47 protein-coding genes and 1 tRNA gene are annotated in these 48,966 nt (G+C 69.6%); 26 read left to right on the top strand and 22 right to left on the bottom strand.

The window, feature by feature from the left end; genetic code table 11:
* Positions 1–35: 35 nt before the first annotated feature.
* The 4 genes from NFT33_RS16335 to NFT33_RS16320 all read right to left on the bottom strand — a co-directional run bounded on the left by NFT33_RS16335 (position 36) and on the right by NFT33_RS16320 (position 3,397).
* Positions 36–296: a hypothetical protein gene (locus NFT33_RS16335; RefSeq protein ID WP_251676933.1), complete on the bottom strand. Its 261-nt coding sequence runs from the start codon at positions 294–296 to the stop codon at positions 36–38.
* Positions 293–1,690, bottom strand: coding sequence for a cytochrome P450 (locus NFT33_RS16330; protein ID WP_251676931.1), 1,398 nt, complete (start codon positions 1,688–1,690; stop codon positions 293–295). The genes NFT33_RS16335 and NFT33_RS16330 overlap by 4 nt, the downstream gene beginning before the upstream one ends.
* A gap of 6 nt (positions 1,691–1,696) precedes the next feature.
* Positions 1,697–2,926, bottom strand: coding sequence for a hypothetical protein (locus tag NFT33_RS16325; protein WP_251676929.1), 1,230 nt, complete (start codon positions 2,924–2,926; stop codon positions 1,697–1,699).
* Between the two features lie 132 nt (positions 2,927–3,058).
* Entirely contained in the window at positions 3,059–3,397 is a 339-nt protein-coding gene (locus NFT33_RS16320; RefSeq protein ID WP_149504286.1) for a DUF3579 domain-containing protein, read from the bottom strand.
* Positions 3,398–3,729: 332 nt separating this feature from the next.
* Between NFT33_RS16320 and NFT33_RS16315 the strand changes: the two genes are divergently transcribed.
* Entirely contained in the window at positions 3,730–4,941 is a 1,212-nt protein-coding gene (locus tag NFT33_RS16315; RefSeq protein ID WP_251676927.1) for an aspartate aminotransferase family protein, read from the top strand.
* Positions 4,938–5,900, top strand: coding sequence for an ornithine carbamoyltransferase (gene argF, locus NFT33_RS16310; protein WP_149504284.1), 963 nt, complete (start codon positions 4,938–4,940; stop codon positions 5,898–5,900). The genes NFT33_RS16315 and argF overlap by 4 nt, the downstream gene beginning before the upstream one ends.
* A 49-nt stretch (positions 5,901–5,949) precedes the next feature.
* Here argF and NFT33_RS16305 read toward each other — a convergent pair whose 3' ends face one another.
* The 3 genes from NFT33_RS16305 to NFT33_RS16295 all read right to left on the bottom strand — a co-directional run bounded on the left by NFT33_RS16305 (position 5,950) and on the right by NFT33_RS16295 (position 8,548).
* Positions 5,950–6,342, bottom strand: a complete 393-nt coding sequence (locus NFT33_RS16305; protein ID WP_251676925.1) for a hypothetical protein — start codon at positions 6,340–6,342, stop codon at positions 5,950–5,952.
* A gap of 93 nt (positions 6,343–6,435) precedes the next feature.
* The gene (locus tag NFT33_RS16300) at positions 6,436–7,401 is read right to left on the bottom strand and encodes a hypothetical protein (protein WP_251676923.1); all 966 of its coding nucleotides are present in this window, start codon (positions 7,399–7,401) and stop codon (positions 6,436–6,438) included.
* A gap of 118 nt (positions 7,402–7,519) precedes the next feature.
* Positions 7,520–8,548 carry a chorismate transformation FkbO/Hyg5 family protein gene (locus tag NFT33_RS16295; protein ID WP_251676921.1) on the bottom strand — a complete coding sequence of 343 codons (1,029 nt, stop codon included), beginning with the start codon at positions 8,546–8,548 and terminating at the stop codon, positions 7,520–7,522.
* Positions 8,549–8,703: 155 nt separating this feature from the next.
* Between NFT33_RS16295 and NFT33_RS16290 the strand changes: the two genes are divergently transcribed.
* On the top strand, positions 8,704–9,447 hold the full coding sequence (locus NFT33_RS16290; RefSeq protein ID WP_149504280.1) for a metallophosphoesterase family protein: 744 nt from the start codon (positions 8,704–8,706) through the stop codon (positions 9,445–9,447).
* A gap of 16 nt (positions 9,448–9,463) precedes the next feature.
* Complete coding sequence (locus NFT33_RS16285) at positions 9,464–10,903, top strand: serine/threonine protein kinase (RefSeq protein WP_251676919.1); 1,440 nt, start codon at positions 9,464–9,466, stop codon at positions 10,901–10,903.
* Between the two features lie 6 nt (positions 10,904–10,909).
* On the opposite strand, the gene NFT33_RS16280 is transcribed toward NFT33_RS16285, so the two are convergent.
* Positions 10,910–12,634, bottom strand: coding sequence for a long-chain-fatty-acid--CoA ligase (locus NFT33_RS16280; protein WP_251676917.1), 1,725 nt, complete (start codon positions 12,632–12,634; stop codon positions 10,910–10,912).
* Positions 12,635–12,825: 191 nt separating this feature from the next.
* Here NFT33_RS16280 and ppnP point away from each other — a divergent pair, with 191 nt between their 5' ends.
* From ppnP to NFT33_RS16265, 3 genes are all read left to right on the top strand, one after another.
* Positions 12,826–13,149 carry a pyrimidine/purine nucleoside phosphorylase gene (gene ppnP / locus NFT33_RS16275; protein ID WP_251676915.1) on the top strand — a complete coding sequence of 108 codons (324 nt, stop codon included), beginning with the start codon at positions 12,826–12,828 and terminating at the stop codon, positions 13,147–13,149.
* Between the two features lie 111 nt (positions 13,150–13,260).
* Entirely contained in the window at positions 13,261–13,776 is a 516-nt protein-coding gene (locus tag NFT33_RS16270) for a putative pterin-binding protein (RefSeq protein ID WP_220785492.1), read from the top strand.
* Positions 13,777–13,793: 17 nt separating this feature from the next.
* The gene (locus NFT33_RS16265; protein ID WP_251676913.1) at positions 13,794–16,148 is read left to right on the top strand and encodes an ATP-binding protein; all 2,355 of its coding nucleotides are present in this window, start codon (positions 13,794–13,796) and stop codon (positions 16,146–16,148) included.
* Positions 16,149–16,166: 18 nt separating this feature from the next.
* Here NFT33_RS16265 and NFT33_RS16260 read toward each other — a convergent pair whose 3' ends face one another.
* Both NFT33_RS16260 and radA read right to left on the bottom strand, forming a co-directional pair.
* The gene (locus NFT33_RS16260) at positions 16,167–16,610 is read right to left on the bottom strand and encodes a hypothetical protein (RefSeq protein ID WP_149504274.1); all 444 of its coding nucleotides are present in this window, start codon (positions 16,608–16,610) and stop codon (positions 16,167–16,169) included.
* A 232-nt stretch (positions 16,611–16,842) separates the two neighbouring features.
* Complete coding sequence (radA, locus tag NFT33_RS16255) at positions 16,843–18,222, bottom strand: DNA repair protein RadA (RefSeq protein ID WP_251676910.1); 1,380 nt, start codon at positions 18,220–18,222, stop codon at positions 16,843–16,845.
* A 52-nt stretch (positions 18,223–18,274) separates the two neighbouring features.
* Here radA and NFT33_RS16250 point away from each other — a divergent pair, with 52 nt between their 5' ends.
* Positions 18,275–18,904, top strand: coding sequence for a LysE family transporter (locus tag NFT33_RS16250; RefSeq protein ID WP_251676908.1), 630 nt, complete (start codon positions 18,275–18,277; stop codon positions 18,902–18,904).
* Between the two features lie 98 nt (positions 18,905–19,002).
* A complete protein-coding gene (locus tag NFT33_RS16245; RefSeq protein ID WP_251676906.1) occupies positions 19,003–19,932 on the top strand; it encodes a DUF4394 domain-containing protein in 930 nt (309 codons plus the stop codon).
* A 9-nt stretch (positions 19,933–19,941) separates the two neighbouring features.
* Here NFT33_RS16245 and NFT33_RS16240 read toward each other — a convergent pair whose 3' ends face one another.
* The 3 genes from NFT33_RS16240 to alr form a co-directional block, all read right to left on the bottom strand.
* Positions 19,942–20,445: an acyl-CoA thioesterase gene (locus NFT33_RS16240; RefSeq protein WP_149504271.1), complete on the bottom strand. Its 504-nt coding sequence runs from the start codon at positions 20,443–20,445 to the stop codon at positions 19,942–19,944.
* A 78-nt stretch (positions 20,446–20,523) separates the two neighbouring features.
* On the bottom strand, positions 20,524–21,114 hold the full coding sequence (locus tag NFT33_RS16235) for a cytochrome b (protein ID WP_251676904.1): 591 nt from the start codon (positions 21,112–21,114) through the stop codon (positions 20,524–20,526).
* Positions 21,115–21,148: 34 nt separating this feature from the next.
* A complete protein-coding gene (gene alr, locus NFT33_RS16230) occupies positions 21,149–22,261 on the bottom strand; it encodes an alanine racemase (protein ID WP_251676902.1) in 1,113 nt (370 codons plus the stop codon).
* Positions 22,262–22,446: 185 nt separating this feature from the next.
* On the opposite strand from alr, the gene lplT reads away from it, so the two are divergent.
* A complete protein-coding gene (lplT, locus tag NFT33_RS16225) occupies positions 22,447–23,727 on the top strand; it encodes a lysophospholipid transporter LplT (RefSeq protein ID WP_251676900.1) in 1,281 nt (426 codons plus the stop codon).
* 38 nt (positions 23,728–23,765) lie between these two features.
* Here lplT and NFT33_RS16220 read toward each other — a convergent pair whose 3' ends face one another.
* Positions 23,766–24,650, bottom strand: coding sequence for a response regulator transcription factor (locus NFT33_RS16220; RefSeq protein ID WP_251676898.1), 885 nt, complete (start codon positions 24,648–24,650; stop codon positions 23,766–23,768).
* Positions 24,651–24,876: 226 nt separating this feature from the next.
* Between NFT33_RS16220 and NFT33_RS16215 the strand changes: the two genes are divergently transcribed.
* A complete protein-coding gene (locus NFT33_RS16215; protein WP_251676896.1) occupies positions 24,877–26,073 on the top strand; it encodes an amino acid aminotransferase in 1,197 nt (398 codons plus the stop codon).
* Between the two features lie 28 nt (positions 26,074–26,101).
* On the opposite strand, the gene NFT33_RS16210 is transcribed toward NFT33_RS16215, so the two are convergent.
* Both NFT33_RS16210 and mscL read right to left on the bottom strand, forming a co-directional pair.
* Positions 26,102–28,201: a putative bifunctional diguanylate cyclase/phosphodiesterase gene (locus NFT33_RS16210; RefSeq protein WP_251676894.1), complete on the bottom strand. Its 2,100-nt coding sequence runs from the start codon at positions 28,199–28,201 to the stop codon at positions 26,102–26,104.
* A 194-nt stretch (positions 28,202–28,395) separates the two neighbouring features.
* A complete protein-coding gene (mscL, locus tag NFT33_RS16205; protein WP_309296161.1) occupies positions 28,396–28,818 on the bottom strand; it encodes a large conductance mechanosensitive channel protein MscL in 423 nt (140 codons plus the stop codon).
* 354 nt (positions 28,819–29,172) lie between these two features.
* Between mscL and petA the strand changes: the two genes are divergently transcribed.
* The 7 genes from petA to NFT33_RS16170 all read left to right on the top strand — a co-directional run bounded on the left by petA (position 29,173) and on the right by NFT33_RS16170 (position 34,031).
* A complete protein-coding gene (gene petA, locus NFT33_RS16200; protein ID WP_220785502.1) occupies positions 29,173–29,769 on the top strand; it encodes a ubiquinol-cytochrome c reductase iron-sulfur subunit in 597 nt (198 codons plus the stop codon).
* Positions 29,770–29,786: 17 nt separating this feature from the next.
* On the top strand, positions 29,787–31,190 hold the full coding sequence (locus NFT33_RS16195) for a cytochrome b (RefSeq protein ID WP_251676892.1): 1,404 nt from the start codon (positions 29,787–29,789) through the stop codon (positions 31,188–31,190).
* Positions 31,191–31,221: 31 nt separating this feature from the next.
* Positions 31,222–32,004: a cytochrome c1 gene (locus NFT33_RS16190; protein WP_149504261.1), complete on the top strand. Its 783-nt coding sequence runs from the start codon at positions 31,222–31,224 to the stop codon at positions 32,002–32,004.
* Positions 32,005–32,166: 162 nt separating this feature from the next.
* Positions 32,167–32,781, top strand: a complete 615-nt coding sequence (locus NFT33_RS16185) for a glutathione S-transferase N-terminal domain-containing protein (protein WP_037478668.1) — start codon at positions 32,167–32,169, stop codon at positions 32,779–32,781.
* Between the two features lie 58 nt (positions 32,782–32,839).
* Positions 32,840–33,361: a ClpXP protease specificity-enhancing factor gene (locus tag NFT33_RS16180; protein ID WP_149504260.1), complete on the top strand. Its 522-nt coding sequence runs from the start codon at positions 32,840–32,842 to the stop codon at positions 33,359–33,361.
* Positions 33,362–33,442: 81 nt separating this feature from the next.
* Positions 33,443–33,518: transfer RNA gene (locus NFT33_RS16175), tRNA-Thr, on the top strand.
* A gap of 66 nt (positions 33,519–33,584) precedes the next feature.
* Positions 33,585–34,031: a YbaN family protein gene (locus NFT33_RS16170; protein WP_220785504.1), complete on the top strand. Its 447-nt coding sequence runs from the start codon at positions 33,585–33,587 to the stop codon at positions 34,029–34,031.
* Here NFT33_RS16170 and NFT33_RS16165 read toward each other — a convergent pair.
* Complete coding sequence (locus tag NFT33_RS16165; RefSeq protein ID WP_244954535.1) at positions 33,998–35,197, bottom strand: DNA polymerase Y family protein; 1,200 nt, start codon at positions 35,195–35,197, stop codon at positions 33,998–34,000. The two genes, NFT33_RS16170 and NFT33_RS16165, sit on opposite strands and share 34 nt — an antisense overlap.
* Positions 35,198–35,346: 149 nt before the next feature.
* Here NFT33_RS16165 and tldD point away from each other — a divergent pair, with 149 nt between their 5' ends.
* The 3 genes from tldD to NFT33_RS16150 all read left to right on the top strand — a co-directional run bounded on the left by tldD (position 35,347) and on the right by NFT33_RS16150 (position 38,622).
* The gene (tldD, locus tag NFT33_RS16160; RefSeq protein WP_251676890.1) at positions 35,347–36,810 is read left to right on the top strand and encodes a metalloprotease TldD; all 1,464 of its coding nucleotides are present in this window, start codon (positions 35,347–35,349) and stop codon (positions 36,808–36,810) included.
* Between the two features lie 320 nt (positions 36,811–37,130).
* Entirely contained in the window at positions 37,131–38,249 is a 1,119-nt protein-coding gene (locus NFT33_RS16155) for a 3-deoxy-7-phosphoheptulonate synthase (protein WP_251676888.1), read from the top strand.
* Positions 38,250–38,304: 55 nt separating this feature from the next.
* Positions 38,305–38,622, top strand: coding sequence for a hypothetical protein (locus tag NFT33_RS16150; protein ID WP_251676886.1), 318 nt, complete (start codon positions 38,305–38,307; stop codon positions 38,620–38,622).
* Positions 38,623–38,637: 15 nt separating this feature from the next.
* Here the strand turns inward: NFT33_RS16150 and NFT33_RS16145 are convergent, their stop codons facing one another.
* A complete protein-coding gene (locus NFT33_RS16145; protein WP_251676884.1) occupies positions 38,638–39,228 on the bottom strand; it encodes a cob(I)yrinic acid a,c-diamide adenosyltransferase in 591 nt (196 codons plus the stop codon).
* A 92-nt stretch (positions 39,229–39,320) separates the two neighbouring features.
* Between NFT33_RS16145 and NFT33_RS16140 the strand changes: the two genes are divergently transcribed.
* On the top strand, positions 39,321–40,082 hold the full coding sequence (locus NFT33_RS16140; protein WP_251676882.1) for a UPF0149 family protein: 762 nt from the start codon (positions 39,321–39,323) through the stop codon (positions 40,080–40,082).
* Between the two features lie 89 nt (positions 40,083–40,171).
* A complete protein-coding gene (locus tag NFT33_RS16135) occupies positions 40,172–40,594 on the top strand; it encodes a universal stress protein (protein WP_251676880.1) in 423 nt (140 codons plus the stop codon).
* Position 40,595: 1 nt separating this feature from the next.
* Here NFT33_RS16135 and NFT33_RS16130 read toward each other — a convergent pair whose 3' ends face one another.
* From NFT33_RS16130 to NFT33_RS16120, 3 genes are all read right to left on the bottom strand, one after another.
* The gene (locus NFT33_RS16130) at positions 40,596–40,844 is read right to left on the bottom strand and encodes a hypothetical protein (RefSeq protein WP_251676878.1); all 249 of its coding nucleotides are present in this window, start codon (positions 40,842–40,844) and stop codon (positions 40,596–40,598) included.
* Between the two features lie 88 nt (positions 40,845–40,932).
* A complete protein-coding gene (locus tag NFT33_RS16125; RefSeq protein WP_251676876.1) occupies positions 40,933–42,540 on the bottom strand; it encodes an alkaline phosphatase D family protein in 1,608 nt (535 codons plus the stop codon).
* Positions 42,541–42,583: 43 nt separating this feature from the next.
* The gene (locus tag NFT33_RS16120; protein WP_149504250.1) at positions 42,584–43,513 is read right to left on the bottom strand and encodes a LysR family transcriptional regulator ArgP; all 930 of its coding nucleotides are present in this window, start codon (positions 43,511–43,513) and stop codon (positions 42,584–42,586) included.
* 135 nt (positions 43,514–43,648) lie between these two features.
* Here NFT33_RS16120 and NFT33_RS16115 point away from each other — a divergent pair, with 135 nt between their 5' ends.
* Complete coding sequence (locus NFT33_RS16115) at positions 43,649–44,956, top strand: D-amino acid dehydrogenase (protein WP_149504249.1); 1,308 nt, start codon at positions 43,649–43,651, stop codon at positions 44,954–44,956.
* 236 nt (positions 44,957–45,192) lie between these two features.
* On the opposite strand, the gene NFT33_RS16110 is transcribed toward NFT33_RS16115, so the two are convergent.
* Entirely contained in the window at positions 45,193–46,188 is a 996-nt protein-coding gene (locus NFT33_RS16110) for a LysR family transcriptional regulator (protein ID WP_251676874.1), read from the bottom strand.
* Positions 46,189–46,317: 129 nt separating this feature from the next.
* On the opposite strand from NFT33_RS16110, the gene NFT33_RS16105 reads away from it, so the two are divergent.
* Positions 46,318–47,841 (top strand): CoA-acylating methylmalonate-semialdehyde dehydrogenase, encoded by a 1,524-nt coding sequence (locus tag NFT33_RS16105; protein ID WP_251676872.1) that lies wholly within the window; start codon positions 46,318–46,320, stop codon positions 47,839–47,841.
* A gap of 280 nt (positions 47,842–48,121) precedes the next feature.
* Positions 48,122–48,966, top strand: an 845-nt coding sequence (locus NFT33_RS16100) for a hypothetical protein (RefSeq protein WP_251676870.1), incomplete at its 3' end; no start/stop codon positions are given.

Here is a 48,966-nt window from a genome sequence, read left to right as displayed (position 1 = left end):
GCTACGAGCAGCAGCACGCACCCGCCCACTGAAATTCACAACCCACCCCTTATCGGACTGTCCGAAAAAACTTGACCACGACAGTGCTCGCGCACCCGCCAGGCGTGCGACGAGATCGATTCCCAGGCGTGGCCGCCGAAGACGGTCGCGTTGACAAAATGGTCGAGCGCGCGCACGCCGGCGCGGCCGCGCCGGTTGGGACCGAACAGGCCGATCCACACCAGCATCAGATAGCCGATCACCGCCAGCGGCACGATCGCGCACATCAGCAGGATGCCTGCCGCTCGCTCCTTCATCCGGCTGGAGCCTCCGCGCGCCGGTGCAGGCGCAGGCGCACGCCGTTGGCCGAGCGGATCGTCAGCCGGCCGACCGGGCGGGGCTCATGGCCTTCGACGGCCTCCAGCCGCCAGCGGCGCACCAGCTGCGCCAGGATCAGCGTCGCTTCCTGCAGCGCGAAGGCCGCGCCCAGGCAGACGCGCGGCCCCATGCCGAAGGGCAGGTAGCCGGCGCGTCCGTGGCCTGTGCTGCCTTCTTCGTCGCGGGCATGGCGATCGGGATCGAAGGCGTCCGGATCGTGCCAGCCTTCACGCTGGCGCTGGATCAGCCAGGGCGAGATCACCACCGTGGCACCCGCCTTGACCTGCTTGCCGCGCATCGGGCAGCCGGTGCGCGCCTGCCGGGCCATGAAGCCCACCGGCGGGAACAGCCGCAGCGTCTCGCGGAAGACGTTGCGGGTCAGCGTCAGGCCCTTCATGTCGGCCGTGCCGGGTGCGCGTGCGCCAAGCTGTGTGGCGACCTCGTCATGGACGCGCTGCTGGATGTCGGGCGCGCGTGCCAGCAGGTGGCAGGCCCAGGTCAGCGCGCTGGCCGAGGTCTCGTGTCCGGCCAGGAAGAGCATCGCGACCTGGTCGACCAGCTCCTCGAAGCCGAAGGCGCGCCCTTGCTCGTCGCGCGCGTCGAGAAAGGCGGCGAGGATGTCGGCCTGCGGATGCTCGGCGCCGGTGCGGCGGGCCTCGAAGCGCGGGCGGATCAGCGTCTCGAGCAGGCCGCGGATCTCGCGTGCGGCGCGGCGTGCGCGCCAGGCGTCCCAGGGCCAGACCAGCCAGCGCAGCCCGAAGATCGACGGCAGGATCAGCCGCGGCACCAGCGCCTGGTAGCGGGCGAAGGCGTCGAACACCCGCCGCGCGTCCGCGCCCTCCATCGGCACCGAGAAGATGGTGCGGAAGATGATATCGGCGGTGACATGGGTCATCTCGACCTCGATGTCATGCTCGGTGCCCTCGGCAAGCTGCGCCAGCCGCGCCAGCATCGCCTCGGTCGCGGCGGCCATGACCGGAAAGGCCACCTGCAGCCGCGCCTGCGCGAAGGCCGGGTCCATCATCGCGCGCTGGCGCCGCCATTGCTCGCCGCTGGTGGTGAAGATGCTCTCGCCCAGCAGCGGCTCGAGCGCCTGGCCGAGCAGCTCGCTCTTCGGGAAGTCCTCGGCCTGCTCGACCATCACCCGCCGCACCAGGCCGGGTTCGTTGACCATGTAGAGGTCGAGGCCCGGCAGGCGGACCTCGCCCATCTGCATGCGGTAGCTGCGCTCGTACAGCGCGTCCAGCCAGGAGTGGCGCGCGCTCAGGAACATCAGCAGGCCGGAGGCCTTGTGCCGGCGCGGGGTCGGATAGGCGGGGCAGAAGCGGGCCATCGCGGTTCAGCGCCTCCGTGTCTCGACCAGCTGCTGCTCGAAGCGGCGCGGGCCGTAGAGCATCGCGAACAGATCGAAGTTGCCGGGCCGGTCCGGCGTCATCAGGTAGAGGAAATGCGCCTGCAGCTTGTCGCGGCGGATCGCGGCCCAGTGCAGCGGGTCGTACATCTGGAAGAAGCTCGCGGCGCGGCGGCGTGGCAGCGGGCCGGCCTGCTCGGCCAGCTCGGTGCCGGCCAGCGGCGCGGTGCTGAAGAAGCACATCGGGTCGATGCGCGCGGTCACGTCCAGCCAGACCAGCTCCGGATGGCGCGACAGTCGCAGCAGCGCATGGCGGAAGGACTCGGCGCCGGGCAGCAGCGCCAGGCACGGATAGCACTGGCCGAGCGTCAGCATCGCGGTGCGGCGTCCCGCCTGCAGCGCCTGCCAGCGCGGATCGCGCAGCAGCTGGTCGACCGCCTCGACCATCACCAGCGTGCCCACGCTGTGGCCGGCCAGCACCACCTCGTCGACCGGATCGGCGCTCTGGCGCTCGATCACATGCTCGACCCATTCCTGGCCCCGCTCGTCCATGCCGGCGACCTGGCCGCGGCCCATGCACAGGATGAAGTGGTAGATGCGCATCAGCCAGAACAGCCCGGCCTGCGCGCCCAGCGAGATCAGCATGCCGCTCAGTGCCAGGCCCACGCCGGTGGCCACCGCCACCAGGCCGGTGTCGCCCAGCGCGGTCAGCGGCAGCGCCGACATCGCGGCGATGACGAAGCCGCCCACCAGCAGCGTTGCCACCAGCCAGAGCAGCGGCAGCAGCGCGGTCAGCAGCGCGGTCGGGTGCAGCGCGTGCACCCGGCGCAGGCCGACGTCGCGCATCATCGCCACCTGCACCGCGGCGAACTCGCGCAGCAGCGCCAGCGGCTGGCGGCTCCAGTGGCGCCGGATGATGTCGTCCCAGCTCATGAAGACATGCTCGGTGCGTACCGCTGCATCGTCCGCCGAGGCGGCGGGTGCGGCGGGCTGCCAGTCCACCGTCCAGCGGTGAAACATCTCGCCGATGCGCTGGCGCGCGCCAGTGGTGATGCTGCCGCCGCCCGGCTGCGGGCGCTCGCCCTGCTGGCTGAACAGGCGGTGATAGTGGCCGGCCCCGCGTGGGTCGAAGCCGCTGAAATAGTGGACGCGGCGCCGACGCACCGGCGTGGCGGGCGCGAGGCTGGAGGACAGGGGACGGGCGGGCGGGGGAGTCATGGCATGCACCGGACGGTGGTCGCGGTTGGATCATCTCGGGACCGGTGCATGATGCGCCGCCGGCTCCGGCCGTGATCAGCGGAACTCGAGCGGCAAAGGCGGGCAAAAGGGCGGTGCGGCGCGCCCCGGGCCTCAGCCCTTCTTCGGGGGATCCGGGATCAGGCAGGCTTCCATCACCTGCAGGTCGTTGTCGCGGGCGAAGTTCATCACGAAGTCCCAGGCCATCGGTTCGATGTCCTTCAGCGCCTCGCTGACGACCACGCACTTGGTGCTGCCGATGACGGTCGGGATGCAGTAGGGCGAGTAGCCGATCGCCGAGCCGATGCCCGAGCGACTGCCGCCCCCGGGGCGGAAGCACGACATCGCGCCGGCCAGGCGCTCGGCCCAGTCGCTCGGACGGAAGGTGCGGCCGTCGCGGGTGATGCCCTGGATGAAGACTTCGCGGGGTTTGGGTTTCGAGTTGTTCGTCACGGGCTGCTGCCTTGTTCTGCTTGCGGTGACAAGCGCATGCGGCTGCCCGTCAGCCCGCTATTGTGCTGCAGCGCAGCAGCAATCGGCGCAGGACGGAACGGCCGCGGAGTCAGGGCAGATATCGGCCGGCACCGCGGGCGGCGCCGGGTCTCTGCGTCTCGGTCTGTGCGGTTCTTGCGCGTCGGCACTGGCGCGCGGGGAGCGAGTATCGCTCAGGCGTCTGTCGGCGTGCTGTCGTCGGCTTTCCTTACAATGGGTCGGGCGCCGTCCTCGTGCGGCGCCTTCTGCATTTTTCCCGACTGGATTTCACCCCCTCCACGGAGCGCCCCAAGATGACCGCCGAGTCCGCGACGATCGCCGAACCCCACGTGATGACGACCTACGGCCGCCTGCCGATCGCGCTGGTGCGAGGCCGAGGCTGCCGCGTCTGGGACTCGGCCGGCCGCGAGTACCTCGACGGCCTGGGCGGCATCGCGGTCAACACGCTGGGCCACGCGCACCCGAAGTTCGTCGCGGCCCTGCAGGAGCAGGTCGCGACCCTGATCCACTGCTCGAACTACTACCACATCCCCGGCCAAGAGCAGCTCGCGGCCAGGCTCGTGGAACTGTCGGGCCTGACCAACGCCTTCTTCTGCAGCACCGGCCTGGAGGCCAACGAGGCGGCGCTGAAGCTCGCGCGCAAGTTCGGCCATGACAAGGGGCTGGAGCGCCCGGAGGTGATCGTGTTCGAGAAGGCCTTCCACGGCCGCTCGATCGCGACGCTGTCGGCCACCGGCAACCCGAAGGTGCAGGCCGGCTTCGGCCCGCTGGTCGAGGGCTTCGTGCGCGTGCCGCTCAACGACATCGACGCGATCCGCGCCGCGGTCGAGTCCAACCCGAACATCACCGCGGTCTTCCTCGAGACCATCCAGGGCGAGGGCGGCATCCATGCGGCGCGCTGGGACTACCTGCGCGCGGTGCGCGAGCTGTGCGACCGGCACGATCTGCTGCTGATGCTCGACGAGGTGCAGTGCGGCATCGGCCGCACCGGCAAGTGGTTCGCGCACCAGTGGGCCGGCATCCAGCCGGACGTGATGCCGCTGGCCAAGGGCCTGGGCTCGGGCGTGCCGATCGGCGCGGTGGTGTGCGGTCCGCGGGCGGCGAACATCTTCAAGCCCGGCAACCACGGCACCACCTTCGGCGGCAATCCGCTGTCGATGCGCGCCGGCATCGAGACGCTGCGCATCATGGAGGAAGAGGGCCTGCTGGAGAACGCCGCGGCTGTCGGCGCGCACCTGAAGGCGACGCTGGAGCGCGAGCTCGCCGGCGTGGCTGGCGTGACCGAAGTGCGCGGCGCCGGCCTGATGCTGGGCATCGAGCTCGACCGGCCCTGCGGCGTGGTGCTGACGCGCGCGCTCGAGGCCGGCCTGCTGCTGAGCGTGACCGCCGACAGCGTGGTGCGCCTGGTGCCGCCGCTGACGCTGAGCGTGGCCGAGGCCGACGAGATCGTCGCGATCCTGGTGCCCGTGATCAAGACCTTCCTCGCCGAGTCCGCCGCAGCATGAAACCCGGAAACAGCCTGATGAAGCACTACCTGCAGTTCAAGGACTTCCGCGCCGAGGAGTACGCCTACCTGTTCGAGCGCGCGCGCCTGATCAAGCGCCGCTTCAAGAACTACGAGCGCTACCAGCCGCTGGCTGACCGCACGCTGGCGATGATCTTCGAGAAGGCCAGCACCCGCACCCGCGTCAGCTTCGAGGCCGGCATGTACCAGATGGGCGGCTCGGTGGTGCACCTGACCACCGGCGACAGCCAGCTCGGCCGCTCCGAGCCGATCGAGGACTCGGCGCGCGTCATCAGCCGCATGACCGACCTGGTCATGATCCGTACCTTCGAGCACACCAAGATCGAGGCCTTCGCCGCGCACAGCCGCGTGCCGGTCATCAACGGGCTGACCAACGAGTTCCACCCGTGCCAGATCATGGCCGACCTGTTCACCTACCTCGAGCACCGCGCGCCGGTCGGGGCGAACGGCTATGACCTGGGCTGCCTGAAGGGCAAGGTGGTGGCCTGGGTCGGCGACGGCAACAACATGGCCAACACCTGGCTGCAGGCGGCCGAGACGCTCGGCTTCACGGTGCATGTCAGCACGCCCAGCGGCTACGAGGTCGATCCGAAGGTGGCCGGCGTGCGATCGAGCGACTGCTACAAGGTCTTCACCGATCCGCGCGAGGCCTGCCGTGGCGCCGACCTGGTCACGACCGATGTCTGGACCAGCATGGGCTACGAGGCCGAGAACGAGGCCCGCAAGGCCGCCTTCGCCGACTGGTGCGTCGATGCCGAGATGATGGCGGTGGCCCGCCCGGACGCGCTCTTCATGCACTGCCTGCCCGCGCACCGCGGCGAGGAGGTCACCGCCGAGGTGATCGACGGCCCGCAGTCGGTGGTCTGGGACGAGGCCGAGAACCGCATGCACGTCCAGAAGGCGCTGATGGAGTATCTGCTGCTGGGCCGCATCGGCTGACCTTGGCGCTGGCGCTGGCGCTGACGCAGGCCGCGCCTGTTCGGCCGGCTCAGGCCGACGCCGAGCCGAACAGGCGCCGCAGGTCCAGGCCGTCGGCGCCCGGCGCGAAGCCGTGGCGCACCATGGCGGCCTCGACATCGATCAGCATCTCGCCGGCGGTCACCGGGCCGAACTCGTCGACGCAGCGCTTCTCGAGTTCGCCGCGCAGCAGCAGCAGGCCGCGCAGTTCAATGCGCGCATCGGCCTCATGGCGTTCGCTGGGGCGGTCATGGCCGTCCGGGCGCGCCACCGGCGCCAGCAGCCGGGCCAGCTGCGCCTCGTCGTCGAGCGACACACCCAGCATCAGGGCCAGCCGGGCGATGCGCAGGTTCAGCTCCTCGCAGAGCTTCTCGATCTGGGCGACCCAGAGCGCGTCGGGTCGATGGTGCAGATGGGGCGACATGGGCGACGGACTGTCCGGGAAGTGCGTGACCCGTCCATCATAGGCCGATCACCTCAGTCATGCTGCGATGCAGCATGGTCGCGTGGCGGCATTTCAGGTCGTGGGCGTCGCCGCGCCGGGCAGGGCCCGCGCCGCGCCCCGCGCCACGCCCGAGAAGCGGCCGCCGCCGAGATCCTCGGCCTTCATGCCGCGATTGATGTCCAGGCCGGTGAGCTGCCAGTCGCGCACCGGCAGGTGCGGGACCGGCCGGCGCATGCGCTCGTGGAAGCGGGTCGGCCACTCGATGCCGTGAGTGTTCTGGAAATCGCGGGTGTCCAGCTCGAGCAGCGTGCCGCGGGCCGAGGCCAGGCCGTCGATCGTGAAGCGCACGCGGCGCATCAGCCGGGTGCGCCGGTCGATGCACAGCACCAGCTGGTCCACCGGCGACAGGCCCAGGCCCGGGCTCAGTCGCACCATCAGCCGCTCGCAGGCATGTTCGCCGACCTGCTCCAGGCCGGCCAGGCGCAGGGTGTGCGCGCCGTCCACCAGCGCCAGCGGGCCGAGCAGGCCCAGCCGGCTGCTGTCGGCCGCCAGCGCGCTGGCCTGCAGCAGCGCGGCATCGCGGGTGTTCAGGCTGTTGTAGGCCACCTCGACGCTGCCGGTGTCGCGTTCGCCGCGGCCCTGGCGGCGCAGCACATGCTTGTGACCGCCGGGCCCGGTGTGGCTCTGGGCGATCAGGCCCTCCGCCGGCATCAGCCGCTCTTCGGACGAGACCCGAAAGCGTGCATCCACCAGCTCCGGCTGCAGTCGGTCCACCAGCGTGCGCCACTCGCCTCGGCAGGAAAAGCTGAGATCGCGCACCCGGCGCCAGGCGCTCAGACCGTGGGCTGCGGCCGATTCGGCCAGCAGCGCCGCGGCGGCCGGCTGGGTGCTCTCGGTCGGGGGAATCGGCGACAGCGGCGGCGTGGTGGTGCAGCCGCCCAGCAGCGGCGCCGCGGCCAGCGGGGACAGCGCCAGCGCGCCCAGCAGCAGACGCCGCCGGGCTTCGGGATGCGAAAGATTCGATCGGTCGTGACTCATTCGTTTTTCCTTCGCCCGGTCCGGCGGTCTTTCATAATTTCAATCCGGCCAGTGTGCCCAGGGTTCCGTGGAACCGCCAGTCACCTGGGTGAAAGCACCCGATCCGGGGTCCGCGCACTCAGCACCGCGCATGGCCCTGGGCCTCCAGCTCGACCAGCAGGTCGGCGCGGCAGACATCGGCATGCAGCCACAGCGCGTTGCGCAGGCCGGGCGCCGCGGCGCCGAGCGCCTGCGCCAGCACCGCCTCGACCGTCGCGCGGTCGCCCGGATCGCGCAGGTAGACCGTCAGGTCCATCTGGCGCAGGTCGAAGCGGGCCGAGGTCTGCCGGTGCGCCGAGGCCAGCACCGCCTCCAGATTGCGCAGCGTCTCGGCGGTCTGCGCGGCCACGTCGCCGACATGGCAGGTCTCGTGGCCGACGATGCTGGCGGTGCCGGAGACCAGCAGCGTCTCCTCGCCGGGGGCCAGCGAGACCAGCGCCGCACGCGAGAAGGTCGGGCTGCGCGGGCCGTAGGCCGACGGATAGTGGTAGGCGCTGACCTGACGCGGATTCTCGACCGGGCGCGGCACCTCGGGGCCGGCCAGCACATGCACCGTCAGCGGCCCGTCATGGTGGCCGAGCGCGCAGGCGGCCGGTGCGCCCTCGAAGGCGCTCAGGCCTGCCTCGAGAAAGGCCTGCTGGCGCCCGATGTTGAAGTGCCGGTAGACCTCCAGCCCGTCGAGATCGGCCGTGATGTGCGGCAGATAGTTCCAGATCTTCAGCGCATGCAGGCGAATGCCGCCTTCGGGGCCGCCCTGCAGCCGCAGCACCTCGAACAGGTCGGCGTAGAGCGCGCGGGTGTGCTCGCGCAGCTGGGCGCCGCTCTGCACCTCGATGCGCGCGCTGGCGTGCAGCCAGCGGCCGTCGCTGCGCCAGCTTACCCGGCCGGTGCAGCCCTGTCGCAGCCGGGCCGGCGACACCGGGCTCAGCCAGCGCTCGGCGCAGGGCGGCTCGCCCGCGAGCAGCCGGGGCAGACCGGCTGCGCGGGCCAGGGCCGCGTCGCTGTCATGGCAGCGCTCGCCGAGCACGATGGCCGCAGGCGGTGCGCCGGTGGCGCAGGGGGCAGGGCAGGCCGCAGCGGGCGGCTGTCGCTCGAATCTCAGGGTCACGGGTCGCGGCGATCTCGGGAACGCGCCGATTCTAGGCGAGCGACATGACGGCCAGCCTGCTGCGGATCCGCCGCGGCCACCGGCCGGGGCGGGCGCGCTCTACACTCGATTCCATGCCGGGGCACGCCAGCGTGTCCGACCGGGGAGACATCGACATGAAGATTGCACTGATCACCGACATTCATGCCAACCGCGAGGCCTTCGAGGCCTGTCTCGAGCAGGCCCATCTGCATGGCGCCGACCGCATCGCGCTGCTGGGCGACTTCGTCGGCTATGGCGCCGATCCGGCCTGGGTGGTGACGATGGTGCAGGACCTGGTCGCGCAGGGCGCGATCGCGGTGCGCGGCAACCATGACGACGCGGTGGCCGGCGAGCCCAATCCGAACCTGGTCGAGGACGCGCGCCGCGCCATCGAGTGGACCCGCGCCCAGCTCTCGGCCGAGCAGCTCGACTTCCTGGGCCGGCTGCCGATGCGCCGCGAGGAGTTCGGCTGCCTGTTCGTGCATGCCAATGCCTGGGCGCCGGCCGGCTGGGAGTACATCCTGGGCCGCAACGAGGCGGTGCGCAGCATGATGGCCACCGACTGCCGCCACACCTTCTGCGGCCATGTGCACCAGCCGGCGCTCTATCACCTGTCGAGCGTCGGCAAGATCGCCAACTTCTCGCCGGTGCCGGGCGTGGCGGTGCCGGTGCCGGGCCATCGCCAGTGGCTGGCGATCGCCGGCTCGGCCGGCCAGCCGCGCGACGGCAATCCGGCCGCGGCCTGGGCGATGTTCGATCTGGGCCGCCAGACGCTGACCTTCCACCGCGTGCCCTACGACCACGAGGCCACCGCCGCGAAGATCATCGCCGCCGGCCTGCCCCGCGCGCTGGGCGAGCGGCTGCTGGTCGGCGCCTGAGCGGGGGAGGGCGGCGATGGACAGCGACGCGTTCGGCATGCGCTTCGGCGTGGGCGACCTGGTCGACGGCTTCCTGCTCGAGGAGCGGCTGCACCAGGGCGGCATGGCCAGCCTGTGGCGGGTGACGCATCCGGATCATCGGCTGCCGATGCTGATGAAGGTGCCGCGCATCAAGGGCGGCGAGGATCCGGCCACCATCGTCGGCTTCGAGGTCGAGATGATGATCCTGCCGATGCTGCGCGGCGTGCATGTGCCGCGCTTCATCGCCAAGGGCGACTTCGCGACCCGGCCCTACATCGTCATGGAGCACATCGCCGGCGACTCGCTGCGCCCGAAGCTGGATGCGGCGCCGCTGCCGGTCGACGAGATCGCCTCGATCGGCGCGCGGGTGGCCGCGGCGCTGCACGACCTGCACCGCCAGAACGTCATCCATCTCGACATCAAGCCGAGCAACATCCTGTTCCGTCCGGGCGGCGAGGCGGTGCTGGTCGACTACGGCCTGAGCCGCCATGACCACCTGCCCGACCTGCTCGACGAGGAGTTCAACCTGCCGATGGGCACCGGGCCCTACATGTCGCCCGAGCAGGTGCAGTTCCTGCGCAGCGAGCCGCGCTCGGACCTGTTCGCGCTGGGCGTGATGCTCTACCACCTGACCACCGGCGAGCGGCCCTTCGGCGCGCCCACCAGCGTGCGCGGCCTGCGCGAGCGGCTCTACCAGGCGCCGGTGCCGCCGCGCCGGCTGCGGCCGGACTGCCCGCCGTGGCTGCAGGAGATCATCCTGCGCTGCCTGGAGGTGAAGGCCGAGGACCGCCATCCCAGCGCCGCGCACCTGATGCACGATCTCAGCCATCCCGACCAGATGGCGCTGACCGAGCGCGCCAGCCGCGACAACACGCCGGGGCGGCTGCAGACCTGGCGGCGCTGGCTGGGCGCGCTGGGCGCCGAGCCGACCGCGCGGGCCTCGGTGGGCGAACAGCTCAAGCGCGCGCCGATCATCCTGGCCGCGGTCGATGTCAGCAACGCCACCGAGCCGCTGCTCGACCTGCAGCGCGAGACGGTGCGGCGCATCGTCGCGGCCGAGCCGGGCGCGCGCCTGGCCTGCGTGGGCGTCATGAAGACCAACCGCATCGGCATGGACGAGCTGACCGACCGCTCCGGCAACAGCCTGCATGTCAAGCAGCTGGTCGGCCTGAAGCACTGGGCCCGGCCGATCGCGCAGTCGCTGGCGCTGGGCACCGGGCGGCTGACCTTCCATGTCCTGGAGGCGCCGGACGTGGCCGAGGCGCTGCTCGAGTTCTCGCGTCGCACCCAGGTCGACCACATCGTCATGGGCGCGCGCGCGCGCTCGACGCTCAGGCGCTATCTGGGCACCGTCTCATCGAAGGTGGTGGCCGATGCCGACTGCACCGTCACCGTGGTGCGCCGGCCGGCCGCCCAGGGCGACGAGGAATCCTGAACCGTTTCAGGCGCGTTCGCCTTCGCGGGCGCGCTGGTGGTCCTGCAGCAGCCGCCACATCACCTTGCCGGTGCCGGACTTGGGCAGCGTCTCGACGAACTCGACCTGGCGCGGCGCCTTGTAGGCGGCCATGTGCTCGTGCGCCCAGGCGATGATGTCCGCCTCGCCCACCTGGCCGCGGGCCTCGGTGCGCAGCACGATCACCGCCTTGACCGTCTCGCCGCGGTAGGCGTCGCGCGCGCCGATCACGCAGGCCTCGGCCACTGCCGGATGGCGGTAGAGCAGCAGCTCCACCTCCGACGGCCAGACCTTGAAGCCGCTGGCGTTGATCATGCGCTTGAGCCGGTCGGTGAGGAAGAAGTAGCCCTCCTCGTCCATGCGGCCGAGGTCGCCGGTGCGGAAGAAGCGCCGGCCCGGCACGCCGGGCAGCTCGACGAAGGCCGCCTCGGTCGCGGCCCGGTGCTTCCAGTAGCCGGTGAACAGCATCGGCCCGCAGGTGACGATCTCGCCGACCTCGCCGGCGGGCAGCTCGGCCAGCGTGACCGGATCGACCACCCGCGCGTCGGTGCCGAACAGCGGCAGGCCGAGGCACTGCAGCTTGGCCCGCTCGGGCGGATTGGCGTGGCTGGGCGCGGCGGTCTCGGTCAGGCCGTAGCCCTCGGCGAAGGTCAGGCCGAAGTCGCGCTGCAGCCGCTCGGCCACCGCCTGCGGCATCGCCGCGCCGCCGCCGCTGAGAAAGCGCAGGCTCGAGAGGTCCAGGCTCGCCGCCTCCGGGCTGGCGAGCAGGTCGATGATCATCGTCGGGATGCAGGTCCAGTGGCTGACGCGGTGGCGCGCGATCAGCCGCCCGGCCAGCACGCGGTCCCAGCGCGGCATCACCACCACCGTCGCGCCGCTCCAGGCCGGCGCCAGCACGCCGTAGACCATGCCGGTGATGTGGAAGAAGGGCACCACGCCCAGCGTGACCGACTCGGCGCCGACATGGCTCCACAGCGAGCCGCCGACGATGTTGGGCATCAGCGTGCGGTGGGTGTGCATGCAGCCCTTGGGCAGGCCGGTGGTGCCGGAGGTGTAGGGCAGCAGCACCAGGTCGTCGGGCCGGGCGAGGTGCGGGCCCGGCGCCAGACCGGCGGCCAGCGCGTCGGCCCAGCGGGTGGCGCCCTCGGGCAGGGGCGGCTCGGCCTGCAGCAGCGCCTGCATCGCCGGCGGCACCGCCAGGTCCGGATCGATCCGGCGCTCCGGGCCGAGCACGTCGTCCCAGCCGGTCACCAGCAGCGCGCGCAGGCGCTGCGCCTCGGGCAGGCGCGCGTCGGCCTGGCGCACCACCTCGGCCAGCTCGGCCGCGCAGATGACCACCTTCGTGTCCGGATCGGTGATGTAGTGGCCGAACTCGTCGGCGCGGTTCATCGGGTTGACCGGCACCACCACCGCGTCGGCGCGCACCACCGCGTACAGCGCGACGACGAACTGCGGGCAGTTCTGCATGAACAGCGCCACCCGGTCGCCGCGGCCCACGCCCTGTGCCTGCAGCCAGCCGGCCAGCGCCTCGGCCTGGCGCCGCACCTCGCGCCAGTGCCAGTCGTGGCCCAGGCAGCTCCAGGCGGGCTTGTCCGGCCAGCGCTGCGCGGCGACCTCCAGGTTGAACCACAGCGTGGTCTCGGGCACCGCCAGCTCGCGCGGCAGGCGGGCGGGCCAGTGCTTCAGGTGCGGACGGTCGGCGGGAATCGGCATCGTGAACCTCGCGCTCGGTCGGGTCGTTCCAGGGGGAGCAGGGCTGCAGCGTAGGCGCGGGCGCGGGCGGCCGGCATCGGGGCGTCCCGGAGGCGCTGTCGCGGTCGGGACAGGCCTGTGCCCGCCTAGAATCGGCGGCTGCAATCCCGCAACGCTTTCCCCTTGCTGTCCGCCCTCCGGCGGCTTTCACGATGAGCATCACCGCACAGCTCGACGGCGTCGCCGTCTCGACCCAGGCCAATGTCTACTTCGACGGCCGCTGCGTCTCCCACACCGTCACCTTCGCCGACGGCACCCGCAAGAGCGTGGGCGTCATCCTGCCGGCGCAGCTGAGCTTCGGCACCGGCGCGCCGGAGATCATGGAGACGGTGGCGGGCGCGTGCAGCGTGCTGCTGCCCGGCGCGAGCGAGTGGCAGACCTTCGGCCCCGGCGATAAGTTCAGCGTGCCCGGCAACGCCCGCTTCGAGATCCGCGTCGAGGGCGAGCCCTACCACTACATCTGCCACTTCGGTTGATCGTCTTGCGGCCGATCGACCCCGTGTCATCGGCACGTGATACCTGAGGGTTCCTCGGGCATCATGCGCGCCGCACGTGCGTGTCGTGCGACTGCCCTGGAGATCACCCTCATGATGCATCGTCGTCGTCTTCTGGCTGCGGCGGCTGCCGCCACCACACTGCCCCTGCTGCCGGGCGTCGTCCGCGCCGCGCTGCCGGCCCCCAAGGGCCGGGTCGTGCTGACGATCTCCGGCCGCATCGGCATCCGCAATGCCGGCGAGACCGCCCAGTTCGACATGGACATGCTGGCGGCGATGCCCCAGCACAGCTTCTCGACCAGGACGCCCTGGTACCCGACGGCCCGCAAGTTCACCGGCCCGCTGCTGCGCGATGTGCTGGCCGCCGCCGGCGCGCAGGGCCGCACGCTGCGGGCGATCGCGCTCAACGACTACAAGGTCGAGCTGCCGGTCGAGGACGCCTCGCGTTACCCGGTGGTGCTGGCCCGGCTGCTCGACGACAAGCCGATGCCGGTGCGCGACAAGGGCCCGCTGTTCATCATCTATCCCTTCGATGCCGACGAGACGCTGCGCAGCGAGCGCTACTACAGCCGTTCGGCCTGGCAGCTGAAGGTGATCGAGGTCGAGTGAGCGGGACGGCCGCCTCGGTGACTTCCCCGGCCGGATCGCGGCGGGTCGGCCGTCTGCTGACGGTCATGGCGCTGCTGCTGGCGCTGGTCTTCGGCGGCATCGCCTGGCTGCAGGCGCAGTCGCTGCGCCTGCTCAGCGCCAATGTCGTCTATCAGGGCGACAACATCGTCTGGAGCTTCTTCCAGCTCGAGACCGAATACCTGCGCCTGGGCCAGCAGCTGCGCGACTTCGCGCGCGACGGCGCCGCCCTGCCGCCGCCGCAGCGCGATCTGGCCGAGACGGATCTTCGCGAGCGCTACGACATCTTCGTCAGCCGCATCAGCCTGGTCGATCCGCAGCGCACCCGCGAGGTCATGCCCGACCTGCCCGAGCATCACCGGGTGATGGGCCTGCTGCACGGCATGGTCGAGCGGGTCGATACCGTGCTGGGCCCGGAGGCGCCCCAGCCGCTGGACCCGGCCGCGCTGAAGGCGGTGATCGCCGACTACGAGGCGCTGGCGCCGGCGGTGCGCGATCTGTCGCTGCTGTCGAACCAGGCGGTGGGCGCGGGCATCGTCAGCCGCAACGAGGGCGTGCGCCAGCAGAACCGCATCGGCATCGCGCTGACCCTGTTCCAGTGCCTGCTGATCCTGCTGTTCGCCGGCATCGTCGTGCGGCAGATGCGTGCGCTCGAGCGCCGCCGCGAGGCGCTGCAGCAGCTCGCCACCCGGCTGGAGGAGGCCAAGACCGAGGCCGAGCAGGCCAACCGGGCCAAGAGCGCCTTCCTGGCCAACATGAGCCATGAGCTGCGCACGCCCTTCAACGGCCTGCTGGGCATGATGTCGCTGCTCGACCGCTCCGCGCTCGATGCGCAGCAGCGCGAGCATCTGCAGATCGCGCGCCAGTCCGGCGAGCACCTGCTGGCCATCCTCAACGATGTGCTGGACCTGTCCAAGCTGGAGTCGGGCCGGCTCGAGCTGTCGCCTCATCCGGTCGACCTGTCGCGCCTGCTGGCCGAGATCGAGGCCCTGATGCGACCGCAGGCGCGGGCCAAGGGGCTGCAGTTCGAGACGGTGCTCGATCCGGCGCTGCACCAGCGCGTCGAGGTCGACGGCAAGCGGCTCAAGCAGGTGATCTTCAATCTGGTCGGCAACGCGATCAAGTTCACCGACCGGGGCCAGGTGCGGCTGCTGATCGACGCGCTGCCACCTGCCGCACCGGCCGGCATGGCACTGACGCGGCTGCGCATCATCGACACCGGCATCGGCATGGATGCCGCCACGCTGGGCCGGCTGTTCCAGCGCTTCAGCCAGGGCGACGACAGCATCAGCCGGCGCTTCGGCGGCACCGGTCTTGGCCTGGAGATCTCGCGCGAGCTGGTGCGCATGATGGGCGGTGACATCCGGGTCGACAGCCAGCCCGGGCAGGGCAGCACCTTCAGCGTGCTGCTGCCGCTGCTGCGGCTGGAGTCGCCGGTGGCCGAGGCGGCTGCGCCGGTCGTCGTCGGCGCCCGGATCGATGCGGCTGCGCCCGCTCCGGGGGCAGCCACCGGCACGGGCGCGCTGGAGGTGCTGGTGGCCGACGATCATCCGGTCAACCGCAAGTACATGCAGGTGCTGATGGAGCGGCTCGGGCACCGGGTCAGCCTGGCGCTCGATGGTCGGGAGGCGCTCGAGCAGGTGCGCCAGCGTGAAGCTTCGCCCTTCGACCTGGTGCTGATGGATGTGCACATGCCCAACATGGACGGCCTGGCCTCGACCCGGGCGATTCGCCAGCTGCCCCAGCCCGCCGGCGCCACCCGCATCATCGCGCTGACGGCGGACGCCTTCGCGGAGTCGCGGGATCGCGCGCGTTCGGCCGGCATGGACGATTTCCTGGCCAAGCCGGTCCAGGTCCATGATGTCGAGGAGATGCTGCGCCGTCACTTCGGCGCCCGCTCGGTGGGCAGTGCGGCGGTGGCGGCGGTGCGTCCGCCGCCGGTGCCCGCCGCTGTGGTGGAAGCGCGGCCCGCACCGAAGTCGAGGCCCCGGCGTGGCGATGCCGGCCGGGTGCTGGATCTGGAGCTGATCACCGACGCCTGCGCGATGCTGGGCGTCGAGCGGCTGCGCTCGCTGCTGCAGTCCTTCTTCGCCGACGAGAGCCGCACGCTGGCCGACCTGCTCGAGCGGGTCGACGGTGGGCAGATCGAGGGCCTGAGCGCCTCGGCGCACCGGGTCAAGGGCACGGCCGCGACGCTGGGGCTGCGCCAGCTGGCCGAATCAGCCCGCCAGATCGAGGAGCGCGGCCTGCCAGGCGAGGACGCGCAGCGTCAGGAGCTGGTGCGACTGCTGCGCCAGCAGATCGATCAGGCGCGAGAGATGTGCATCAAGCTCGGCTGGGTCGTGCCGAGCTGAATCGCGATCGCCAGGCGGTCAGGCGGCTGCGGCGCTGGGCTGGCGGGGGCTGCCGGTGGCCGTGGCCGCATCCGGCGTGGCCTGCTGCGCATTGCCGCCATCGGTGCGGGTAGCGGCCCAGCGTTCGACGCCGCCGCGGCGGAAGGTCACGACGATCTGGTTGCCGTAGCTGTCACGCCACATCCAGTCGCCATGGGTGCCCTGGACCCGCTGACCCAGGCTGTTGGTGATGGACAGCACGTCGGCCATGCTCATGCCGTGGCCGAGCTTCGACTGCAGCGTGACCACGCTGTCGACCATGCCCTTGGGCCGGTCGGCGACATTGCGCATCTGCCGGGTGGCGCGGTTGAACTGCAGCACCATCCAGAAGCCGATCACCGTGATGGCCAGCACCACGCCCTGCCAGCCGAGCATGGTCCAGCCTGCGATCAGGGCAGCCGCCACCAGGGTCGCGTTCAGCAAGCGTTGATTGGAAACTTTCATGTACCAGATCTTATCGCCGGAGGAATGGGCCGCCCCCTTGTCGGGATCCGGTCGATCGACCTGCCCCGTGAATCGGGGGGCGAGGCACCGGCAGGAGGCGGAACAACCGGAAAGTGTAGTAGCAGCGGTCCTGTTGCGAGCCTTGTGAAACAACTGGTAATGTCAATAAGGATCCCGCAACAGCCCAGCCCGACCCCGCCACCGGTCCGCTTCAGTCGAGGCCGCGCAGCACCTCGATCGCCTGCTCGATGCGGTCGACCGGATGCACCGTCAGCCCCTCGATCGCCTTCTTCGGCGCATTGGCGCGCGGCACCAGCGCGACCGAGAAGCCCAGTTTGGCCGCCTCGCGCAGCCGGTCCTGGCCGCGCGGGGCCGGTCGCACCTCGCCGGCCAGGCCGACCTCGCCGAAGGCGATGAAGCCCTTGGGCAGCGCCCGCCCGCGCAAGGAACTCTGGATCGCCAGCAGCACCGCCAGGTCGGCCGCCGGCTCGCCGATGCGCACGCCACCGACCGCATTGACGAACACGTCCTGGTCGGCGCACGACACCCCGGCGTGGCGGTGCAGCACCGCCAGCAGCATCGCCAGCCGGTCGCGGTCCAGGCCGACGCTGAGCCGGCGCGGGCTCGGGCCGCCGCTGTCGACCAGCGCCTGGATCTCCACCAGCATCGGCCGCGTGCCCTCCAGCGTCACCAGCACGCAGGCGCCGGGCACCGGTTCGCCCTGGGTCGACAGGAAGATCGCGCTCGGGTTGGTGACGCCCTTCAGGCCCTTGTCGGTCATTGCGAATACGCCGATCTCGTTGACCGCGCCGAAGCGGTTCTTGATCGCGCGCACCAGCCGGAAGCTCGAATGGGTGTCGCCCTCGAAATAGAGCACCGTGTCGACGATGTGCTCGAGCACGCGCGGGCCGGCCAGCGCACCTTCCTTGGTGACATGGCCGACCAGCACGATGGTGCAGCCGCTCGACTTGGCCACCCGGGTGAGCTGCGCGGCGCACTCGCGCACCTGCGCGACCGAGCCCGGCGCCGAGCTGAGCTGCTCGGAGAACAGCGTCTGGATCGAGTCGATGACGCAGAAGGCCGGCCGCTCGGCCGCCAGCGTCGCCAGGATGCGCTCCAGGCCGATCTCGGCCAGCAGGCGCAGCTGCAGCCCCTCCAGGCCGAGGCGACGCGCCCGCAGCGCCACCTGCGCGCCGGACTCCTCGCCGGTCACGTAGAGCACGCCCATCTGCCGCGACAGCGCCTCGGCCGCCTGCAGCAGCAGCGTGCTCTTGCCGATGCCGGGGTCGCCGCCGATCAGCACCACGCCGCCCTCGACGATGCCGCCGCCGAGCACCCGGTCGAGTTCCTCCAGCCCGGTGGGCGTGCGCGCGACCTCGGCGGCCTCGATGTCGGCCAGCGTGGCCACCGGCTGGCTCCTGGCCAGCGCCTGGAAGCGGGTGTTGCGCCCGGCCGCACCGGCGGCGGCCGCCGGCTCAGGCACGGTCTCGTCGAGGGTGTTCCACGCATTGCAGTGCGGGCACTTGCCCAGCCACTTCGGGCTGGTGCCGCCGCACTCGCGGCAGGTGTAGAGCGTCTTGTCACGGGCCATGGGGGGATTGTCGCTGCGCGGGTTGCCGCGGGGGCTGTGCTACAACGCCGCGATGGAATTCTCGACCTGGATCACCTTCTTCGCGGCCTGCTGGGCCATCAGCCTGTCTCCCGGACCCGGCGCGGTGGCGTCGATGAGCGCCGGCGTGCGTCATGGCTTCTGGCGTGGCTATGCCATCGTCATCGGACTGGTGCTGGGCATCTGGACCCAGGTGCTGGTCGTCTCGGTCGGCCTGGGCGCGCTGATGGCGACCTCGGCCTGGGCCTTCTCGATGCTGAAATGGCTGGGCGTGGCCTATCTGGTCTGGCTGGGCATCCAGCAGTGGCGCGCCGCCGAGGCACCGCTGGTGTCGGCCGAGGACACCGGCGCCGGCACCTCGCGCCTGGCCCTGGTGCTGCGCGGCTGGATGATCAACACGGTCAATCCGAAGGGCACCGTCTTCCTGCTGGCGGTGATGCCGCAGTTCATCGACCAGGCGCAGCCGCTGGTGCCGCAGTACCTGACGATCGCGCTGACGCTGGCCTTCACCGATCTGGTGGTGATGGCCGGCTATGTGGGTCTGGCCTCGCGGGTGCTGGGCACGCTGCGCACGCCGGGCCAGCTGCGCTGGATGAACCGCAGCTTCGGCGGCCTGTTCGTGGCTGCGGGCCTCTTCCTGGCGATGTTCCGGCGCGCAGCCTGAACGCGGCCGGGCGGCGGGTCTGCCCGGACTCAAGGCGCGCGCCGCGCTGCCGATGGGCCGGTGCCGGGGCTGTTCTTCTCCGGCATGAAAGGTCGTCCATGAAGCGCTCCCGTCCTGCCCCGTCCTTCTCTCCGGTCGTTTCGGCCCTGGCTGCGGCTCTGCTGCTGTCGGCCTGCGCCGGCATGCCGCCCCGGCCGCGTGCGCCGGAGGCGATCACCGCCGAGAGCCTCTCGCCCCAGGCCCGCGAACACCGCGTCTGGCTCGTCAGCGCCGATCACCAGCTGCAGCTGGTGCGCGCAGGCCGCCCCGACCGCATCGAGCAGCAGGTCGCGCTGCGCGGTCTGGCCGCCGGGGACGAGGTGGTCGGCATCGACTTCCGGGTCGCGCGGGGCGTGCTGTACCTGCTGACCCGCCAGGGCCGGCTCTACACCGTCGACACCGGCAGCGGTCAGCTCACCCCGGTGGGGTCCGGTGCGCCACTGGCGCTGGCGCTGCCGTCCGGGCCGATCGGCTTCGATTTCAATCCGGCCGCCGACCGCATCCGCATCGTCGGCGCCGCGGTGAATCTGCGGGCCCATCCCGATACCGGGGCGCTGGTCGACGGCGACCCGAAGGCCGAGGGCCTGCAGCCCGACGGCGCGCTGCGCTATGCCGAGGGCGATCCGGCCCGCGGCCGCACGCCGCGCATCGATGCCGCCGGCTACACCTACAACAAGACCAGCGACAAGCTGACCACCAACTACGCGATCGACCAGGCGGCCGGCGCGCTGGTGATGCAGGGCTCGCTGGAAGGCGCCACGCCGGCGGTCTCGCCCAACACCGGGCTGCTGAGCACCGTCGGGCCGCTCGGGGTCAAGGGCTTCTCGGATGCGGCCTTCGACATCGCCGACATCGACAACACCGCGCTGGCGGCGCTGCGCACCGACCGCACCCGGCTCTACCGGGTCGACCTGAAGAGCGGCCAGGCCCGGCGCATCGGCCCGGTCGGAACCGGTGCGCCGATCCGCGGCCTGGCGATCGAGCCCTGAGGCTGCCGCTCAGCCTGCGCTGGCCGGAGCGGGCGGCTGGGTGCGCACCGCACGCAGCCGCTGCTCCATCTCGGTGCGCAGCTCGCGCCGGGCCTGGGCATTGGCCCAGCGGCGCTTTTCCTCGGCGTTGAACGGGCGCAGCGGCGGCACCGGCACCGGCTTGCCGTCGTCGCCGACCGCCACCATCGTGAAGAAGCACGAGTTGGCATGGCGCACGACCTGGGTGCGGATGTTCTCGGCCACCACCTTCACGCCGATCTCCATCGACGAGGTGCCGGTGTAGTTGACGCTGGCCAGGAAGGTGACCAGCTCGCCGACGTGGATCGGCTGGCGGAACATCACCTGGTCGACGCTGAGCGTGACGGTGTAGCGGCCGGCATAGCGGCTGGCGCAGGCGTAGGCGACCTGGTCGAGCAGCTTCAGGATGGTGCCGCCGTGCACGTTGCCGGAGAAGTTGGCCATGTCCGGCGTCATCAGCACCGTCATCGTCAGCTGGTGGGAGGGGAGATCCATGGAGGGTGCAGACCGTGAGGTCGGTGGTGGAGTCCCCGCCATCTTGCACCAGTCGTGCCCGGTGCCGTCAGCCTGGTGTCAGCGCGCTGACTGTTGCGGCCGCGGCCCGGCCATGCGACGCAGCGAACTGCGGCCGTGGCGCAACGCACCCGCCACATGCAGCGCCAGCAGCGCCAGCATCAGCTTCGAGCCCAGATCGTGCAGCCGGCCGCTGTAGTAGTGCAGCGCCGCGTTCGCCTCGATCGGCGAGGGTACCGAGAACCAGCCCAGCACATGGACCGGCTCGCCTTCGCTCCAGTACATCAGCGGGCCGCTGAAGGCCATCACCAGCATGACCGCCAGCAGGCCCGCATGCACGCCGTGCTCGAGCCAGCGCAGCGGGCCCGGGGCCGACAGCGGTGCCGGACGGCGCCCGGCCAGCAGCGCCAGCACGCTCCACTGCGCCCGCAGCAGCAGCGGCAGCAGCGCCAGCATGCCCAGTCCGACATGCCAGGCCCAGAGCTTCCTGCGCAGCGCACCGTCAGGCAGCAGTTCCTCGGCGATCAGGCCGAGCGCCAGCAGCGCGATCGTCAGCAGGGCGCCGCCCCAGTGGGCCAGGCGGGAGACCGGTCCGTAGAGCGTCGGACGGGCGGCGGCGGGCGCCGGGGAGGCAGTGTGGAGGGCGGGCATCGGCGGAGTTCCGTCTTCATCTTCGAGGGGGGAATCAGTCCTGCGGCGTCAGATCGACCACGCGCACCGGCACACGCTGCGCCAGCGCGCACATCAGCTCGTAGCCGATGGTGCCGGCGCCGTGCGCGACCTCGTCGATCGACAGCTGCGTGCCGCGCGGGCCATGGCCCCACAGCGTGACCTCGCTGCCGAAGCCGGCCGCCGGCACCGGCGTCAGGTCGACCGCCAGCATGTCCATCGACACCCGGCCGACGGTGCCGGTGCGCACGCCATCGACCAGCACCGGCGTGCCGCTGGCGGCCAGGCGCGGATAGCCGTCGGCATAGCCGCAGGCAACGATGCCGATGCGCATCGCGCGCTCGGCAACGAAGCGGCTGCCGTAGCCGACGCTGTCGCCGGGCTGCAGCTGCTGCACCGCGATCAGGCGCGAGCGCAGCGTCATCGCCGGCACCAGGCCCCAGTGGTGGATGTCGTGCTCGGGAAAGTCGGGCGCGCTGCCGTAGCTCAGGATGCCGCTGCGCACCCAGTCGGCGCGCACGTCGGCGGCGGCCGCATGGCGCAGGATGGCCGCGCTGTTGCTCAGCGAGCGCTCGCCCGGCAGGTCGCGGGTGGCCTGGACAAAGGCCTCGACCTGATGGCTGACGCCGCGCGGGCCGTCGGCGTCGGAGAAGTGCGTCACCAGCGAGATCTCGTCGACCTGGGGCAGCGCATCCAGCCGCGCCCAGGCGCTGCGCAGGTGCGCTGCGGTGAAGCCCAGGCGGTTCATGCCGCTGTTCATCTTCAGGAAGACGCGGTGCGGCTGGTGCGTCTTGTGCGCTGCCAGCCAGTCGACCTGCTCGTCGCAGTGCACGACATGCCAGAGGTTCAGCCGCGAGCACAGCTCGAGGTCGCGCGGCTCGAAGCAGCCCTCGAGCAGCAGCACCGGGCCGCGCCAGCCCAGGTCGCGCACCCGCTGCGCCTCGTCGAGGTCGAGCATCGCCAGGCCGTCGGCGCCGAGCAGGCCGGGCCAGATGCGCTCGATGCCGTGCCCGTAGGCATTGGCCTTGATGACCGCCCACAGCCGGGCGTCGGGCGTGCGCCGGCGTGCGCTGGCCAGGTTGCGGGCGAGGGCGTCGGGATGGACGAGGGCTTCGATCGGACGGGGCATGATCGCGAGATTGTGCCAGCCCGCTCCGCCCGATTCCGCAGATCCGGCCGTCTCGGGGAATCGCCTCGCCAGACGGCTTGGGTCTGCATGCTATAACCGCGCCGCGCCAAAGCGGCGCCGTGGCCGCACCGTGGTCGCGCCCTTGCAGAACCCCCAGAACCTCGAGCGCAGCGCCATCTTTCCGGATGAAAAAAGGTTTCCACACCATCATGTCGGCGCAGTTCTTCAGCTCGCTGGCCGACAACGCCCTGTTCGTCGCTGCGGTCGAGCTGCTGAGAACCTCCGGTGCGCCCGAGTGGCAGCGCGCCGCGCTGGTGCCGATGTTCGCGCTGTTCTACGTCATCCTCGCGCCCTTCGTCGGCGCCTTCGCCGACGCGGTGCCCAAGGGCAGGGTGATGTTCGTCTCCAACACCATCAAGGTGTTGGGCTGCCTGATGATGCTGTTCGGCACCCACCCGCTGGCCGCCTATGCGATCGTCGGCCTGGGCGCGGCGGCCTACTCGCCGGCCAAGTACGGCATCCTCACCGAGCTGCTGCCGCCCTCGCAGCTGGTCAAGGCCAATGGCTGGATCGAGGGGCTGACCATCGGCTCGATCATCCTGGGCGTGCTGCTGGGCGGCCAGCTGGTCGGGCCGCACATCGCGCCGCATCTGCTGGCGCTGGAGCTGCCGGGCCTGTCTCTGGGCATCGACACGCCGGCCCAGGCCGCGATCGCCTCGCTGGTGCTGCTCTACATCATCGCGGCGGTGTTCAATCTCTACATCCCGCGCACCGACGCGCCGCTGCAGCCGCTGCCGGCGCAGCCGCTGGCGCTGGTGCGCGACTTCTCCGAGTGCAACTCCCGGCTGTGGGCCGACAAGCTCGGCCAGATCTCGCTGGCGACGACGACGCTGTTCTGGGGCGTGTCGGGCAATCTGCGCTACATCGTGCTGGCCTGGGCGGCCGCGGCGCTGGGCTACGGCACCACGCAGGCCTCCTCGCTGGTCGGCGTGGTGGCCATCGGCACCGCGGTCGGCGCGGTGGTGGCCTCGGTGATGATGAAGCTCGACCAGGCCACCCGGGTCATTCCGCTGGGCGTGGCCATGGGCCTGCTGGTGGTGCTGATGAACGTGATCGACAACGTCTGGCTGGCCGCGCCCTTCCTGATGGTCCTCGGCGGCCTGGGCGGCTTCCTGGTGGTGCCGATGAACGCGCTGCTGCAGCACCGCGGCCACAACCTGATGGGCGCCGGCCGCTCGATCGCGGTGCAGAACTTCAACGAGCAGGCCTGCATCCTGGCGCTGGGCGCCTTCTACACCGGCATGACCCGCGGCGGCCTGTCGGCCTTCGGCGCGATCACCATCTTCGGCCTGCTGGTGGCCGGAACGATGGGGCTGATCGGGCGCTGGCACCAGCGCAACACGGTGCAGCACCGCGACGAGGTGAATCGCCTGCTGGCGATCGCCCGCAGCGACGGCCACCACTGACGCGCAGGGCGCGCCGGGTGCACCGTGTGCGCCGCCCGTCAGGCGCGCATCTCGAGCGGCACCATCAGCTCGGTCGGCTGGAAGACCCGCTCGAAGGTGCGGTCATGGCGTGCCAGCAGGTGCAGCAGCTCGCGCTCGTCGAGCGGCGTGGTCAGGAAGGCGTCGCAGCCGGCGAAGGTGGCGCGAATGCGCTCGATCGCCGCGCCGCGCGGTGCCAGCGCCACCACCACCGGAGCCGGTCCGCCGTCGGCCATCTCGCGGCGGATGCGCCGGCTGACCTGGAAGCCGGCGCTGCCGCCCTGGCCCACGCCCAGGAACACGAAGCCGTAGCCCAGGCGCTCGGTCATCTGCTGGGCCTCGCCGGCGCTGCGGGTCAGGTGCACCCGGTAGCCCAGCGGCGCCAGGGTGTCGCGCAGCAGCCTGCACTCGGCCGGGCTGCTGCTGACGACAAGAATGCGGTCGAGCCGCTGCTCGCCCTCGGCCAGCACGGTGTTGCTGAAGCCGCTGCTGGCCCGGAAGTCATGGATCTGCTGGTCCGCCAGCGCCGCGATCCGCTCCCGGTGCGGTCCGGGCGGCAGCTGCAGCAGGGCGCCCGGCCGTGCCGCCCGGGCCGCGCGACGCTCGCCGAGCAGGTCGAGCTGGCGGCGCAGCTGGTGTGCGTCGATCGGGCGTGGCAGCTGCGCGCCGCTGCACAGCGGCACGGTGCCCGCGCCGACGAACACCGTCTCGCGCATCCGGTCGAGCCGCTCGATGCGCAGCACCGCCTCGGGTCGGTCGGCATCGGCGATCAGCCAGTCGGCCTCGTCGATCGCGTCGGTGCAGGCGTAGCGGCGCCGGCCGGCATCGAGCCGGAAGAAGCTCTCCAGCGTCCGGCGCTCGAAGGCGCCGAGGCCGACAAAGGCGACGCTCTGGCAATCGGACATCCGGTACTCCTCGGGCTATGCGGTTCGGGACGGTCCGATTCTTCGAGCCCGCGGCCTGCAGCGTCAAGGCGCCGAGCCCCCCTCAATACGGCGTGGTACCTCTGCGCTGTCGCGGGGGGTGCGCAGGATTGCACGCTTCGCGCGCCCGGATTTTCCTGATCGGGGCAGCGCCATAATCCGGTTTTCCGACCTCTCTTCCGCGCCGTTCCGGCAGGAGCCAACGTCCATGTTCGAACACGTCGACGCCTACGCGGGCGATCCGATCCTCACGCTCAACGAGAACTTCCAGAAGGACCCGCGCCCGGGTCGCATCAACCTGTCGATCGGCATCTATTTCGACGATGCCGGCCGGCTGCCGGTGATGCAGGCGGTGCGCGAGGCCGAGACGGCGCTGCTGCAGTCGATCGGACCGCGCGGCTACCTGCCGATGACCGGCCTGGCCGAGTACCGCACGCAGATCCAGCACCTGCTCTTCGGCGCCGACCATGAGGCGGTGACCAGCGGGCGCACGGTGACGATCCAGTCGCTGGGCGGCTCGGGCGCGCTGAAGGTCGGCGCGGACTTCCTGCGCAAGTACTTCCCGGCCTCGCAGGTCTGGATCAGCGACCCGACCTGGGACAATCACCGCGCGATCTTCGAGGGCGCGGGCTTTCCGGTGAACACCTACCCGTACTACGACGCGGCCACCGGCGGCCTGCGCTTCGACGCGATGCTGGAGGCCATCCGCGCGCTGCCCTCGCGCTCGGTGGTGCTGCTGCACGCCTGCTGCCACAACCCGACCGGCGTGGACCTGAGCGCGGCGCAGTGGGCCGAGCTGATCCCGGTGATGGTCGAGCGCGGCCTGATCCCCTTCGTCGACATCGCCTACCAGGGCTTCGGCGACGGCGTGCGCGAGGATGCCTTCGCGCTGCGCATGCTGGCCGACGCGGGCCTGGCCTTCTTCGTCGCCAACAGCTTCTCGAAGAGCTTCTCGCTCTACGGCGAGCGCGTCGGCGGCCTGAGCGTGGTCTGCCCGAACGCGGCCGAGGCCGCGCTGGTGGCCGGCCAGCTGCAGGTGGCGGTTCGCAAGAACTACTCCAGCCCGCCGACGCACGGCGCGCGCATCGTCGCGCGGGTGCTGGCCGAGCCGGCGCTCCACGCCGCCTGGGTCGCCGAACTCGACGCGATGCGCGAGCGCATCCGCCAGATGCGCCAGCGCCTGCACGAGGTGCTGTCGGCGCGTGTGCCCGGTCGCGACTTCAGCTATTTCCTGACCCAGCGCGGCATGTTCAGCTACACCGGCCTGAGCGCGGCGCAGGTCGACGTGCTGCGCGAGCAGCACGGCGTCTACCTGGTCCGTTCGGGCCGGATGTGCGTGGCGGGCCTGAACTCGGGCAACGTCGAGCCGACCGCCGAGGCGATCGCCGCGGTGCTGGGCGGCTGACCGGCCGGGCCGCTTCCCGGTTCCTGGCTCAGGCCGGGCCGGCCATCGTCAGCATCTGCCGCTCGAACTGGTCGGCCGGCAGCGCCGGGCTGCAGAGGTGGCCCTGGTACTCGTCGCAGTCCTGGGTGCGCAGCCAGTCGAGCTGCGCCTCGGTCTCGACGCCCTCGGCCACCGTCTCGATGCCCAGCATCCGGCACATCGTGATCACCAGCCGCGCCAGCGGACTGACTCCGTCGTCGCCGGCGATGAAGGAGCGGTCGATCTTCAGCGTGCTGATCGGGCAGCGCTGCAGATAGGCGAGGTTGGAGTAGCCGGTGCCGAAGTCGTCGATCGCCAGCCGGAAGCCCATGTCGGCGAGCTGGTGCAGCGCCCGGTTGGTGGACTCGTCCTGGCCGAGCATCACCGACTCGGTGATCTCCAGCTCGATCTGCTGCGGGTCGCAGCCGGTGTCGCGCACGATGCGCGCGATGGTGTCGACCAGGCCCGGATCGCCGAACTGGCGCGGCGACAGGTTCACCGAGATGCGCAGCCGCCGTCCCAGCGACTGCCACAGCACCTGCTGGCGCGCGGCCTTCTCCAGCACCATCGCGCCGATCGAGCGGATCAGGCCGGTCTCCTCGCTCAGGCCGATGAACACATCCGGCGCGACCAGGCCGCGGCGCGGATGGCGCCAGCGCACCAGCGCCTCGGCGCCCACCAGATGGCCGCTGCCGACCTGCACCCGCGGCTGGTAGTGCACCTCGAACTGGTGGCGCTCGACGGCCACCCGCAGATCCTGCTCGAGCTGGATGCGCTCGCGGGCCAGACGCACCAGCTCCGGCGTGAACCAGCCCACGCCGTTGCCGCCGGCCTCCTTGGCGCGGTAGAGCGCCAGGTCGGCATTGCGCAGCAGCGCGTCGATGTCATGGCCGTCGCGCGGGAAGCGGCAGATGCCCATCGAGGGCGTGACCTGCATCTGCAGCCGCCCGATCATCACGGTGCGGCCCAGCTCGGCCTGCAGCCGGCGCACCAGCTGGCGGGTGCGCCGCTCGATGTCGCCGTCGCGGTTCGACACCAGCACCAGGAACTCGTCGCCGCCCAGCCGTGCGACCAGATCATCGGTGTCCAGCGTGGCATACAGGCGCTGCGCGATCTCCACCAGCAGCCGGTCGCCGATGTCATGGCCGAGCGAGTCGTTGACCGCCTTGAAGCGGTCCAGGTCGATGAAGATCAGCGCCGCCTCGCCGCCGCTGGCGTGCAGGCCGTCGAGGCGCTGCTGGAAGTCGCGCGAGACGAAGCTGCGGTTGGGCAGGCCGGTGAGGGTGTCGCGCATCGCCAGCCAGTGCGCACGCGCCTCGGCCTGCTTGAGCTCGGTGATGTCGATCTCGCTGACCAGGAAGACCTGGCGGCCCTCGACCGGATCGCGGCACAGCCGCACCGAGATGTCGTGCCAGCGCGGCCCCAGGCTGGTGCTGACCTGCGTGGTGGCGCGGGCCTGGCCGCTGCGGTGCAGCTGCTCGACGATCTGGCGCAGCTCGCGCCGGTCGAGCACCCGGCTGCGCGCGCCGGCATCCGGATGATCGACAGTGGAGCGCGCGGCCGGATTGCGGTAGAGCGCCCGGCCGCGCACGCTGTAGAGCGTGACCATGACGGGCGTGTGCACCATCGCCTCGGCGCTGCGCAGCGTGACCGCGTCGGTCATCGATTCGCCGATGGCCTCGCACAGCATGCCCATGCGGCCGTCGTCCAGCACCCAGCCGGTGCAGACGATGTCGACGGTGCGCGGCATGCCGCGCGGATAGAGCGTCCACAGCTCGGTGCTGCTGCGGTCATGCAGCCGGAAGTCCTGCTGCAGCTGGCGCAGCCGCTGCGCGATGGTCGGCGACATCTCCTGCGCCATGTCGCGCTGGCGCAGCTCCTCGAGGCTGTCGCTGCACCACAGGCCCAGCGCGGCCTCATTGGCCCAGAGCACGCGGCCCTGGTCGATGTCGTAGAGCCAGACCGGCGTGCGCAGCCGCTGCAGCGGCGTGACATGGGCGCTGGCGTGGGCTGTCGCTGGACTGTCACTCGCGGCATTCCCATCTTGACGGTGTGCGGCCAGTGCGTGAAGGCTGAAATTCTGTTGAGCGGGAAGGAATGCCGCTTCCATGCCGACGATCTCCCCCAAGTGGCGTGACAAATTACCGGGCAAGTTACGCTAAAATAATGGGGACAGACTTCAAATGCAAAAAAATACCACGGTAATTTCGAGTTCCTGTCGCGGGCAGGCCACAAGAAGAACGGCGCGCCCCGAACCGGGGCGCGCCGTCATGTGTCACCGCGTTGCGGCTGGGCCGCGTGTGCTCAGCGCTTCTTCAGCGCGTCGCGGATCTCGCGCAGCAGCACCACGTCTTCGGGCGTCGGTGCCGGCGGGGCGGGCGGCGCCGGCGGCTCGGCCTTCTTCAGGCGGTTCATGCCCTTGACCATCATGAAGATGATCCAGGCCAGGATGATGAAGTTGATCGCGATGGTGAAGAAGTTGCCGTAGGCCAGCACCGCGCCGGCCTTCTTGGCTTCGACCAGCGTCGTGGCGGTCTGGCCGGCCAGCGGGATGAAGGCGTTGCTGAAGTCCAGCCCGCCGAAGATCTTGCCGACGATCGGCATGATCACGTCGCCGACCGCCGAGTCGACGATCTTGCCGAACGCGCCGCCGATGATCACGCCGACGGCGAGGTCCATCACATTGCCCTTGAGGGCGAAATCCTTGAATTCGCTCATCATGCCCATGGTTGTTGCTCCTGTGGTGTCGGGCGCTGGCGCCCGTGGTTTCCCGCGGAAATGAATCTTGGTGAAGCTCGGGGTCTGGAAGTGGGCGTGCCTCTTTGTCACGCCTCGTGAAGTATTGCCGCTGTCAGCGCCACGTCAACCATCATTAGGTCGGGGCTGGAGGCTGGCATGAAGGCGACATGAGCAGGGCCACAGCCGGGACAGGCCGTGCTCCTGAGCGTGTTGTTTTTGCCTCAGCTTGGCGGTGCCACAGACAGGGCTGGGTGTTGCCGAATGTGGAGAAGCCCCTTCGGGCTGGGCTAGAATTAGGGGTTGCCCCCCTCTCAGAGACCGGATCTTTTCCCGAGGAATAACATGAGTGACCAGCAAGTCGACCAGGCCAAGCGGACGTGGCTGATCGCGTCGGGCTGCGCAGGCGCCGTAGGCGGCCTGGCAACCGCCGTGCCTTTCGTCAGCACTTTCACGCCGTCGGAGCGGGCCAAGGCGGCCGGCGCCTCCGTCGAGGTCGACATCAGCGCACTCAAGCCGGGTGAGAAGATCACGGTCGAATGGCGTGGCAAGCCGGTCTGGGTGGTGCGTCGCACGCCCGAGCAGCTCGAGGCCCTGAAGGCGCTGAGCGCCGAGATGGCCGATCCGGAGTCGGTGCGCACCGCCTATCCGACGCCGGAGTACGCGCGCAACACCCCGCGCTCGATCAAGCCCGAATACCTGGTCGTCATCGGCATCTGCACCCACCTGGGCTGCTCGCCGTCCGACAAGTTCCAGGCCGGTCCGCAGCCCTCGCTGCCGGACGACTGGAAGGGCGGCTTCCTCTGCCCCTGCCACGGCTCCACCTTCGATCTGGCGGGCCGGGTGTTCAAGAACAAGCCGGCGCCGGACAACCTCGAGGTGCCGCCGCACATGTACCTGTCGGACACCTCGATCCTGATCGGTGAAGACAAGAAGGCTTGAAGGAACTGAGGTCCAACATGGCTGAATTCAAAGTCGCTCCCCCGGACGCCTCCGCAGGCGAGAAGCTGCTGACCTGGGTGGACAACCGCTTCCCCGCGTCCAAGCTGTACAAGGAACACCTGTCCGAGTACTACGCCCCGAAGAACTTCAACTTCTGGTACTTCTTCGGCTCGCTGGCGCTGCTGGTGCTGGTGATCCAGATCGTGACCGGCATCTTCCTGGTCATGCACTACAAGCCGGACGCGGCCCTCGCGTTCGCCTCGGTCGAGTACATCATGCGCGATGTGCCCTGGGGCTGGCTGATCCGCTACATGCACTCCACCGGCGCCTCGGCGTTCTTCGTGGTGGTCTACCTGCACATGTACCGCGGCCTGATCTACGGCTCCTACCGCTCGCCGCGCGAGCTGGTGTGGGTGTTCGGCTGCGCGATCTTCCTGGCGCTGATGGCCGAGGCCTTCATGGGCTATCTGCTGCCCTGGGGCCAGATGTCCTTCTGGGGCGCGCAGGTGATCGTGAACCTGTTCGCCGCCGTGCCCTTCGTCGGCCCGGACCTGGCGCTGCTGATCCGTGGCGACTTCGTGGTGTCGGACGCGACGCTGAACCGCTTCTTCAGCTTCCACGTCATCGCCGTGCCGCTGATCCTGATCGGTCTGGTGGCCGCTCACATCATCGCTCTGCATGAAGTGGGCTCGAACAACCCGGACGGCGTCGAGATCAAGGCCAAGAAGGACCCGAAGACCGGCATCCCGCTCGACGGCATTCCCTTCCACCCGTACTACTCGGTGCATGACCTGCTGGGCGTGACCGTCTTCCTGATGGCCTTCACCGGCGTGGTGTTCTTCGCGCCCGAGTTCGGCGGCTACTTCCTCGAGTACAACAACTTCATCCCGGCCGACCCGTTCAAGACCCCGCCGCACATCGCGCCGGTCTGGTACTTCACGCCGTTCTACTCGATGCTGCGTGCCACCACCGACGTGATGATCAACGTGCTGGTGGTCATCATCGGCCTGGCTGCGGTGATGGCGGTGCTCAAGGGCAATCTGCCGAGCAAGGCCAAGGTCGGCGTGCTGGTCGGTGCGGTGGTCGTCTGCGGCCTGCTCAAGACCTTCGACGCGAAGTTCTGGGGCGTGGTCGTGATGGGCGGTGCCGTGATCATCCTGTTCTTCCTGCCCTGGCTGGACCGCAGCCCGGTCAAGTCGATCCGCTACCGTCCGACCTGGAACAAGACGCTCTACGGTGTCTTCGTCGTGTTCTTCCTGGTCCTGGGCTATCTGGGCATCCAGCCGCCGTCCGACATCGGCACGCTGATCGCCCAGGTCGGCACGCTGTTCTACTTCGGCTTCTTCCTGCTGATGCCGTGGTGGAGCCAGATCGGCGAGTTCAAGCCGGTCCCCGACCGCGTGACCTTCCAGCCGCACTGATGCCTGCCCACGACACGGAGCCCAGACAACCATGAAAAAGTTCATCGCTTCCCTGCTCGTGGCGGCGTCGGCCTGCCTGACCGCGCTGACGCCGGCTCATGCCGCCGGTGGCGCCGCGGTGCAGCTGGACAAGTTCCCGACCGAGAAGCTGCACGACACCGCCGCGCTGCAGCGTGGCGCCCAGCTGTTCGTCAACTACTGCCTGAACTGCCATGCCGCCGCGTTCATGCGCTTCAACCGGCTGCAGGACATCGGTCTGACCGAACAGCAGATCAAGGACAATCTGCTGTTCACCACCGACAAGGTCGGTGACCTGATGAACGTCTCGCTGAACGCACGCCAGGCCAAGGACTGGCTGGGCGCGACGCCGCCGGACCTGACGGTCATCGCCCGCTCGCGTGCCAGCCATGCCGGCAGCGGTGCGGACTACCTCTACACCTACCTGCGCACCTACTACCGCGACGAGACCAAGGCGACCGGCTGGAACAACCTGGCCTTCCCGAGCGTCGGCATGCCGCATGTGCTGTGGGAACTGCAGGGCGAGCGCCGCGCGATCTTCGAGGAGGTCAAGGATCCGCATGACCCGAGCAAGGTCACGCACGCCTTCAAGAGCTTCGAGCAGATCAAGCCGGGCAAGATGTCGGCGCAGGAGTTCGACTCGGCGGTCGGCGATCTGGTCGCCTATCTGCAGTGGATGGGCGAGCCCAACCAGGGCCTGCGCACCAAGCTGGGTGTCTGGGTGCTGCTGTTCCTGGCCGTGTTCACCGTCATCGCCTGGCGTCTGAATGCAGCCTTCTGGAAGGACGTCAAGTAAGCTGACGTTCCCGGTGTCCGGCGCCGGATCCGGGCGGCCGCCTCGTGCGGCGCCTCGGGCCGGTGTCACCGCGCAGAGTGCCCATCGAGGCCCTCTGCGCGCTTTTGTTTTTCAGAGTTCGGTTCCAGAGCTCTGTCTTCTCTTCGAGGAGCGATCTCCGCCATGATGGTGCTTTACTCCGGCACGACCTGCCCCTACTCGCATCGCTGCCGTTTCGTGCTGTTCGAGAAGGGCATGGATTTCGAGATCCGTGACGTCGATCTCTACGCCAAGCCCGAGGACATCGCGCTGATGAATCCGTACAACGAGGTGCCGATCCTCGTCGAACGCGAACTCATCCTGTACGAATCGCACATCATCAACGAGTACATCGACGAGCGTTTCCCGCATCCGCAGCTGATGCCGGGCGACCCGGTGGCTCGTGCACGCGTGCGCCTGTTCCTGTTCAACTTCGAGAAGGAACTGTTCACGCATGTCAACCTGCTCGAGGGCCGCGGCGGCGTCAAGGCCACCGAGAAGGACCTGGAGCGTGCGCGTTCGCAGATCCGCGACCGGCTGACGCAGCTCGCGCCGATCTTCCAGAAGAACCGCTACATGCTGGGCGAGGACTTCTCGATGCTCGACGTGGCGATCGCGCCGCTGCTGTGGCGCCTGGACTACTACGGCATCGAGCTGTCGAAGAACGCCGCGCCGCTGCTGAAGTACGCCGAGCGCATCTTCTCGCGCCCGGCCTACATCGAGGCGCTGACGCCGTCCGAGAAGGTGATGCGCAAGTAAGCCGCGCTGCCGTTCCCGCTGCCGACCCGGATCCACTTCTGCCTGAGCGCACCGCTGCATGTCCGTCGATCACGATTCCCAGGGCACCTCGACCCGTCCCTACCTGATCCGTGCGCTGCACGACTGGTGCATCGACAACGGCTTCACGCCGCTGCTCGCCGTTCATGTCGACTCCTCGGTGCGCGTGCCGATGGAGTTCGTCAAGAACAACGAGATCGTGCTGAACGTCAGCTTCGATGCCACCAGCGGCCTGCGCCTGGGCAACGACGTGATCGACTTCAAGGCCCGCTTCGGCGGCGTCGCGCGCGACATCGTCGTGCCGATCGACCATGTGATCGCGATCTACGCGCGCGAGAACGGCCAGGGCATGGCCTTTCCGATGCCCGAGGGCCCGACCGATCTCGAGCCTCAGGCCCCGGCCGAGACGCCCGAGCCACCGGCGCCCAGCGCCGGGCTGCGACTGGCGCCGGCTCCTGCCTCCGCCGCAGAGATGCCCGCCGACGCGGATGCGGGTGGCGACGAGCCGCCGCCGGCCGCACCGCCTGCGGGCGCACGGCCGTCGCTCAAGCGCATCAAGTGAGGCTGCAAGCGAGGCGGCCGCAGGTGCAGCAGGCTCGGGCCTGACACCTCGGAGCGCTTTTTCACTACAATCCGGCTCCCCGCCGACTTAGCTCAGCTGGTAGAGCAACTGTCTTGTAAACAGTAGGTCATCCGTTCGATTCGGATAGTCGGCACCAGGGTTACGATGAAGCCCGCGTCTCCCACCGGAGGCGCGGGCTTCTTTCTTGCGGAGAGCGTTCGCGGTGAATCTGAGGACACAAGCAAGCGCGGCCGAGCTGCCGCGTCGGCCTGTCTGGTGGCGGGCGCTGTGGCTGTCGGCCGGGCTGGTCGCGCTGCTGCTGGGCGTGGTCGGCATCTTCCTGCCGCTGCTGCCGACCACGCCCTTCGTGCTGCTGGCCGCAGCCTGCTTCTCGCGCGGCAGCACCCGCTGCGAGCGCTGGCTGCTGTCCCACCGCACCTTCGGGCCGATGGTGCGCGACTGGCGTCGCCACCGTGCCATTCCGCGCCGGGCGCGCTGGCTGGCCTTCGCGATGATGGCGATCGGATCGGTCGTGGCGGCCTGGTCGCTGCCGCGGCTGCAGTGGCTGCCGGCGCTCTGCTGCGCGCTGGTGGCGCTGTGGATGGCGCGGCTGCCTGCGCGCGAGGATCTGCCGCTTCAGGACTCGTCCGGAAACAGCGGCAGCGTCTGAGTCAGCGGCGCGTCCGCTGGAGCGGTCTGCGGCATCGGGGGCGGGCGCTTCGGCCGCGGCCGCGGCGGCTGCGCATCGGCGCGCGACAGCGTGCCCACCCGCACGCCGAGCAGGCGCAGGCGCCGGTTCAGGCTGACGCGCTTCAGGCACAGGCCGCCGGCGCGGCGGATCAGCGCGGCGTCTGCCGTCGGCAGCTCGATCGTCAGGTCGCGGGTGACGGTGCGGAAATCGTCGAAGCGCAGCTTGATGCCGATGGTGCGCCCGACCCAGCCCTTGCGCTGCAGGTCGGCCGCCACCTGCTCGCACAGCCGGGTGAAGAGGGCGCCGAGCTGCTCGCGGTCGTGGCGCGGGTGCAGGTCGCGATCGAAGGTGGTCTCGCGGCTCATCGACACCGGATCGCTGTGCGTCACCACCGGGCGGTCGTCCAGGCCGTGGGCGCTGCGGTGCATCCACAGCCCCTGCGTGCGGCCGAAGTGCTCGACCAGCCAGTCGGGCGTGCAGGCGGCCAGCTCGCCGATGGTCTGGATGCCGAGCTGCTCGAGCCGCGTGCCGGCCTTCGGGCCGATGCCGTTGATGCGGCGCACCGGCAGCGGCCAGATCCGCAGCGGCAGGTCGGCGGCGGTCAGCACCGTCAGGCCGCCGGGCTTGTCGAGATCGCTGCCGATCTTGGCCAGCAGCTTGTTCGGCGCCAGGCCGATCGAGCAGCTCAGGCCGGTGGCGGTGCGCACGTTGTTGCGGATGTCCTGGGCCAGCGCCCGTGCGCCGCCCAGCGGGTCGTGGCCGAGCGGCTCGTGCGCGCGCGCCACAGCGCTCAGGTCGATGTAGATCTCGTCGATGCCGCGGTCCTCGATCGCCGGGGCCAGCTCGGCCACCGCCTCCTTGAAGGCGCGCGACAGGCGCCGGTACTCGTCGAAGTCGGCCGGCAGCAGGACCGCGTCCGGCGCCAGCGCGGCGGCCTTCATCAGGCCCATGCCGGAATGGATGCCGCGGGCGCGCGCCTCGTAGGTCGCGGTGGTGACCACGCCGCGGCCGGCGTAGTCGCCCAGGCGCGGCCAGTGGCCGTCCTCGAAGCGCGCGGCGCGGGCGCGGCTGCCGCCGACCACCACCGCGCGGCCGCGCAGCTCTGGCCGGCGCAGCAGCTCGACCGAGGCGTAGAAGGCGTCCATGTCGAGGTGCGCGATCAGGCGGGCAGGCGAGGTCGGTGGCGCGGGCGGCGGCGTGTGCGCCTGCACTGCACTGGCATCGTGAAATTTCCGGGTCGGGTCGCCATCCGCATCGTGCATGTGCCGATTGTGGCGGACCTAGAATGCATCGCATGATCTCTCGCGAACCCACCCTGGAGCGGCTGGCCACCGCCCGCCGGCTGCTGCTGGACCCGTTCGGCCTGACCGAGGCCACGCTGACGCGGGCGCTCAACACCCTGTCGGCGCACCGCGTCGACGATGCGGACCTGTACTTCCAGTACACCCGCAGCGAGGGGTGGAGCCTCGAGGAGGGCATCGTCAAGAGCGGCAGCTTCTCGATCGACCAGGGCGTGGGCGTGCGCGCGGTCGCCGGCGAGAAGACCGCCTTCGCCTATTCGGATGACATCTCGGAGGCGGCGCTGCTGGATGCGGCACGCACCGTGCGCACCATTGCCGCGGCCGGCCAGAGCCGGCGCGTCAAGGTCGATACGCCGCAGGTGGTGGCGCCCAGCCGCCGGCTCTACCCGGACCTGGATCCGATCTCCACGCTCGACAGCACGCAGAAGGTGGCGCTGCTCGAGCGCATCGAGCGCATGGCGCGTGCCAAGGATCCGCGCGTGGTGCAGGTCATGGCCGGCCTGGCGGGCGAGTACGACGTGGTGCTGGTGGCGCGCGCCGACGGCACGCTGGCAGCCGACGTGCGCCCGCTGGTGCGCCTGTCGGTCACGGTGATCGCCGAGCAGAACGGCCGGCGCGAGGTCGGCTCGGCCGGCGGCGGCGGGCGCTTCGGCTTCGGCTACTTCCAGGACTCGCTGCTGCAGGACTATGTCGACCGGGCGGTGAGCTCGGCGCTGACCAACCTCGAGAGCCGTCCGGCGCCGGCCGGCGAGATGACGGTGGTGCTCGGCCCCGGCTGGCCGGGCGTGCTGCTGCACGAGGCGGTCGGCCACGGCCTGGAGGGCGACTTCAACCGCAAGGGCTCGAGCACCTTCTCGGGCCGCATCGGCGAGCGCGTCGCCGCCAAGGGCGTGACCGTGCTCGACGACGGCACCCTCGCCGACCGCCGCGGCTCGCTCAACATCGACGACGAGGGCCATGTCAGCCAGAGGAACGTGCTGATCGAGGACGGCATCCTCAAGGGCTACATCCAGGACGCGATGAACGCGCGGCTGATGAAGGTCAAGCCCACCGGCAACGGCCGGCGCGAGAGCTACGCCCATGTGCCGATGCCGCGCATGACCAACACCTACATGCTGGCCGGCGACCGATCGCGCGAGGAGATCATCGCCTCGATCGACCGCGGCCTCTACGCCACCAACTTCGGCGGCGGCCAGGTCGACATCACCAGCGGCAAGTTCGTCTTCTCGGCCAGCGAGGCCTACTGGGTCGAGAAGGGCAAGATCCTCTACCCGGTCAAGGGCGCGACGCTGATTGGCAACGGCCCGGAGGCGATGACGCGCGTGTCGATGATCGGCAACGACCTCGAGCTGGACTCGGGTGTGGGCACCTGCGGCAAGGACGGCCAGAGCGTGCCGGTGGGCGTGGGCCAGCCGACGCTGCGCATCGACGGCCTGACCGTCGGCGGCACGGCCTGAGCCGGGCCTGACGACAGGCTTGCGCCTGCGTCGCCCGGAGCCGACATCGCCCCCAGTCCAGGGATTTCCGGTTGACGCGGCCGCTCGGCCTCTCTACATTCGACCCCCATGAAGCGTTTTGCCTTCTTTTTTGGCTACTTTTGGTTCTCGCACCGCACCGGCGGAGGAGAGGCCCACGCGTAGCTGAAAAGCCCGCAAGCGCTCCAAGGAAACCGCCGGATCCCCGGCGGTTTTTTTTTGGCCGCCGCCCGGAGCCCCGGTCTTCCGCATCCCGAATCGGCATCCGACACCCGACACACGACTCTCCCAGGAACACGAAGATGAACGCCAAGACCGCTTCCGGCACCGATGCCTGGTATCCGCCCGTCGACAAGACCTCGCAGACCGACGACGAAAGGATCCAGGACGTGACCCCGCTGCCCCCGCCCGAGCACCTCATCCGCTTCTTCCCGATCCGCGGCACCGCGATCGAGAGCCTGATCAGCGAGACCCGCCAGTCGATCCGCAACATCATGCAGGGCCGTGACGACCGCCTGCTGGTGATCATCGGCCCGTGCTCGATCCACGATCCGGCCGCCGCCCTGGAGTACGCCCGCCGCCTGAAGCCGCTGCGCGAGAAGTACAAGGGCACGCTGGAGGTGGTCATGCGTGTCTACTTCGAGAAGCCGCGCACCACGGTGGGCTGGAAGGGCCTGATCAACGACCCGTACCTGGACGAGAGCTACCGCATCGACGAGGGCCTGCGCATCGCGCGCCAGCTGCTGATCGACATCAACCGCCTCGGCATGCCCGCCGGCAGCGAGTTCCTCGACGTGATCTCGCCGCAGTACATCGGCGACCTGATCGCCTGGGGCGCGATCGGCGCGCGCACCACCGAGAGCCAGGTCCACCGCGAGCTGGCCTCGGGGCTGTCGGCGCCGATCGGCTTCAAGAACGGCACCGACGGCAACATCCGCATCGCCACCGACGCCATCCAGGCGGCAGCCCGCCCGCACCACTTCCTGTCGGTGCACAAGAACGGCCAGGTCGCGATCGTCGAGACCAAGGGCAACACCGACTGCCACGTCATCCTGCGCGGCGGCAAGGCGCCGAACTACGACGCCGCCAGCGTCGCGGCCGCCTGCAAGGACCTGGAGGCCGCCAAGCTGCCGGCCACGCTGATGGTCGACTGCAGCCACGCCAACAGCAGCAAGCAGCACGAGCGCCAGATCGACGTGGCGCGCGACATCGCCGACCAGATCGCCGCGGGCGGCCGCAGCGTCTTCGGCGTGATGGTCGAGAGCCATCTGAAGGCCGGCGCGCAGAAGTTCTCGCCGGGCAAGGACGACGCCTCGAAGCTGGAGTACGGCCGCAGCATCACCGACGCCTGTATCGGATGGGACGATTCCGAGCAAGTGCTGGAAATCCTGCACCGCTCGATCCTGGCCCGCCGCAGCTGAGCCGCTAGGATCAGGGGGATCCTTGCATCATCTCTCGGAGACAGGAGACCCCGACATGACTGGCAGCCTGACCGTTCGCTTCTCTCCCGACCAGGAGTTCGTCGTTGCCGCCGCCGAGCCGCTGCCCGCTGCCGATGCGGCACGACAGTGGCTCGACGAGCAGTTCCTCGAGTTCGACTGCGAGCCGCTGCGCGCCTCCGGCAAGGTGCTGACTGCCGACAAGCTGCTGGCGGTGGCGGATGCGGCAGGCGCCCGGACCTTCGGGCCGGAGGGCGATCCGGCCTGGGCTGCCCGGCTGGCTGCCGCGGCCTGCGCCGCCACCGGTCGGCAGGCGGTGCGGCTCGACATCGTCGAGGGCCGGGCCAGCTTCTGAGTCTTCCCCGGACCCTCAGGCGGTGTTGTCGTCCTGCTGGCGGGCGAGCCGCTCGCTCTTCCAGTAGACGTCGTCGCCGCCCAGCCCGTCGAGGTTGGCGCGGTTGAGCACCCGCGCCAGCACGAACAGCAGGTCCGACAGCCGGTTCAGGTACTGGCGTGGTGCGCTGCGGACCTCTTCGCCGGAGCGCTGCAGCGTCACCACCGCACGCTCGGCGCGCCGGGCGATGGTGCGCGCCACATGGGCGAGCGCAGCGCTGCGGGTGCCGGCCGGCAGGATGAACTCCTGCAGCCGCGGCAGCTGCGCGTTGTGATGCGCCAGCGCCTCGTCCAGGCGCAGCACCGCCTCGTCCTTCAGCAGCGCATGGCCCGGAATGCACAGCTCGCCGCCGAGGTTGAAGAGTTCATGCTGGATGACGACCAGCAGCTCGCGCACCTCGGCCGGCAGCGGCTCGGCCAGCAGCACGCCGATCTGAGAGTTGAGTTCGTCCACGTCGCCCATCGCCGCGATGCGCAGGTGGTCCTTCGGCACGCGCGTGCCGTCGCCCAGGCCGGTGGTGCCGTCGTCCCCGGTGCGGGTGCTGATCTGTGTGAGTCGATGTCCCATGCCGGCATCCTAACGGCTTGTCCCTGGCCCCGGCCGCGGCGGGCACAATACGCAGCAAGCACGATCTGTCACGAATTCCGAAAGCTCTTTCCATGTCCCAACCGTCCCAGAACGACCTCACCGATGCCGAGATCGGCGAACTCGATGACCTGCTGGCCCAGATCCCGGCTCCGCTGGAGGCGCTCGATGTGGTGATGCTCGATGGCTATCTCTGCGGCGTGCTGGCTCAGCCTGTGCCCGTCGACATCGCCGAGTGGCTGCCGCCGGCCTGCGACTGGAACCTCGGCGACGAGGAGCAGGGCGGCGGCGCGGTGCTCGCGCCGGACACCGCGGGCTGGCATGGTGCGCGTCACGAGCGCCTGCTCGCGCTGGTGCAGCGTCGCTTCGACGCCCTGAACCGCCAGATGGTCGAGGACGGCTGGTTCGATCCGGTGGTGATGCAGCCGCTCGGCGAGGATGACGAGCCGCTGACCGGCCGCGCCCAGATCGAGGGCGCGCTGGGGCCGTGGATCATCGGCTTCGAGCATGCGCTCAACCATTTCCCGGGCCTGGAGGACCTGCCTCATCCGGACATTCCGGACCTGCTGGCCTGCCTGCGCCGCCATCTGCCCGACCAGAGCGAGGACGAGCAGGCCTACACCAAGGCGCTCGACCAGGAGCATCCGCTGAAGTCGCTCGACGCGGCGATCGAGGATCTGGTCGGCAATGTGGTCGAACTGGCCGACATCGGCCGCGCCGAGCGGCTGAAGGTCACGCAGGTGCGTCGCGGCGCGCCCAAGGTCGGCCGCAACGACCCCTGCCCGTGCGGCAGTGGTCGCAAGTACAAGCAGTGCCACGGCCGCGACCAGAGTTGATCCGGGTCAAGGCCGGACTGACTTCATGCTGACAGACTGGGTCCGTCGGGTCCTCGAGGCCCGTGGACTCACCCCGCAAGGAGACTCGCATGAAGATTCTGGTCGCCGTCGATGGCAGCGAATTCACCCGCCGCATGGTCGCTTACTGGGCGGCTCACGACGAGTGGCTCGGCGCCAAGCATGAGTACACCGTGCTGACCGTGGTGCCGCCGGTGCCGCCGCGCGCGGCCGCGGTGCTGGATCGCGAACTGCTGAACGCCTACTACGCCGACGAGGGCGAGAAGGTCTTCCACCCGCTGCGCACCTTCCTGGACAAGCAGGGCCTGAAGGCGACCTTCCTCAGCAAGACCGGCCACATCGCCGACACCATCGCCGCCACCGCGAGCGAGGGCAGCTTCGACCTGCTGATGATGGGCTCGCATGGCCACGGCACGCTCGGCAACCTGGTGATGGGCTCGGTCGCCACCAAGGTGATGGCGCACTGCAAGGTGCCGGTGCTGCTGATCCGCTGAATCAGCCCTTCGACTCCGATCCGGGATCGGCCAGGCCCTCCGGCGCGGGCCGCTGACGGTCGCGCCGGTCCTGATCGCCCTGGGGCAGGGTGTCTGCAGTCTGCGGGCCGAAGCTCATGTCCAGGCCGAAGGCGGTGCCGTAGTCGGCGCAGTCCTCGGAGCGGCGCCTCTCCGGCGCCGGCCTGGCACGGCCTGATTTCCATGAGGGCCAGCTCAGCCAGCTGGTCAGCGAACGCTTCATCGTCGTCATTGCCGATCTCCCGAGACTGCCTGCCGCGGCCCGTCGACTGCACGGACGGACCGGTCTCCAGGGCGTCGGACCGGTCCGTCGGCCGGCGTCAGCCGACCTGGGGTCCGGGCCGGCCCGCCTCGACATGGAAGCGGGCCAGCGTGCGCATCCGTGAATGCGGCAGCACCGGAAAATCCGTCGCCCTGGCGATGCAGTTTAGCGAGCGCTCCGTCACTTCCAGTTGCATGTAACCCCTGACATCGCTGCGGGCGTGCAGGATGTCCGGGTTGGCGCGGCGGATCAGCGACATCGTCGACTGCGGCATGCCCGCCGAGGTCAGCGAGGTGGCGACGAACTCGCTGGCGACCACCGGCGAGCGCGGATCTCCCGGGCGGGCGCGCAGCTGCGCGGCGACATGCCGGTGCACGTCACCGCCGAGCACGACGACATCGTCGATGCGCTGCTTACCGATGAAGCCCAGCAGCGCGGCGCGTTCCCGGGCATAGCCATCCCAGCCGTCGGTGAAGACCAGCCGGCGTCCGTCAGGTGCGGGCAGGCCCCAGGGGCTCATCTGCGTCGACTGGCCGATCAGCTTCCAGCGCCGCCGCGATCCGGCCAGACCCTGCTGCAGCCACTGGCGCTGGGCTGCACCCAGCAGCGAGCGGCCGGGGGCGGACACCGCGTCGCAGTTCCAGCGCAGATGGCCGTTGTAGCGGCCGTCCTCGTTGCAGGCCTGCACGTCGCGGTACTGGCGACCGTCCAGCGTCCACAGCTCGGCCAGCCGGCCCCAGGTGAAGCGGTCATGCATGCGCATGCCGCCGGGTCCGGGCTGCTGGTCGAGCGCCAGCGGCAGATGCTCGAAATAGGCCTGATAGGCATGCGCGCGCACCCGCACGAACTCTGCCGGGGGCAGGTCGAAATCATCGTCGCCGCGCAGGCCGGCGTAGTCGTTGCGGACCTCGTGATCGTCCCAGGCCAGGATCCACGGATGCGCGCGGTGCGCGGCCTGCAGGTCCGGATCGAGCTTGTAGTGCGCGTGGCGGCAGCGGAACTGCGGCAGCGAGAAGGCCTGGCCCGACGGATGCTGGCCGGTCTCGTGGCTGCGCACCCGCAGTCGGCGTGCGCAGGGGTTGTCGTAGATGTAGTCGCCGGTGAACAGCACGAAGTCGATGTCCAGCCCGGCGATCTCGCGCTGCGCGACGAACCAGCCCTGCTCGTAGTGCTGGCAGGACGCCAGCACCAGGCGCAGCCGATCGACGGGCGCGTCCTCGGCCGGTGCGGTGCGGGTGCGACCGGTCGGGCTGACCGCATTGCCGGCGATGAAGCGGTAGAACCAGATCCGCCCTGGTGTCAGCCCGTCGGCGTGTACCCGCACGCTGTGGGCCTGCGCCGGATCGGCCCAGACGGTGCCGCTGCGCCGGAGGCGCGAGAAGCCCTCGTCCTCGGCCACCTGCCACTGCAGCGCCACCAGCGCGCGTGGCATGCCGCCTCGCGGCGCCATCGGCTGCGGCGCCAGCCGGGTCCACAGGATCACCGAATTCGGCCGCGGCTGGCCGCTGGCCACGCCGAGCGTGAACGGGTCGGCGCCGAAGTGCGGGCGCTCCTGGCGCGGCAGCGACAGGTCCGGTGCGGCCGCGACCCGCTGTGCGGCCAGGAGCGCGGCCCAGCGCGACAGTTCCCGCAGGGTCGCGCGGCGAGAGAGGGGGGAAGGGTTCATGGTGCGCCGCAATAATAGTCAGGCGCCGCACGCTCCAGACCGATCAGCTCATGCGCACCGGGCCGTCCTGCGGAACTCCTGCCGCCAGCGCCGCGCCGATGCGCTCGAGCAGGCCCGGCCGGGCGGTGCCGGCCGAGACCGCATCGGCCAGCTTCCACTGATGCCAGTGCAGGTCCACCGGCACATGCACCTCGGGGCGCAGCAGCTGCAGCTGGCCGGCCTCCACCCGCGAGCGCACCAGCGGCCAGGCCGCCACGCCGATGCCCCAGCCGCGCTCCACCGCCTGGACATAGGCCTCCGACGACGGCACATAGCGCTGCAGCAGCCGCGGCGAGGGCAGATCGAGCGCCCGCTCCACCCACTGCGCCTGCGCGTCGTCCTTGCGGTTGAAGACGACGAAGGGCACCTGCGCCAGATGGCGGTGGCTCAGCCCGCGCGGGCCGATCATGCGCTCGACGAAGGCCGGGCTGGCCACCGCGACATAGCGCATGGTGCACAGCGGCGTGACCCGGCAGCCGCGCAGCGCCTCCGCCAGCGTCGACACGCAGCCCAGCACCCGGCCCTCGCGCAGCCAGTCATGGGTGAAGTCCTGGTCGTCGACGATCAGCTCCAGCGAGATGCCGTCGTCGACCAGCGGCTGCAGCGCCGGCAGCACCCAGGTCGCCAGGCTGTCGGCATTGACCGCGATCGGCACCCGGTCCTCGACATCGATGCGTTCGCCCAGATCGCGCGCGACATCGCTGCGCAGCGCCTGCAGCTGGCGCGCGTAGCGCAGCAGCACCTGGCCCGGGCCGGTGAGCCGCAGCGGACGCGAGCGCACCACCAGCGGCTGGCCGATCTGCATCTCCAGCGCGCGCAGCCGCTGCGACACCGCGCTCTGGGTGATCGCCAGCCGGTGCGCGGCGCGCTCGAAGCTGCCTTCATCGACCAGGGCGGCCAGGCAGTCGAGGGCGGCAGGGTCGAGCATTTTCATAAGCACCGATTATCAAACCTGAAACAAATTCATGTCTCTTTTGATCGAGGGCGGCCGCTGTCACCATCGCGTCATCGCCCGGAGCCGGGGAGCAGCGTCGCTGCCGCACCGCGCCTGACCGGCAAGGAGATCACGATGAAAGTCACCATCCTCGGCGCCGGCATCATCGGCGTCAGCACCGCCTGGCACCTGCTGGAGCTCGGCCATGAAGTCACCGTCATCGAGCGCCAGCCCGATGCCGCGCTGGAGACCAGCTTCGCCAACGGCGCGCAGATCTCGGTCAGCTTCTGCGAGCCCTGGGCCAATGCCGGTGCGCCGCTGAAGGTCATGAAATGGCTGATGAGCGACGAGTCGCCGCTGCTGTTTCGCCCGAAGCTCGATCCACAGCAGTGGCGCTGGGGCCTGTCCTTCCTGGGCCAGTGCAGCGACGCGGCCTTCGAGCGCAACGTGCGCCAGCTCGTCGCGCTGGGCAGCTACAGCCATGAGACGCTGAAGTCGATGGTCGCGGCCACCGGCATCGAGTACCAGCGCCTGGAGCGCGGCATCCTGCACTTCTTCTCGACCCCGGCCGACTTCGAGTCGGGCGCGGCCGGCGCCGAGCTGATGCGCCGCTACGGCGTCGACCGCCGCGTGCTCAGCCGCGAGGAGGTGCTGCGCGTCGAGCCGGCGCTGGCCTCGTGGGCGCCGAACATCGCCGGCGGCACCTTCACGCCGTCGGACGAGTCGGGTGACGCCTGCGTCTTCACCCAGCAGCTGGCGCGGCGCTGCATCGAGCGCGGCGCCACCTTCCTGTACGAGCACGAGGTGCTGCCGCTCGAGCGCATCGGCGGCGCGGTCAGGCAGGTGCGGGTGCGCCGCGTCGGCCATCCGCAGGTCCGCACGATCGCGGGCGACGCGGTGGTCGCGGCGATGGGCTCGTACACCGCGCCCCTGCTGCGCGGCGTCGGTGTCGATCTGAACATCTATCCGGCCAAGGGCTACTCGGCGACCTTCCGGCTGCGCGATCCGAAGCGCGCCAGCGTGGTCAGCCTGCTCGACGACACCCGCAAGATCGCGATCTCGCGCCTGGGCGACCACATCCGCGTGGCCGGCACCGCCGAGCTGGCCGGCTACGACACGAGCCTGGACGGCCGGGTGGCCCGTGCGCGCTGCGAGTCGCTGCGCCGGCGCTTCGAGCAGCTTTTCCCCGGCGTGGCCGACACCAGCGAGCCGAACTACTGGACCGGCCTGCGCCCGAGCACGCCGACGAACATCCCGTACATCGGCCGCACGAAGGTCGAAGGTCTGTGGGTCAACGCCGGCCACGGCACGCTGGGCTGGACGCATGGCGCGGGCTCGGGCCGCGCGCTGGCCGAGCTGATCAGCGGCCGTCAGCCGGCGCTGGCCTTCGGTTTCACTGGGTACCGCGAGGTTCAGGGGCGTTTCAAGGCGGTTGCTGCCTGATTCGCGGTGATGATGACTTGAATCGGCTGGAAAGGTGACTGACTGTTAACACAGAAGCGATGAATTTCGTCCTTTTCCAGTTCATCCTTTGTGGGGATGTGCGCTCTCGGACCCCCCCCATAAAGTCACTTCATCAGCTGTCACGCGGTACCACGAAAATCCGCCCCTGACACACGAGAATCTGAAAAAAAACATACAGGATTCCGTGGTCGGGACTCAGGATTTCCCAACGGCGCTCATCCGGAGCGTCCATCAACCCACCCTCGTTGGTGGGTTTTTTTTTGCCCGAGCGTCTCGCGCAGATAGGTCACCAGGGCATGGACCGCACGCGGCACATGCGGGCTGTAGGGCCGGATGGCCCAGAGCTGCTCGCCGAAGGCGCCGACGCATTGCCATTGCGGCAGCACCTCGACCAACTCGTCGCGGGCGAGCGCGACGTCGGCGCTGAAGTCGGGCAGCAGCGCGATGCCCAGGCCGCCCAGCGCGGCCTCGCGCAGCACCTCGCTGTTGTTGGCGCTGAACGGGCCGCGCACCGCGACGGTCACATGCGGTGCCTGCGCGCCAGCGGGGCCCCTGTCTCGCCGGCGGAACTGCCAGGCCGGCGTCTCGCCGGGGCGCAGGTAGTGCAGGCAGTCATGCGCTGCCAGGTCCGAAGGATGCTCGGGCGTGCCGCGCCGGGCCAGATAGCCGGGTGTGGCCAGCAGCAGCGCCCGGGTCGGGCGCAGTGGCCAGGCCACATGCGTCTCCGGCGGGTGGCCGGTGTGCCGGATCGCCAGATCGAAGCCCTCCTGCGCCAGCGAGACCAGCCGGTCCGACAGGTCGAGTTCCAGCTTCACCTCGGGATGCGCCTGCAGGAAGGCCGGCAGGTGCGGCACGATGATCTGCCGCCCGAGCGCCACCGGCATCGTCAGTCGCAGCCTCCCGCGCGGCACTGCCGCCAGATCCTTGACCTGCGCGAAGCCGCGCTCGATCTGGCTGTAGGCATCGCGCGTGCTGTCGACCAGCTGCTGGCCGGCCTCGGTCAGGCGCACGCTGCGGGTGGTGCGCTGCACCAGCGGCACGCCGGCGGCACGCTCCAGATCGGCGATGCGCTGGCTCATGCCGGCCTTGCTCAGCCCGAGGCGCTGCGCGGCGGCGGTGAAGCTGCCGAGATCGCCCAGCACCGTCAGCGCATGGATCGGCGACCACAGCGTGTCGAGGCGGCGGGCCTGCGGGTCATCCTGAAGCGTCACGCCAGCTCCTTTGTTCCGGGTTTTCTCGAATGATTGTTCGTTCCGATGAACAGTGTATCCATCGCCGAGGGCTGTTCAGCCTCCGGTGGCCTGCCTAGACTGCGCTCCATTCCTCCAGGAGAGCACGCCATGTCCGCACCGACCCCGTTCACCCGCACCGCGCCTGTCGGCCACTACATCCAGGGCGAGATCGTCGCCGGCAGCAGCGGCCGCTCGCAGGCCGTCTACAACCCGTCCACCGGCGCGGTCGCGCGCGAGGTGGTGCTGGCCACGCAGGGCGAGGTCGAGGCCGCGATCGCCGCGGCCAAGGCCGCATTTCCGGCGTGGGCCGACACGCCGGCGGTGCGCCGTGCGCGCATCCTGAACAACTTCCTGGCCCTGCTCAACGAGCACCGCGACGAGCTGGCCGCGATGATCACCGCCGAGCACGGCAAGGTCTTCACCGACGCCCAGGGCGAGGTCACCCGCGGCATCGAGATCGTCGAGTTCGCCTGCGGCATCCCGCAGCTGATGAAGGGCGACTACACCGAGCAGGTCTCCACCGGCATCGACAACTGGACGATGCGCCAGGCCCTGGGCGTGGTCGCCGGCATCACGCCGTTCAACTTCCCCGTGATGGTGCCGTGCTGGATGTTCCCGGTGGCGATCGCCTGCGGCAACACCTTCGTGCTCAAGCCCAGCGAGCGCGACCCCAGCCCCAGCCTGCTCATGGCCGAGCTGCTCAAGAAGGCCGGCCTGCCCGACGGCGTCTTCAACGTCGTGCAGGGCGACAAGCTGGCCGTCGACACGCTGCTGAACCATGCGGATGTGAAGGCGGTCAGCTTCGTGGGCTCCACCCCGATCGCGCAGTACATCTACGAGACCGGCGCCCACCACGGCAAGCGCGTGCAGGCCCTGGGCGGCGCGAAGAACCACATGGTGGTCATGCCCGACGCCGACGTCGACCAGGTGGTCGACGCGCTGATCGGCGCGGCCTACGGCTCGGCCGGCGAGCGCTGCATGGCGATCTCGGTGGCGGTCTTCGTCGGCGACGAGATCGCCGACAAGGTGGTGCCGAAGGTGGCCGAGCGCGCCCGCGCGCTCAAGATCAAGGACGGCATGCACCTCGACGCCGAGATGGGCCCGATCGTGACCGCGCAGGCGCGCGACCGCATCGAGGGCTACATCGCGCTGGGCGTGGAGGAGGGCGCCGAGCTGGTGGTCGACGGCCGCGGCTTCCGCCCGGCCGGCCTGGAGAACGGCTTCTGGACCGGCGGCACGCTGTTCGACCGCGTGACGCCCGAGATGCGCATCTACAAGGAAGAGATCTTCGGCCCGGTGCTGGGCTGCGTGCGCGTGGCCACCTTCGCCGAGGCGGTCGACCTGATCAACGCGCACGAGTTCGGCAACGGCGTGGCCTGCTACACCAGCGACGGCAACACCGCGCGCGAGTTCTCGCGCCGCATCCAGGTCGGCATGGTCGGCATCAACGTGCCGATCCCGGTGCCGATGGCCTGGCATGGCTTCGGCGGCTGGAAGAAGAGCCTGTTCGGCGACATGCATGCCTACGGCGAAGAGGGCGTGCGCTTCTACACCAAGCAGAAGTCGATCATGCAGCGCTGGCCGGCGAGCATTGGCAAGGGCGCCGAGTTCGTGATGCCGACGGCGAAGTGAGGCGGGGCGGCTGACGGGTTGTCAGCCAGCCAGAAAATGAAAATCGGCTGGGGAGTTTGCGCTCCCCAGCCGATTTTCATTTCCGTGATGGAATTCGCAAATTTTTCGGTGTTCTCTGTGGTGAATCTGCTTTGCTCCGGCACTATTGAGTGCTGCGGTGGTGCGGAGGTGGCGATCAATAGTAATTTATTGTCTTGAATTGAGTGGCGGTAGAATTGGGGTGATGCCAAGTTTTGTTTGGATGATGATTTTTGTACAAATTTAAAATTCATGGTGGTTCATGAGAAAAATCTTTGGGACTTTTCTTCGAGCGTTGTCTGTTGTCTGGTTTATTTTTGCAACAATCAGGATTGTTGCTGTTTTTGTGGGTGTGATGCCCGGGTTTGATATTTTTGTTGGATTTTTTGGAGTGGGCGTTGCTGTCGCAACGTTTAAATTTGGAACATGGTTAAAAACTAGTAAACCAAAATATTCGTTTGGCCAAAGACTTGATCGAGTTAAGTCTGGCTGGTGGGGCATAGAATATAAGTCTCGGTTTGTGATATTTTTGTCTTGCCTGTGGATTATTGCTGCATCCTTGTGGCAGGACGATGGGGAACGTAATTTAGGGCTGATACTTTGGCCATCCATTGGATTACTTGTTGCATATTACTTATATTGTAGGCTGGTGGTCCAAAACTTGGAGCCGAGCAATCCTGTCGAGTCAGATACAGTGCCTCAAGTAGAGTTGGTTATATATGATAAATCAAGAGAAAGTGTGCGAGAGTCAACTTCTGTATGGGCTGCATTGTGGGCTGGTGTATCGCTTGCTGCAATAGTGGCAATTACTTTTTTGGTCTTTCAGTCATCATATAAAACATCAAGTGAAAGTGTTTCAATATCTCCGGCTTCTTCAGTGGGCGGTGTTCGTTCTGAACAAGTGCCATTTAAATTAAATGAATTTGAGAAAAATGACTCAGATGGGGTTTATGAAAACTATCGCTTTGGTTTTCAAGTTAAGTATCCGAGAGATATTCTATTTCCGCAGGGAGAGTCGGAGAATCAGGGCCGTTCACTGCTCCCTGACGCCCGCATAGTTGAGCACGAGATCAAGGCAAAGAGCGTTGCGGTAGAGGGCCTGGGAGA

The organism is Sphaerotilus sp. FB-3 (assembly GCF_023706025.1).
Taxonomy (GTDB): domain Bacteria; phylum Pseudomonadota; class Gammaproteobacteria; order Burkholderiales; family Burkholderiaceae_C; genus Sphaerotilus; species Sphaerotilus sulfidivorans.
Note: the sequence above shows the minus strand (reverse complement) of the source record. Positions and strands in the feature narration are given on the sequence as shown.

Coding starts and splice junctions, on each gene's coding strand:
- NFT33_RS16335 (WP_251676933.1), bottom strand. CDS start 296: ATGAAGGAGCGAGCGGCAGGCATCCTGCTGATGTGCGCGATCGTGCCG.
- NFT33_RS16330 (WP_251676931.1), bottom strand. CDS start 1,690: ATGGCCCGCTTCTGCCCCGCCTATCCGACCCCGCGCCGGCACAAGGCC.
- NFT33_RS16325 (WP_251676929.1), bottom strand. CDS start 2,926: ATGACTCCCCCGCCCGCCCGTCCCCTGTCCTCCAGCCTCGCGCCCGCC.
- NFT33_RS16315 (WP_251676927.1), top strand. CDS start 3,730: ATGACCGCCGAGTCCGCGACGATCGCCGAACCCCACGTGATGACGACC.
- argF (WP_149504284.1), top strand. CDS start 4,938: ATGAAACCCGGAAACAGCCTGATGAAGCACTACCTGCAGTTCAAGGAC.
- NFT33_RS16305 (WP_251676925.1), bottom strand. CDS start 6,342: ATGTCGCCCCATCTGCACCATCGACCCGACGCGCTCTGGGTCGCCCAG.
- NFT33_RS16300 (WP_251676923.1), bottom strand. CDS start 7,401: ATGAGTCACGACCGATCGAATCTTTCGCATCCCGAAGCCCGGCGGCGT.
- NFT33_RS16290 (WP_149504280.1), top strand. CDS start 8,704: ATGAAGATTGCACTGATCACCGACATTCATGCCAACCGCGAGGCCTTC.
- NFT33_RS16285 (WP_251676919.1), top strand. CDS start 9,464: ATGGACAGCGACGCGTTCGGCATGCGCTTCGGCGTGGGCGACCTGGTC.
- NFT33_RS16280 (WP_251676917.1), bottom strand. CDS start 12,634: ATGCCGATTCCCGCCGACCGTCCGCACCTGAAGCACTGGCCCGCCCGC.
- ppnP (WP_251676915.1), top strand. CDS start 12,826: ATGAGCATCACCGCACAGCTCGACGGCGTCGCCGTCTCGACCCAGGCC.
- NFT33_RS16270 (WP_220785492.1), top strand. CDS start 13,261: ATGATGCATCGTCGTCGTCTTCTGGCTGCGGCGGCTGCCGCCACCACA.
- radA (WP_251676910.1), bottom strand. CDS start 18,222: ATGGCCCGTGACAAGACGCTCTACACCTGCCGCGAGTGCGGCGGCACC.
- NFT33_RS16250 (WP_251676908.1), top strand. CDS start 18,275: ATGGAATTCTCGACCTGGATCACCTTCTTCGCGGCCTGCTGGGCCATC.
- NFT33_RS16245 (WP_251676906.1), top strand. CDS start 19,003: ATGAAGCGCTCCCGTCCTGCCCCGTCCTTCTCTCCGGTCGTTTCGGCC.
- NFT33_RS16240 (WP_149504271.1), bottom strand. CDS start 20,445: ATGGATCTCCCCTCCCACCAGCTGACGATGACGGTGCTGATGACGCCG.
- NFT33_RS16235 (WP_251676904.1), bottom strand. CDS start 21,114: ATGCCCGCCCTCCACACTGCCTCCCCGGCGCCCGCCGCCGCCCGTCCG.
- alr (WP_251676902.1), bottom strand. CDS start 22,261: ATGCCCCGTCCGATCGAAGCCCTCGTCCATCCCGACGCCCTCGCCCGC.
- lplT (WP_251676900.1), top strand. CDS start 22,447: ATGAAAAAAGGTTTCCACACCATCATGTCGGCGCAGTTCTTCAGCTCG.
- NFT33_RS16220 (WP_251676898.1), bottom strand. CDS start 24,650: ATGTCCGATTGCCAGAGCGTCGCCTTTGTCGGCCTCGGCGCCTTCGAG.
- NFT33_RS16215 (WP_251676896.1), top strand. CDS start 24,877: ATGTTCGAACACGTCGACGCCTACGCGGGCGATCCGATCCTCACGCTC.
- NFT33_RS16210 (WP_251676894.1), bottom strand. CDS start 28,201: ATGGAAGCGGCATTCCTTCCCGCTCAACAGAATTTCAGCCTTCACGCA.
- mscL (WP_309296161.1), bottom strand. CDS start 28,818: ATGGGCATGATGAGCGAATTCAAGGATTTCGCCCTCAAGGGCAATGTG.
- petA (WP_220785502.1), top strand. CDS start 29,173: ATGAGTGACCAGCAAGTCGACCAGGCCAAGCGGACGTGGCTGATCGCG.
- NFT33_RS16195 (WP_251676892.1), top strand. CDS start 29,787: ATGGCTGAATTCAAAGTCGCTCCCCCGGACGCCTCCGCAGGCGAGAAG.
- NFT33_RS16190 (WP_149504261.1), top strand. CDS start 31,222: ATGAAAAAGTTCATCGCTTCCCTGCTCGTGGCGGCGTCGGCCTGCCTG.
- NFT33_RS16185 (WP_037478668.1), top strand. CDS start 32,167: ATGATGGTGCTTTACTCCGGCACGACCTGCCCCTACTCGCATCGCTGC.
- NFT33_RS16180 (WP_149504260.1), top strand. CDS start 32,840: ATGTCCGTCGATCACGATTCCCAGGGCACCTCGACCCGTCCCTACCTG.
- NFT33_RS16165 (WP_244954535.1), bottom strand. CDS start 35,197: ATGGACGCCTTCTACGCCTCGGTCGAGCTGCTGCGCCGGCCAGAGCTG.
- tldD (WP_251676890.1), top strand. CDS start 35,347: ATGATCTCTCGCGAACCCACCCTGGAGCGGCTGGCCACCGCCCGCCGG.
- NFT33_RS16155 (WP_251676888.1), top strand. CDS start 37,131: ATGAACGCCAAGACCGCTTCCGGCACCGATGCCTGGTATCCGCCCGTC.
- NFT33_RS16150 (WP_251676886.1), top strand. CDS start 38,305: ATGACTGGCAGCCTGACCGTTCGCTTCTCTCCCGACCAGGAGTTCGTC.
- NFT33_RS16145 (WP_251676884.1), bottom strand. CDS start 39,228: ATGGGACATCGACTCACACAGATCAGCACCCGCACCGGGGACGACGGC.
- NFT33_RS16140 (WP_251676882.1), top strand. CDS start 39,321: ATGTCCCAACCGTCCCAGAACGACCTCACCGATGCCGAGATCGGCGAA.
- NFT33_RS16135 (WP_251676880.1), top strand. CDS start 40,172: ATGAAGATTCTGGTCGCCGTCGATGGCAGCGAATTCACCCGCCGCATG.
- NFT33_RS16130 (WP_251676878.1), bottom strand. CDS start 40,844: ATGACGACGATGAAGCGTTCGCTGACCAGCTGGCTGAGCTGGCCCTCA.
- NFT33_RS16125 (WP_251676876.1), bottom strand. CDS start 42,540: ATGAACCCTTCCCCCCTCTCTCGCCGCGCGACCCTGCGGGAACTGTCG.
- NFT33_RS16120 (WP_149504250.1), bottom strand. CDS start 43,513: ATGAAAATGCTCGACCCTGCCGCCCTCGACTGCCTGGCCGCCCTGGTC.
- NFT33_RS16115 (WP_149504249.1), top strand. CDS start 43,649: ATGAAAGTCACCATCCTCGGCGCCGGCATCATCGGCGTCAGCACCGCC.
- NFT33_RS16105 (WP_251676872.1), top strand. CDS start 46,318: ATGTCCGCACCGACCCCGTTCACCCGCACCGCGCCTGTCGGCCACTAC.